This is a genomic window from Citrobacter sp. wls829 (assembly GCF_005280825.1).
GTDB lineage: Bacteria > Pseudomonadota > Gammaproteobacteria > Enterobacterales > Enterobacteriaceae > Citrobacter > Citrobacter gillenii.
Map to the genome: position 1 here is coordinate 1 of NZ_SZWP01000056.1, position 57054 is coordinate 57054.

At 53.9% G+C, this 57054-nt stretch carries 58 protein-coding genes and 3 pseudogenes (1 of these 61 only partly in view); 18 read left to right on the forward strand and 43 right to left on the reverse strand.

Annotation, left to right across the window (positions count from 1 at the left end; genetic code table 11):
- From FDW88_RS10665 to fkpA, 9 genes are all read right to left on the reverse strand, one after another.
- Positions 1-128: GTP-binding protein (locus FDW88_RS10665; protein WP_016197641.1), on the reverse strand; the 128-nt coding region annotated here is incomplete at its 3' end.
- Positions 129-198: 70 nt separating this feature from the next.
- Complete coding sequence (gene fusA, locus FDW88_RS10670) at positions 199-2313, reverse strand: elongation factor G (protein ID WP_096759315.1); 2115 nt, start codon at positions 2311-2313, stop codon at positions 199-201.
- A gap of 96 nt (positions 2314-2409) precedes the next feature.
- Positions 2410-2880: a 30S ribosomal protein S7 gene (gene rpsG, locus FDW88_RS10675; protein WP_016154763.1), complete on the reverse strand. Its 471-nt coding sequence runs from the start codon at positions 2878-2880 to the stop codon at positions 2410-2412.
- A 95-nt stretch (positions 2881-2975) separates the two neighbouring features.
- Positions 2976-3350, reverse strand: a complete 375-nt coding sequence (gene rpsL, locus FDW88_RS10680) for a 30S ribosomal protein S12 (protein WP_003023654.1) — start codon at positions 3348-3350, stop codon at positions 2976-2978.
- 125 nt (positions 3351-3475) lie between these two features.
- Entirely contained in the window at positions 3476-3763 is a 288-nt protein-coding gene (gene tusB / locus FDW88_RS10685) for a sulfurtransferase complex subunit TusB (RefSeq protein WP_137362538.1), read from the reverse strand.
- A 6-nt stretch (positions 3764-3769) separates the two neighbouring features.
- A complete protein-coding gene (gene tusC, locus FDW88_RS10690; protein WP_096759313.1) occupies positions 3770-4129 on the reverse strand; it encodes a sulfurtransferase complex subunit TusC in 360 nt (119 codons plus the stop codon).
- Positions 4129-4515 (reverse strand): sulfurtransferase complex subunit TusD, encoded by a 387-nt coding sequence (tusD, locus tag FDW88_RS10695; RefSeq protein ID WP_115257337.1) that lies wholly within the window; start codon positions 4513-4515, stop codon positions 4129-4131. The genes tusC and tusD overlap by 1 nt, the downstream gene beginning before the upstream one ends.
- A complete protein-coding gene (locus tag FDW88_RS10700) occupies positions 4515-5237 on the reverse strand; it encodes a transcriptional regulator (RefSeq protein WP_003023643.1) in 723 nt (240 codons plus the stop codon). Before FDW88_RS10700 ends, tusD begins: the two co-directional genes overlap by 1 nt.
- Positions 5238-5342: 105 nt before the next feature.
- A complete protein-coding gene (fkpA, locus tag FDW88_RS10705; RefSeq protein ID WP_137362539.1) occupies positions 5343-6185 on the reverse strand; it encodes an FKBP-type peptidyl-prolyl cis-trans isomerase in 843 nt (280 codons plus the stop codon).
- A gap of 231 nt (positions 6186-6416) precedes the next feature.
- Between fkpA and FDW88_RS10710 the strand changes: the two genes are divergently transcribed.
- On the forward strand, positions 6417-6635 hold the full coding sequence (locus FDW88_RS10710) for a protein SlyX (RefSeq protein WP_003023639.1): 219 nt from the start codon (positions 6417-6419) through the stop codon (positions 6633-6635).
- A 113-nt stretch (positions 6636-6748) separates the two neighbouring features.
- Here FDW88_RS10710 and slyD read toward each other — a convergent pair whose 3' ends face one another.
- The 4 genes from slyD to kefG form a co-directional block, all read right to left on the reverse strand.
- A complete protein-coding gene (slyD, locus tag FDW88_RS10715) occupies positions 6749-7366 on the reverse strand; it encodes a peptidylprolyl isomerase (protein ID WP_115257335.1) in 618 nt (205 codons plus the stop codon).
- A 94-nt stretch (positions 7367-7460) separates the two neighbouring features.
- The gene (locus FDW88_RS10720) at positions 7461-7661 is read right to left on the reverse strand and encodes a YheV family putative zinc ribbon protein (protein WP_005121675.1); all 201 of its coding nucleotides are present in this window, start codon (positions 7659-7661) and stop codon (positions 7461-7463) included.
- Positions 7662-7670: 9 nt separating this feature from the next.
- Positions 7671-9476 carry a glutathione-regulated potassium-efflux system protein KefB gene (gene kefB / locus FDW88_RS10725; protein ID WP_135911301.1) on the reverse strand — a complete coding sequence of 602 codons (1806 nt, stop codon included), beginning with the start codon at positions 9474-9476 and terminating at the stop codon, positions 7671-7673.
- Positions 9476-10027, reverse strand: coding sequence for a glutathione-regulated potassium-efflux system ancillary protein KefG (gene kefG / locus FDW88_RS10730; protein WP_135912833.1), 552 nt, complete (start codon positions 10025-10027; stop codon positions 9476-9478). The genes kefB and kefG overlap by 1 nt, the downstream gene beginning before the upstream one ends.
- A 131-nt stretch (positions 10028-10158) precedes the next feature.
- On the opposite strand from kefG, the gene FDW88_RS10735 reads away from it, so the two are divergent.
- Complete coding sequence (locus tag FDW88_RS10735; RefSeq protein ID WP_115257332.1) at positions 10159-12063, forward strand: ABC transporter ATP-binding protein; 1905 nt, start codon at positions 10159-10161, stop codon at positions 12061-12063.
- 16 nt (positions 12064-12079) lie between these two features.
- Positions 12080-13012 carry a LysR family transcriptional regulator gene (locus FDW88_RS10740; RefSeq protein ID WP_117342446.1) on the forward strand — a complete coding sequence of 311 codons (933 nt, stop codon included), beginning with the start codon at positions 12080-12082 and terminating at the stop codon, positions 13010-13012.
- 83 nt (positions 13013-13095) lie between these two features.
- On the opposite strand, the gene mdcH is transcribed toward FDW88_RS10740, so the two are convergent.
- The 10 genes and pseudogenes from mdcH to prs form a co-directional block, all read right to left on the reverse strand.
- Positions 13096-13992, reverse strand: coding sequence for a malonate decarboxylase subunit epsilon (gene mdcH, locus FDW88_RS10745; RefSeq protein WP_137362540.1), 897 nt, complete (start codon positions 13990-13992; stop codon positions 13096-13098).
- Positions 13993-14610, reverse strand: coding sequence for a malonate decarboxylase holo-ACP synthase (locus tag FDW88_RS10750; protein ID WP_137362541.1), 618 nt, complete (start codon positions 14608-14610; stop codon positions 13993-13995). It abuts the gene before it with no gap.
- 3 nt (positions 14611-14613) lie between these two features.
- Positions 14614-15573: an AEC family transporter gene (locus tag FDW88_RS10755; protein ID WP_115257328.1), complete on the reverse strand. Its 960-nt coding sequence runs from the start codon at positions 15571-15573 to the stop codon at positions 14614-14616.
- Between the two features lie 124 nt (positions 15574-15697).
- The gene (gene mdcE, locus FDW88_RS10760; RefSeq protein WP_117342448.1) at positions 15698-16498 is read right to left on the reverse strand and encodes a biotin-independent malonate decarboxylase subunit gamma; all 801 of its coding nucleotides are present in this window, start codon (positions 16496-16498) and stop codon (positions 15698-15700) included.
- Positions 16498-17331: a biotin-independent malonate decarboxylase subunit beta gene (locus FDW88_RS10765; protein ID WP_115257326.1), complete on the reverse strand. Its 834-nt coding sequence runs from the start codon at positions 17329-17331 to the stop codon at positions 16498-16500. The genes mdcE and FDW88_RS10765 overlap by 1 nt, the downstream gene beginning before the upstream one ends.
- Complete coding sequence (gene mdcC, locus FDW88_RS10770; RefSeq protein WP_062775705.1) at positions 17324-17623, reverse strand: malonate decarboxylase acyl carrier protein; 300 nt, start codon at positions 17621-17623, stop codon at positions 17324-17326. Before mdcC ends, FDW88_RS10765 begins: the two co-directional genes overlap by 8 nt.
- Positions 17605-18492, reverse strand: a complete 888-nt coding sequence (locus FDW88_RS10775; protein WP_115257325.1) for a triphosphoribosyl-dephospho-CoA synthase — start codon at positions 18490-18492, stop codon at positions 17605-17607. The genes mdcC and FDW88_RS10775 overlap by 19 nt, the downstream gene beginning before the upstream one ends.
- The gene (gene mdcA / locus FDW88_RS10780; protein ID WP_062775702.1) at positions 18492-20147 is read right to left on the reverse strand and encodes a malonate decarboxylase subunit alpha; all 1656 of its coding nucleotides are present in this window, start codon (positions 20145-20147) and stop codon (positions 18492-18494) included. Before mdcA ends, FDW88_RS10775 begins: the two co-directional genes overlap by 1 nt.
- Before the next feature lie 194 nt (positions 20148-20341).
- A pseudogene (locus FDW88_RS10785) lies at positions 20342-21831 on the reverse strand (nicotinate phosphoribosyltransferase).
- Between the two features lie 14 nt (positions 21832-21845).
- On the reverse strand, positions 21846-22706 hold the full coding sequence (gene prs, locus FDW88_RS10790; protein ID WP_137362542.1) for a ribose-phosphate diphosphokinase: 861 nt from the start codon (positions 22704-22706) through the stop codon (positions 21846-21848).
- Between the two features lie 192 nt (positions 22707-22898).
- Here prs and FDW88_RS10795 point away from each other — a divergent pair, with 192 nt between their 5' ends.
- The 4 genes and pseudogenes from FDW88_RS10795 (at position 22899) to FDW88_RS10810 (ending at position 25859) form a co-directional block, all read left to right on the forward strand.
- Entirely contained in the window at positions 22899-23618 is a 720-nt protein-coding gene (locus FDW88_RS10795) for an NUDIX domain-containing protein (protein WP_137362543.1), read from the forward strand.
- Positions 23619-23653: 35 nt separating this feature from the next.
- Positions 23654-24716 (forward strand): annotated as a pseudogene (locus tag FDW88_RS10800) (hydrolase).
- Between the two features lie 2 nt (positions 24717-24718).
- Positions 24719-24937: a YheU family protein gene (locus tag FDW88_RS10805; protein ID WP_096759303.1), complete on the forward strand. Its 219-nt coding sequence runs from the start codon at positions 24719-24721 to the stop codon at positions 24935-24937.
- Between the two features lie 52 nt (positions 24938-24989).
- Positions 24990-25859 carry a phosphoribulokinase gene (locus FDW88_RS10810; RefSeq protein WP_096759302.1) on the forward strand — a complete coding sequence of 290 codons (870 nt, stop codon included), beginning with the start codon at positions 24990-24992 and terminating at the stop codon, positions 25857-25859.
- 72 nt (positions 25860-25931) lie between these two features.
- Here FDW88_RS10810 and FDW88_RS10815 read toward each other — a convergent pair whose 3' ends face one another.
- On the reverse strand, positions 25932-26336 hold the full coding sequence (locus FDW88_RS10815; RefSeq protein ID WP_096759301.1) for an OsmC family protein: 405 nt from the start codon (positions 26334-26336) through the stop codon (positions 25932-25934).
- A gap of 309 nt (positions 26337-26645) precedes the next feature.
- Here FDW88_RS10815 and crp point away from each other — a divergent pair, with 309 nt between their 5' ends.
- Both crp and FDW88_RS10825 read left to right on the forward strand, forming a co-directional pair.
- Positions 26646-27278: a cAMP-activated global transcriptional regulator CRP gene (gene crp, locus FDW88_RS10820; protein WP_000242758.1), complete on the forward strand. Its 633-nt coding sequence runs from the start codon at positions 26646-26648 to the stop codon at positions 27276-27278.
- 51 nt (positions 27279-27329) lie between these two features.
- The gene (locus FDW88_RS10825) at positions 27330-29417 is read left to right on the forward strand and encodes a YccS/YhfK family putative transporter (protein WP_096759300.1); all 2088 of its coding nucleotides are present in this window, start codon (positions 27330-27332) and stop codon (positions 29415-29417) included.
- On the opposite strand, the pseudogene FDW88_RS22800 reads toward FDW88_RS10825, so the two are convergent.
- The 6 genes and pseudogenes from FDW88_RS22800 to ppiA form a co-directional block, all read right to left on the reverse strand.
- Positions 29410-29508, reverse strand: a pseudogene (locus tag FDW88_RS22800) (hypothetical protein); the annotation flags it as partial. The gene FDW88_RS10825 and the pseudogene FDW88_RS22800 overlap by 8 nt on opposite strands.
- 4 nt (positions 29509-29512) lie before the next feature.
- The gene (locus tag FDW88_RS10830) at positions 29513-30730 is read right to left on the reverse strand and encodes an aspartate aminotransferase family protein (protein ID WP_137362544.1); all 1218 of its coding nucleotides are present in this window, start codon (positions 30728-30730) and stop codon (positions 29513-29515) included.
- An 85-nt stretch (positions 30731-30815) separates the two neighbouring features.
- A complete protein-coding gene (gene pabA, locus FDW88_RS10835) occupies positions 30816-31379 on the reverse strand; it encodes an aminodeoxychorismate synthase component 2 (RefSeq protein ID WP_117342455.1) in 564 nt (187 codons plus the stop codon).
- 31 nt (positions 31380-31410) lie between these two features.
- Positions 31411-32013 carry a putative adenosine monophosphate-protein transferase Fic gene (locus FDW88_RS10840; protein ID WP_117342456.1) on the reverse strand — a complete coding sequence of 201 codons (603 nt, stop codon included), beginning with the start codon at positions 32011-32013 and terminating at the stop codon, positions 31411-31413.
- Complete coding sequence (locus FDW88_RS10845) at positions 32003-32170, reverse strand: YhfG family protein (protein ID WP_115257317.1); 168 nt, start codon at positions 32168-32170, stop codon at positions 32003-32005. The genes FDW88_RS10840 and FDW88_RS10845 overlap by 11 nt, the downstream gene beginning before the upstream one ends.
- A 107-nt stretch (positions 32171-32277) precedes the next feature.
- Positions 32278-32850: a peptidylprolyl isomerase A gene (gene ppiA, locus FDW88_RS10850; RefSeq protein WP_096759295.1), complete on the reverse strand. Its 573-nt coding sequence runs from the start codon at positions 32848-32850 to the stop codon at positions 32278-32280.
- A gap of 264 nt (positions 32851-33114) precedes the next feature.
- On the opposite strand from ppiA, the gene tsgA reads away from it, so the two are divergent.
- The 6 genes from tsgA to FDW88_RS10880 all read left to right on the forward strand — a co-directional run bounded on the left by tsgA (position 33115) and on the right by FDW88_RS10880 (position 40244).
- On the forward strand, positions 33115-34296 hold the full coding sequence (gene tsgA, locus FDW88_RS10855; protein ID WP_137362545.1) for an MFS transporter TsgA: 1182 nt from the start codon (positions 33115-33117) through the stop codon (positions 34294-34296).
- 272 nt (positions 34297-34568) lie between these two features.
- Positions 34569-37112 (forward strand): NADPH-nitrite reductase large subunit, encoded by a 2544-nt coding sequence (nirB, locus tag FDW88_RS10860; RefSeq protein ID WP_096759293.1) that lies wholly within the window; start codon positions 34569-34571, stop codon positions 37110-37112.
- A complete protein-coding gene (gene nirD, locus FDW88_RS10865; RefSeq protein WP_115257314.1) occupies positions 37109-37435 on the forward strand; it encodes a nitrite reductase small subunit NirD in 327 nt (108 codons plus the stop codon). Before nirB ends, nirD begins: the two co-directional genes overlap by 4 nt.
- A 206-nt stretch (positions 37436-37641) precedes the next feature.
- Positions 37642-38451: a nitrite transporter NirC gene (nirC, locus tag FDW88_RS10870; protein ID WP_115257313.1), complete on the forward strand. Its 810-nt coding sequence runs from the start codon at positions 37642-37644 to the stop codon at positions 38449-38451.
- An 11-nt stretch (positions 38452-38462) separates the two neighbouring features.
- Positions 38463-39836: a siroheme synthase CysG gene (gene cysG, locus FDW88_RS10875; protein ID WP_137362546.1), complete on the forward strand. Its 1374-nt coding sequence runs from the start codon at positions 38463-38465 to the stop codon at positions 39834-39836.
- 240 nt (positions 39837-40076) lie between these two features.
- Positions 40077-40244, forward strand: coding sequence for a DUF4223 family protein (locus FDW88_RS10880; RefSeq protein WP_096759289.1), 168 nt, complete (start codon positions 40077-40079; stop codon positions 40242-40244).
- Between the two features lie 106 nt (positions 40245-40350).
- On the opposite strand, the gene trpS is transcribed toward FDW88_RS10880, so the two are convergent.
- From trpS to FDW88_RS10940, 12 genes are all read right to left on the reverse strand, one after another.
- A complete protein-coding gene (trpS, locus tag FDW88_RS10885; protein ID WP_096759288.1) occupies positions 40351-41355 on the reverse strand; it encodes a tryptophan--tRNA ligase in 1005 nt (334 codons plus the stop codon).
- Entirely contained in the window at positions 41348-42106 is a 759-nt protein-coding gene (gph, locus tag FDW88_RS10890; protein WP_117342457.1) for a phosphoglycolate phosphatase, read from the reverse strand. Before gph ends, trpS begins: the two co-directional genes overlap by 8 nt.
- Positions 42099-42776 carry a ribulose-phosphate 3-epimerase gene (gene rpe, locus FDW88_RS10895; RefSeq protein WP_096759286.1) on the reverse strand — a complete coding sequence of 226 codons (678 nt, stop codon included), beginning with the start codon at positions 42774-42776 and terminating at the stop codon, positions 42099-42101. Before rpe ends, gph begins: the two co-directional genes overlap by 8 nt.
- Positions 42777-42793: 17 nt before the next feature.
- Positions 42794-43630 (reverse strand): adenine-specific DNA-methyltransferase, encoded by an 837-nt coding sequence (gene dam / locus FDW88_RS10900; protein WP_115257312.1) that lies wholly within the window; start codon positions 43628-43630, stop codon positions 42794-42796.
- Between the two features lie 117 nt (positions 43631-43747).
- Positions 43748-45058: a cell division protein DamX gene (damX, locus tag FDW88_RS10905; protein ID WP_115257311.1), complete on the reverse strand. Its 1311-nt coding sequence runs from the start codon at positions 45056-45058 to the stop codon at positions 43748-43750.
- A gap of 96 nt (positions 45059-45154) precedes the next feature.
- Complete coding sequence (gene aroB, locus FDW88_RS10910) at positions 45155-46243, reverse strand: 3-dehydroquinate synthase (protein WP_137362547.1); 1089 nt, start codon at positions 46241-46243, stop codon at positions 45155-45157.
- A 55-nt stretch (positions 46244-46298) separates the two neighbouring features.
- Complete coding sequence (gene aroK / locus FDW88_RS10915) at positions 46299-46820, reverse strand: shikimate kinase AroK (protein ID WP_003023552.1); 522 nt, start codon at positions 46818-46820, stop codon at positions 46299-46301.
- Between the two features lie 403 nt (positions 46821-47223).
- The gene (gene hofQ, locus FDW88_RS10920; RefSeq protein ID WP_137362548.1) at positions 47224-48462 is read right to left on the reverse strand and encodes a DNA uptake porin HofQ; all 1239 of its coding nucleotides are present in this window, start codon (positions 48460-48462) and stop codon (positions 47224-47226) included.
- Positions 48374-48778 carry a HofP DNA utilization family protein gene (locus FDW88_RS10925; RefSeq protein WP_137362549.1) on the reverse strand — a complete coding sequence of 135 codons (405 nt, stop codon included), beginning with the start codon at positions 48776-48778 and terminating at the stop codon, positions 48374-48376. The genes hofQ and FDW88_RS10925 overlap by 89 nt, the downstream gene beginning before the upstream one ends.
- Positions 48768-49238: a hypothetical protein gene (locus FDW88_RS10930; RefSeq protein ID WP_117342460.1), complete on the reverse strand. Its 471-nt coding sequence runs from the start codon at positions 49236-49238 to the stop codon at positions 48768-48770. The genes FDW88_RS10925 and FDW88_RS10930 overlap by 11 nt, the downstream gene beginning before the upstream one ends.
- Positions 49222-49761 (reverse strand): PilN domain-containing protein, encoded by a 540-nt coding sequence (locus FDW88_RS10935; RefSeq protein ID WP_137362550.1) that lies wholly within the window; start codon positions 49759-49761, stop codon positions 49222-49224. Before FDW88_RS10935 ends, FDW88_RS10930 begins: the two co-directional genes overlap by 17 nt.
- Entirely contained in the window at positions 49761-50540 is a 780-nt protein-coding gene (locus FDW88_RS10940; RefSeq protein WP_135911290.1) for a DNA utilization protein HofM, read from the reverse strand. The genes FDW88_RS10935 and FDW88_RS10940 overlap by 1 nt, the downstream gene beginning before the upstream one ends.
- Positions 50541-50660: 120 nt before the next feature.
- On the opposite strand from FDW88_RS10940, the gene mrcA reads away from it, so the two are divergent.
- Entirely contained in the window at positions 50661-53213 is a 2553-nt protein-coding gene (mrcA, locus tag FDW88_RS10945) for a peptidoglycan glycosyltransferase/peptidoglycan DD-transpeptidase MrcA (RefSeq protein ID WP_170974165.1), read from the forward strand.
- Positions 53214-53308: 95 nt separating this feature from the next.
- Here the strand turns inward: mrcA and nudE are convergent, their stop codons facing one another.
- Positions 53309-53869: an ADP compounds hydrolase NudE gene (nudE, locus tag FDW88_RS10950; RefSeq protein ID WP_161959015.1), complete on the reverse strand. Its 561-nt coding sequence runs from the start codon at positions 53867-53869 to the stop codon at positions 53309-53311.
- A 323-nt stretch (positions 53870-54192) separates the two neighbouring features.
- Between nudE and igaA the strand changes: the two genes are divergently transcribed.
- Together igaA and yrfG are read left to right on the forward strand one after the other, a co-directional pair.
- Positions 54193-56328 (forward strand): intracellular growth attenuator protein IgaA, encoded by a 2136-nt coding sequence (gene igaA / locus FDW88_RS10955; protein WP_117342462.1) that lies wholly within the window; start codon positions 54193-54195, stop codon positions 56326-56328.
- Positions 56329-56388: 60 nt separating this feature from the next.
- Positions 56389-57054, forward strand: the 5' portion of a protein-coding gene (yrfG, locus tag FDW88_RS10960; RefSeq protein ID WP_096759274.1) for a GMP/IMP nucleotidase. It continues 3 nt past the right edge of the window; 666 of the gene's 669 nt are visible here — the first part of the coding sequence; it begins with the start codon at positions 56389-56391; its stop codon lies off the right edge, out of view.

Consider the following 57054-nt stretch of genomic DNA (forward strand, 5'->3'; position numbering starts at 1 on the left):
GAACCGCCGTAGGTTTTAGCCAGTACGGTGGTGATTGCAGCGGTCAGAGTAGTTTTACCGTGGTCAACGTGGCCGATGGTGCCGACGTTAACGTGCGGTTTTGTACGTTCAAATTTTTCTTTAGACACGGCTATATTCCTTACTATAGTGCTCTCCCCTTATAGAGAGAGCACGGGATTTTGGTTTTTAACCTGCGGCTTATTTACCGCGGGCTTCGATTACGGCCTGAGCAACGTTGTTCGGCGCATCATCATACTTCAGGAATTCCATAGAGTAAGATGCACGACCTTTGGTCAGAGAACGCAGCTGAGTTGCATATCCGAACATTTCAGACAGCGGAACTTCAGCATGAATCTGAACACCAGTAGCGTTAGATTCCTGACCTTTCAACTGACCACGACGACGGCTAAGGTCACCGATGACGTCACCAGTGTTCTCTTCCGGCGTTTCTACTTCAACCTTCATGATCGGCTCAAGCAGAACAGGTTTCGCTTTCTTAAAGCCATCTTTGAAGGCGATAGAAGCAGCCAGTTTAAACGCCAGCTCAGAGGAGTCAACGTCATGGTAAGAACCGAAGTGCAGACGCACGCCCAGATCAACAACCGGATAGCCAGCCAGCGGGCCAGATTTCAGCTGTTCCTGGATGCCTTTATCAACGGCCGGGATGTATTCGCCAGGAATTACACCACCTTTGATGTCGTTGATGAACTCGTAGCCTTTCGGGTTTGAACCCGGCTCCAGCGGGTACATGTCGATAACAACATGACCGTACTGACCGCGACCACCAGACTGCTTAGCGTGTTTACCTTCGATATCGGTAACTTTCGCGCGAATCGCTTCACGGTAAGCAACCTGAGGTTTACCGACGTTCGCTTCAACGTTGAATTCACGCTTCATGCGGTCAACGATGATGTCGAGGTGCAGCTCACCCATACCGGCGATAATGGTCTGGTTAGATTCTTCGTCAGTCCATACGCGGAAAGACGGGTCTTCTTTAGCCAGACGGCCCAGAGCCAGACCCATTTTTTCCTGGTCAGCTTTGGTTTTCGGTTCTACCGCGATGGAGATTACCGGCTCAGGGAATTCCATACGCTCCAGAATGATCACGTGGTCTGGATCACAAATGGTGTCACCAGTTGTCACATCTTTCAGACCGATCGCAGCCGCGATATCGCCCGCGCGAACTTCTTTGATCTCTTCACGCTTGTTGGCGTGCATCTGTACGATACGACCAAAACGTTCACGAGCCGATTTCACTGGGTTGTAAACAGTATCACCGGAGTTAACCACGCCAGAGTACACGCGGAAGAAGGTCAGGTTACCCACGAACGGGTCGGTAGCGATTTTGAATGCCAGAGCAGCAAACGGCTCTTCATCGCTAGCGTGACGCTCAGCCGGAGTATCTTTACCGTCGTCCAGAATACCGTTGATCGCAGGTACGTCGATTGGGGATGGCAGGTAATCAATTACCGCATCCAGCATCGCCTGAACACCTTTGTTCTTGAACGCAGAACCACAGGTTACCAGGATGATTTCGTTGTTCAGAACGCGCTGACGCAGAGCAGTCTTGATCTCTTCTTCAGTCAGTTCTTCACCACCGAGGTATTTCTCCATCAGCTCTTCTGAAGCTTCTGCAGCGGACTCGATCAGGTTCTGGTGCCATTCTTCAGCCAGTTCCTGCATGTCTGCCGGAATATCTTCATAAGTGAAGGTTACGCCTGCGTCTTCTTCGTTCCAGTTGATGGCTTTCATTTTCACCAGGTCAACAACACCGGTGAAATGTTCTTCAGCACCAATAGCCAACTGCAGCGGAACAGGGTTCGCGCCCAGACGGGTTTTGATCTGACCAACAACTTTCAGGAAGTTCGCACCCATACGGTCCATTTTGTTAACGAACGCAATGCGTGGAACTTTATATTTGTTAGCCTGACGCCATACGGTTTCAGACTGCGGCTGAACACCACCAACTGCGCAGTAAACCATTACTGCACCATCAAGCACACGCATGGAACGTTCTACTTCGATTGTGAAGTCAACGTGCCCCGGGGTGTCGATGATGTTTACGCGATGCGGTTCATACTGCTTGGCCATACCAGACCAGAATGCAGTAGTCGCTGCGGAGGTGATAGTAATACCACGCTCCTGCTCCTGTTCCATCCAGTCCATGGTGGCTGCGCCGTCATGAACTTCACCGATTTTATGGTTTACACCGGTGTAGAACAGAATACGTTCGGTAGTAGTGGTTTTACCGGCGTCGATGTGCGCACTGATACCGATGTTACGGTAGCGCGCGATGGGTGTTGTACGAGCCATTTGATTCCTCGTTTATCTTTTAGGCGTTCAATTTAAGTAGCCCAAAGCGGGCTGCTTACAGGAAGCGCCCGCCTGGTGACTATTACTCCGAAGGGATTACCAACGGTAGTGTGCGAACGCCTTGTTGGCTTCTGCCATACGGTGAACGTCTTCACGTTTCTTAACTGCAGTACCTTTGTTTTCTGCAGCATCAGAAAGTTCGTTCGCCAGGCGCAGAGCCATGGATTTATCACCGCGTTTACGAGCAGCTTCAACGATCCAACGCATTGCCAGAGCATTACGACGAACCGGACGGACTTCAACTGGTACCTGATAAGTAGAACCACCAACGCGGCGAGACTTAACTTCGACAGTCGGGCGCACGTTTTCGAGGGCTACTTCAAAGGCTTCCAGGCCATCTTTACCAGAGCGCTGAGCCAGGGTCTCCAGGGCGCTGTATACGATGGTTTCTGCAGTAGATTTTTTACCATCTACCATCAGGATGTTTACAAATTTAGCCAGCAGCTCTGATCCGAACTTAGGATCCGGCAGAATTTTACGCTGACCAATGACGCGACGACGTGGCATGGGAATACTCCGTTGTTAATTCAGGATTGTCCAAAACTCTAAGAGTTTAGTTTGACATTAATATAAAACGTTTGGCCTTACTTAACGGAGAACCATTAAGCCTTAGGACGTTTCACGCCATACTTGGAACGTGATTGCTTACGGTCTTTAACGCCGGAGCAGTCAAGCGCACCACGAACGGTGTGGTAACGAACACCCGGAAGGTCTTTTACACGACCGCCACGGATCAGGATCACGGAGTGTTCCTGCAGGTTGTGACCTTCACCACCGATGTAGGAAGTCACTTCAAAACCGTTAGTCAAACGCACACGGCATACTTTACGCAGTGCGGAGTTTGGTTTTTTAGGAGTGGTGGTATATACACGGGTACATACACCACGTTTCTGCGGGCAGGCTTCCAGCGCAGGCACGTTGCTCTTTGCAACTTTGCGTGCGCGTGGTTTGCGTACCAGCTGGTTAACTGTTGCCATTAAATAGCTCCTGGTTTTAGCTTTTGCTTCGTAAACACGTAATAAAACGTCCTCATACAATATGAGGACGCAGAATTTTAGGTCGGTGTCGAAAAGGTGTCAAGAAATATACAACGATCCCGCAATTACCAGGCAATCTGGTTGGGATGCTTCACCGTAAGTCTGACGAAGTCAGTATAGCTAACCCTGACGACACTGTCTGAAATTCGACCACCCAACCCGCGAGCCTTAATGTCTTCTTCCAGTACATAAATCTTAATGGAGGCATTTTGCAGCGTTTCAAGGAAACGGCTGCCTTCTATGGCTGCAGTCACACCATCCTGAAGCAATAAAAGCTCATCGTCTGCGCCAACAAGACGCAGCAGGGAGGAGAAGTCAGTCAGCCACGCTGAGCGATGTAGAGTATGCAGCATGCGCGTTTAGAACCTCATAATGACGTCATAGTTGCCCAGTTCACGGCGCAGTTCTTCAGGTTCAAGTACCGTCGCATCGACAACGAATTTCATGTCCGTATCAAGGCCACGTTCGCGCAATGAGGCAGCGCACAGCCAACATTGTTCTATATCGTACAGCCCCAACAATTTGAAGGTCGCAATATAGTCCCGTGCCAGAATGAGATCAGGTTTTTGCTCTGGCAGGATTTGGAAGACGCCGTCCCCGATAAAAAAGACGCCGAGATCTTCTGTTAGTGCTGATGTCGCCAGTAGTGCATCCAGACCTTCACGGCCCGATGCGCTCCCGTGAGGCACGGTGGAAAATACAAAAGCGATTCGATTCATTAGAACTGCACCACGCGATCGCACGTCAGGGATGCCTCAGCGAGCGAACCCAGCCCACTAAGGTTAAAACCCGCTTGTAAATTAGCCCCAGCCAACGCCAACCTCTCTGCTTCAGTTTCATCAACAACGCCGCGGCGTAGCGCCGCTGCCACGCAGATATTTAGCTCTACGCCATGCTGTTGATTAAGCTGTTGCCAGGCGCGAACCAGATCAAATTCATCACTGGCGGGCGACGTCAGCAGATTGGCGTTATACACGCCTTCACGATAGAAAAAGACACGGCTTAACTCATGACCTTCTTCAATCAATGCGTGAGCAAATTGCAATGCGCTGCTCGCCTGCTGCGTACCATAAGCAGGTCCAGTCACGACGATAGCAAAGCGCATTACTTGTCTTGCCCCTGGAAATCACCGCTCTTGAACTGGCGAATATAAAGATAAACCGTGTGCTTGGAGATGTTCAGGCGGTCAGCAACCTGGTTAATAGCATCTTTGATATCGAAGATACCTTTCTCATACAAGTTCAGGACAATCTGACGATTCTTCGCATTGTTGGAGACGTTACGATCGGCATTCACTTCTTCAATCGTGAACTCCAGCGTCTGGGTAACCAGATCTTCCACTGATGAGGCGAAGTTCACGGCAGAACCCACTTCTGGGGTTTCCGGTGGAATAAAGGTATTCATTATCTGCGAGAATGGAACATCAAGGTTCATATTGATACACAGCAGACCAATTACGCGATGCTCACGGTTGCGAATGGCAATCGTCACCGACTTCATCAAGACACCGCTTTTCGCACGTGTGAAGTAACACTTCGACACGCTGCTATCCGCACCCGTCATATCATGCAGCATGCGCAACGCCAGATCGGTAATCGGTGAGCCAATTTTACGACCCGTATGTTCACCGTTAGCAATGCGAATAGCCGAGCATTTCAAATCCTGCAAAGAGTGCAATACGATTTCACAATGGGAACCAATGAGCATCGCCAACCCGTCCACTACCGCTTCGTAGGATTTAAGGATATCGAAGTCGGTTTGATCGAAAGGACGTTGATCCAGCAAATCTAGCTCACTGGTTTCGTTGGTTAAAAGCGACCTGGACATGAAAAAAAGCACTCCTTTTCAGGAGCCTGTCGTTATGTTGTCAGGGCAGGCTCATCACTATTAGGGGCATCTAAAGTAATACAGCGCACGAGGCGCTTTCCAGTATTAATTATATCCTGTCGATAATAAAAAACCGTTGCTGCTGTCTGCAGCTTTTTCAGCCGGGGCAGCATCTGGTTTAGCGTCGGCTTTCGGGGCCGGTTTGATGTCCAGCAGCTCAACATCAAACACCAACGTGGAGTTTGCCGGGATACCCGGAACGCCGGTTTTGCCATATGCCAGATCCGGTGGAATAACCAGCTGGATTTTACCGCCTTTCTTGATGTTTTTCAGACCTTCGGTCCAGCCTGGGATAACACCGTCAAGACGGAAAGAGAGCGGCTCACCACGCGTGTAAGAGTTATCAAACTCTTTACCATCGATCAGTGTGCCTTTGTAGTTCACTACAACGGTATCGCTGTCTTTCGGTGCTTCACCAGTACCTGCTTTCTCTACTTTGTAGACCAGGCCAGTAGAAGAGGTTTTAACGCCTTTCTCTTTAGCAAACTTCTCGCGGTACACTTTACCTTTGGCTTCGTTATCAGCCGCGTCTTTTTCCATTTTCGCCTGAGCGGAAGACTTCACGCGCGCTTCGAACGCCTGCAGGGTTTGCTCGATTTCCTGGTCGGACAGCTTGCTCTTATCAGCAAACGCGTCCTGAACACCAGCGATCAGCTGGTCTTTATCCAGTTTGATGCCCAGTTTTTCCTGTTCTTTCAGGGAATTTTCCATGTAACGACCCAGAGACGCGCCCAGCGCGTAAGCAGATTTTTGGTCGTCATTTTTGAATGCGGCTTTGCTGTCAGCAGTAGCGGCTGGTTTCGCAGCATCGGCGGCGAAGGTGATCGGGGCATGTAGAGCTACGGCCATCGTGGTCGCCAGCAGCGTTACTTTAAACAGTGATTTCATCCATCTCTCCAGGGCCGGGGCATCTCACCCCAGGGTTAACTAACACAAAAATGTACTATAAAGCGTTGCAGAACAAATCAACATACGGGCACGCCCTATTATCACCACTTTTCAGACTCTTTTTGTTTAAATTAGTTTCGTTGCGAAGGAATGAGTGCTGTGCAAACAGACAAAGTTGAGTAAAATTCGCCGCAGTCCGCGATCTGCCGGAAATAACAGAAGAGGTGAATCATGCAGGATACAACGATGGAAACCCGCCTGGCTGAGCTGGAAAGTCGCCTGGCATTTCAGGAAATCACCATTGAAGAACTCAACGTGACGGTCACCGCTCACGAACTGGAAATGGCTAAACTGCGCGATCATCTGCGTCTATTGACGGAGAAGCTTAAAGCAACGCAGCCATCCCATATTGCGTCGCAGTCTGAAGAGACGCCACCACCGCATTATTAAGACGTAAAAAAAGCGGGGTTTCCCCGCTTTTTTTGTGCCGGATGACGACGTAAACGTCTTATCCGTTCTACGGTAGGCCTGATAAGCGTAGCGCCATCAGGCAATCATACCGATTAGTGGCAACCGCAGCCGCCGCCGTTACCTTTGCCTTTACCGCCGCCACCGCAGCAGCCTTCGCCGCCGTGTTCATGACCATGATCGTGGTCATGACCGTGACCGCCGCAGCAACCATCGTGACCATGTTCGTGATCGTGGTCATGGCCGTTTGCACCGTGAACGTGGCCGTGAGCCAGTTCTTCTTCGGTTGCTTCACGGATAGCGATAACTTCTACGTTGAATTTCAGGTTCTGGCCAGCCAGCATGTGGTTACCGTCAACCACGACGTGGTCATCTTCCACTTCGGTAATTTCTACCGGTACTGGACCCTGGTCGGTTTCCGCCAGGAAACGCATGCCAACCTGCAGTTCGTCAACGCCCATGAAGACGTCTTTCGGCACGCGCTGCACCAGGTTTTCATCATACTGACCGTAAGCGTCGTTTGCGCCAACAGCAACATCGAATTTATCGCCAACTTCGTGACCGTCCAGCGCTGTTTCCAGGCCAGAAATCAGGGAACCGTGACCATGCAGGTAGTCCAGCGGTGCACTCACCGGAGACTCATCAACCAACACACCGTCTTCTGTACGTACCTGATAGGCCAGGCTGACCACCAGGTCCTTTGCTACTTTCATGATATCTCCTGAGCATGGAAAGAATAGTGGCGCAGATTGTAGCGGAATTCTGCACCTGTGTACCCTCTAGCTTAAAAAAAGCTGCGGCATATCGCTAGTCCGGATGAAAAATCCCTATTACTTGCTCTTCTTTGCGAACGTGCTCGCGGGCTTCTTTATCCGCTTCCCGCATCTGGTGACCACACTTAACACACTCAACAATATCGATATTATTTTCGCGCCACATCGCCAGTGAATCCTGCGCCTGGCAGGATGGGCATTTTGCACCTGCAATAAAACGTTTACGAATTGCCATGGTTATCCTCTACTCAAATTCATCCCAGCCGTCCGGCTGACGTCGCTCTCGCTGCATTTCACGCTGGAAAATCTCTTCCAGTTCGCGCCTGGCTTCTCGGGCTCGAGAGATTTGTACCGTATCTGTGTGGATAGGGATCAGCTCCCGCAACATGCTCATGTCCAGCCGACGAAAATGCAGCTGGGCACGCTGCGCCTGATGCGGGTGCATCCCCAATGACACCAGCGTTTTTCGCCCCAACTCCAGTGCGCTGGAGAAGGTTTCGCGGGAAAACTGTGTCACACCAGCCTGTATTAACTCATGCGCCTCTACTCGTCCGCGCGCGCGCGCAAGAATATGCAAATGTGGAAAATGCTGTTGGCACAATTCCACTAACTTCATCGTATCTTCGGGTTCGTTACAGGTAATGACGATCGATTGTGCCGCTTCTGCACCGGCAGAACGTAACAGTTCCACCTGCGTGGCATCGCCGTAATACACCTTATAACCGTATTTACGCATCAGGTTCACCGCGCTGATATCCCGCTCCAGCACGGTAATACGCATTTTGTTCGCCATCAGCAAACGCCCAATTACCTGACCAAAGCGGCCAAATCCCACCACAATCACCTGCGGCTTATCGTCTTCCACCCAAGGTTTTTCATCTTCTTCATCCGGGCCGTTAATCTGGCGGGAGAGCCATTTATCAATCAGCTTCATCAATAGCGGCGTGGTCATCATCGATAGCGTGACGGCCACCAGCAGCAGCGCCATTTGATCGCCCTGAAACAGTCGTTGCGAGGACGCGGTTGAAAACAGTACGAACGCGAACTCGCCCCCCTGGCTTAATACCCCGGCAAACTGCATCCGTTCCGAACTTCTCATGCCATTCAGGCGCGCCAGCACATACAGTACCAGCGCTTTAACCACCACCAGCACAATAACGCTTACCGCCACCCACAGGATATGGGTATACAGCACGCCAAGATTGAGCGACATCCCCACAGAAATAAAGAACAGCCCCAACAGCAGCCCCTTGAAGGGATCGATAGCCGTTTCCAGCTCGTGTCGGTATTCGCTTTCCGCCAGCAACACGCCGGCGATAAACGTCCCCAGCGCCATCGACAGCCCCAGCGCGTCCATGAATAAAGCAGAACCGAGCACCAACAACAGCGTGGCGGCAGTAAACACTTCCCGCACGCCGGAATCCGCAATAAAGCGGAAAACGGGGCGCAGCAAATAGCGTCCACCAATCAACATGCCAGCAAAAGCCAGCACCTTCATGCCCACTTTGATCCAGTCAAAATGCTCATCGGCAGAGCCCGCCAATAACGGCACCAGCGCCAATGCCGGGATCACCGCCAGATCCTGAAACAGCAGTACCGAAAAGCCCAGCTGTCCGGATTCGCTGCGGTTCATCCCCTTTTCCCGCATCAACTGGAGCGCCATCGCAGTGGACGACATCGCCAGACCAATCCCCCCCACCACGGCTGCTTGCCAGGAGAAGTGGGTTAGCATCAGCAGCCCGGCCAAAATCACCGCGCTGAGCATCACCTGCGCGGCTCCGACGCCAAAGATAGAGCGCCGCAGTTGCCACAGTTTGGCCGGGTTAAGCTCCAGCCCAATAATGAACATCAGAAAGACCACACCCAGCTCGGCGAAATGGAGAATTTCATCCACATCGCTGATGAATCCTAATCCCCACGGCCCAATCGCCATCCCTGCCAGCAAATACCCTAACACCGGGCCGATACCCAGTTTTGACGCCAGCGGCACCGCCGCTACCGCCGCGAAGAGGAACAGCACTCCCGCAGTCAATAAATCAGAACCTTCCATCAGCGGCCTCCCGCAGGGATTGGATTTGCCAGCCATTCACCATACGCTTTGGCATGGCTGTCCAGTTCCTGCTTCGTTTGCCGTCTGGCCCAGTAAACGATGATGGGGCTCATCCAGTGCATTCGACACATACCGGCTGTCAGCTCAAAGGGGCGCAGCACATCGCTCATTGGATAGCGGTTCAGCGCGTCATAACGGTACGCGCTTTCGGGTTCACCGGTGGTGATGACGCTCCGCCAGTACTTTCCCGCCAGCTGATTTCCTCCCAGCCCACTGGCAAACCCACGACTCAGCACACGGTCAAACCACTCTTTGAGCAGCGCTGGACAGCTATAGGTATACAGCGGATGCTGAAAAACAATCACATCATGGTCACGCAGCAGCGCCTGCTCATGCGGGATGTCGATAAAAAAATCAGGATAGTGCGCATAAAGATCGTGCACGGTAACATTACTGAGCTGCATGGCCGGTTTAAGCAGCACCCGGTTCGCGACCGAGTCCTGAGATTCCGGATGGGCATACAGCAGCAAAACTTTCGCTGGCTGGAACATCATCCCCCTCCCGGTTATGTCTTTGTCTATTTTCGGCGTTTTGGGCTACCATTGCGCCTCGGTGCGGCAAACCGCCCACACATTACATTATCATAATGATAAATTAACATAGTCTGAACATACGGCGCCTTATGATTGTTTTCTCCTCGTTACAAATTCGTCGCGGCGTGCGCGTCCTGCTGGAAAATGCCACGGCCACCATTAATCCAGGTCAGAAAGTGGGCCTGGTGGGTAAGAATGGCTGCGGTAAATCTACCCTGCTGGCATTGCTGAAAAATGAAATCAGCGCCGACGCTGGCGGGTTTACATACCCAGGTAACTGGCAGCTCGCTTGGGTAAATCAGGAAACGCCCGCGCTTGCTCAGCCTGCGCTGGAATACGTCATTGACGGCGACCGCGAGTATCGTCAACTGGAAGCACAGTTGAACGAGGCCAACGAACGTAACGACGGGCATGCGATTGCCACCGTGCACGGCAAACTGGACGCCATCGACGCCTGGACCGTGCGCTCGCGTGCCGCCAGCCTGCTGCACGGCCTCGGTTTTTCTAACGAACAACTTGAACGCCCGGTCAGCGATTTCTCCGGTGGCTGGCGTATGCGTCTTAACCTGGCTCAGGCGCTGATTTGCCGTTCTGACTTGCTGCTGCTTGATGAACCGACCAACCACCTCGATCTCGACGCCGTAATCTGGCTGGAAAGATGGCTGAAAAGCTATCAGGGTACGCTGATCCTGATCTCCCACGACCGTGACTTCCTCGATCCGGTGGTGGATAAGATTATTCATATCGAACAGCAAACCCTGTTCGAGTACACCGGGAACTACAGCGCGTTTGAAGTGCAGCGTTCCACTCGCCTCGCGCAGCAACAGGCGATGTACGAAAGCCAGCAAGAGCGCGTGGCGCATCTGCAAAGCTATATCGACCGCTTCCGGGCGCAGGCCACCAAAGCCAAACAGGCGCAGAGCCGTATCAAGATGCTGGAACGCATGGAGCTGATTGCCCCAGCCCATGTTGATAACCCGTTCCACTTCAGCTTCCGCATACCCGAAAGCCTGCCTAACCCACTGCTGAAAATGGAGAAGGTCAGCGCAGGTTATGGCGAGAACATTATTCTCGACTCCATCAAGCTGAACCTGGTGCCAGGGTCACGCATCGGCCTGTTAGGCCGTAACGGCGCGGGTAAATCCACACTGATTAAACTGTTGGCAGGAGAACTGGCACCTATTAGCGGTGAAATCGGTCTGGCGAAAGGTATTAAGCTCGGTTACTTCGCCCAGCATCAGCTGGAGTTTTTACGCGCGGATGAATCGCCCATTCAGCATCTGGCCCGCATGGCGCCACAGGAGTTAGAACAGAAGCTGCGTGATTACCTCGGCGGCTTCGGCTTCCAGGGCGATAAAGTCACCGAACAGACCGCTCGCTTCTCGGGGGGTGAAAAGGCACGACTGGTACTGGCGCTTATCGTTTGGCAGCGTCCGAACCTGCTGCTGCTCGATGAACCGACTAACCACCTGGATCTCGACATGCGCCAGGCACTGACCGAGGCGTTGATCGATTTTGAAGGCGCACTGGTGGTGGTGTCGCACGACCGTCATCTGATTCGCTCCACCACCGACGATCTCTATCTGGTTCATGATAAAAAAGTTGAGCCGTTCGACGGTGATCTGGAAGATTATCAACAGTGGCTGAGCGACGTACAAAAGCAGGAAAGTCAGAGCGATGAACCGGCAAAAGAGAGCGTCAACAGCGCCCAGGCGCGTAAAGACCAGAAGCGCCGTGAAGCCGAACTGCGCACCCTAACCCAGCCGCTGCGTAAAGAGATTACCCGTCTCGAAAAAGAGATGGAGAAGCTGCAGGCACAGCTGGCACAAGCGGAAGAAAAACTCGGTGACAGCGAGCTGTACGACCAAAGCCGCAAGGCCGAACTGACCGCATGTTTACAACAGCAAGCCAGCGCTAAATCGGGGCTGGAAGAGTGTGAAATGGCCTGGCTGGACGCGCAAGAGCAACTTGAGCAGATGCTGCAGAACGACTAACCACGAAAGGCGGACGATGAACTTATCAATCACCGACGATATTACCTTCCGCAAACTGACCATCTTCATGACCTTTATGGAGAAGGGCAACATCGCCCGTACCGCCGAGGCGCTGGATATCAGCGGCGTGAGCGTGCATCGGGCGCTGCATACGCTGGAAGAGAACGTTCGTTGTCCGCTGTTTGTACACAAAGGGCGTAACCTGATTGCGCAACCGGCGGCGTGGACGCTGCTGGAGTATTGTCAGGAAGTGACCCAGTTAATGGAGCGTGGGCTGGAAGAGACGCGCAAAACGGCGGGCGTCGGTCAGGGCCGTCTGCGTGTCGGCACGCTCTACTCGTTAACGCTGGAAACAGTGCCACGCCTGATTATGGGTATGAAGCTACGTCGTCCGGATCTGGAAATGGATCTGACGATGGGATCAAACGAAGCCCTGCTGAATATGCTGGAGAGCGGTACCCTGGATGCGATTCTGATCTCGATCTCTGAAAGCGAGATCGACCGTAACAGTCTGGAAGTGTTGCCGCTGTTCCACGATGACATCTACCTTGCTGCACCGATCACGGCAGCGCTGGATCCCAGCAAAACAGCGGATCTTCGCAATTATCGCAATGAGAAGTTCGTTTCGTTGGCGGAAGGCTTTGCCACCTATGCGGGCTTCCAGGAAGCGTTTCATGTCGCCGGGTTTGAGCCTTCAATCGTCACTCGCGTGAACGATATTTTCTCGATGCTCAGTCTGGTGCAGGCAGGGGTTGGATTCTGTTTGATGCCAGGGCGAATGAAGAAGATGTATGAGAATACCGTGAAGCTGCAAAAGCTGTCCGAGCCCTATCAAATGCAGCAGCTTATCGCGATTGTCTTTGCCCGCAACCGCGAGCGCGACCCGAGTTTGCTGGCGTTAGCTGCCGAAGGGCGGATGTATGCGCGGAGTTTGAAGAGCGGAGCCTGATTGCCGGATGGCAACGCTAACGCGTTTTATCCGACCTACCGATTTTGTAGGCCCGATAAGCGCAGCGCCATCGGGCAATACCACTATGCACGCAGCCGTTTCGCCAGATGTACAGCAACGTCCACGCCGCTGCGTTCGAGCGAAATTGACTCTCCTTCCCACGCCGCCTGACGCGTTAGGCAGGTCAACACACCGCCGGGTGGCATTTCAATCGCCAGCCGGGCTTCACGCTCATTGGCGGAGACCACCGCCTCCTGCCAGCGCACGGTGCGCGCCATATTCATCGCCAAATCGTCAGCAATGCGCTCCGGCTGCCACAGCACGCGTCCAGTGCTGCCGCTGAGATAAGCGTAGCGAGGACGAGAAAGTGTCACCTGGCTAAACGCCTCTGCCAATTTTTGCGCAGGTTCTGCCAGGAGTTCGCAGTGTGACGGTACGCTAACCGCCAGACGATGTGCTTTGCTCGCCCCTTTCTCCAACGCCCGTTTTGCCACTCCAGCCATTGCCTCATCAGTCCCGGCAATCACAATCTGCGTTTCGGCATTGAGGTTGGCGATATACGTTCCGCTACCCGCCACCAGCGATTCCACCTGCGATAACGTCAGCCCCATGATCGCCGTCAGGCCGTAGCCATGTGGATAGGCCTGCTCCATCAAATCACCGCGCAACGCCACCAGTTTAAGCGCGTCGGTAAAGTCGAGCGCCCCGGCCACCACCGCTGCCGGATATGCACCAATCGACAGCCCGCTCACAATGTCTGGTGAAACGCCGCGACGTTCCAGCTCGCGCGCCCAGGCAACCCCGGCAATCAACAGCGCTAACTGTACCGCCCGGGTATGTTGCAATGCGTCAGGGGAATCCAGCGTATCCGCTTCTGCACCCAGCACTTCACGTGCCAGCGCCAATTCCGTTCCCGGCAGGTTATGCAGCATCTCTGGATGCTGGGTTCCCTGTCCCGGAAAGGTGAACAGAATTTTCATTTACTCCTCCCTGCTCCACGGGTCGCTCACCAACCGCGGCCCCTGCGATGTTTTTAACAGTGCCCTGCCGTCGCGCAGCCATTCGTTTAGGGCAAACGCGCCATACGGCGTTTCTACCTGAGTGTCCGCACGGCACAGACCGTCCGTGAGCTGTTGCTGCCATTTTTCCAGCACCTCGCGTGATAGCGCCTGCGGGGCACGGATCAGCAAATCCAGATCGCTACTGGCATGAATCACCGGGATCCCGGTCGCCAGCGCATAACCGGTGCTGCCGGTAATACCCCATGTCCACGGCCACGCTTGCTGTGACAGCAACAAAGCCACCTGAACCGGTGGCTGAGAGATAAACGGTGAACGCAGCATCGCCTGCGGGTCAACCAGCAACTCCGGGGTACAGACGCGGGTGACGGCATCAGGATTCACCCAACCCGCCGCCCGCTGACAGCGCTTCATGCCGCGCACACCGACGGGGATACGCCCCGCCTCGTCAACATCACGCCGCACAACCACCGGCAGGCCGGTATGCCAAACGTCATCCACCCAGGATTCCGTGGTCTCTTCCAGCGCGTCACGCGCATTCAGCCAGATAAGATCGTGTGGGCGTAATGTTGAGGTCATGATTTACATTCCTGAAGTCAGCGAGATAAACAGCGGCAGCGACAGGATACACAGGACTGAGCTCAACAGCAGCACGGCTTCTGCATCCGGTGACTGCACGCCAAAGCGGTTACCGAACACCACACCGAAGAAACCGGCAGACAGCGCAATCATCAGAATAGCGGTAATGGCTACGGAGCCATGCAGACCGAAGATAAGCACGATGCCCCAGGCAATTGCAGGCTGAATCAGCAGCTTGGTAATAGTCGATGTAATAACCACGGTATTGATCTGCAGTTTACGGGCAGACAAGATAACCCCGGTCAGGAACAGCGCGGCGGCGGTTGCAGACAGGCCCAGCGGTTTAATGGCCGCCAGTACCAGTTCCGGCATTTTGATGCCGATAGCCGAGAGAATAACCCCCAACAGCGGGCCCATCACGATAGGTTTCTTGATAGAGCGCCACATCAATACCGGCAGCATTGACAGTGTGGAGCCGGTATTTCCACCTGCTGCCAGCGCTTTTTCACGCTCCAGAATCAGCAGGCAGAACGGCGTCATCAGCACGGAACCGCAGGCAATAGACACGGCAACCGAAAGCGACGTTGATGACGCTTCACCGAGGACGCTACCAAGAATCGGCAAGCCAAGCGCCGCGTAGTTTGGCAGCGCGACGGTCAACGTCAGCACGGCGGCATCCTGCGGAGATTTTTTGAAGACTTTGGTCGCCATAAAGTAGATGACAGCATAGGTAATCCACATTGCCAACGTCAGCACCACAATCAGCGGCGACTGCGCAACAATACCGGCCCATGGGGTTTGTACCGTCGCGCTAAACAGCGCAGCGGGTAAAGCAAAGTCCATCACGAAGATATTGAGTAGGGAGACGTTTTTGTTGTCCACCATTTTGGCCTTCCCGGCCCAGAATCCTAGTAGCATGATGACGAAAATCGGAGCAAGAGCATGAACAATTACGTAAGTCATAATTCACCTGTAATATAAAAAAAAGTAGCACTGACGCGATGATTATTATTTTTCAGATGCAGTGGCCCACGCGGGCGCAACGTCTGCGCCCGCAAAGTCTTACATCTGGCAGGTCTCTTTTTACTTACCAGCTTGCTCGCATACGTTCGCGTACGAGGGCAGAGCTGCGGCGATTGTCAGCGCCCAGACGGCTTTTCAGCGTTGGATCCTGACGAGCGTCATTGATGGCCTGTTGCAGGGTGTTTTTAACCTGCGTCAGATCGTTTGCAGATGGCGCATCTGGGTTGCTGATATCCAGCAGATTTTCCAGCAGCCCCAGCGTGGCGTAGTTGCTGATGTCGTACGCCATTGGCGGAATGGTTGCCGCCAGTTTTTCCAGCGCCTCAACGGAACGCAGCGTGATACGCGCGGCAGATTCTTTGCCCATTGCGTGAATCAGCACACCTTTGTCGTTGAACGCAATCAGACGGTTTGCCTGGTAACCGTGTGCCAGGAAGGCACCGGACATGGCTTTACCGACAATCAGGCCAATGACCGGGTGGCCCGCCAGACGCGCATTGGCATACGCCGCCGCCGCACCGGCCAGCGCCTGGTGAATACCGAAGCCTTCTTCACGACGACCGTATGCCTGGCTTGGCACATCAATCACCGCCACAATCGGACGTTTCACCGCGTTATTGGCGTCGGCTGCGATGGTTTCGCTCACCACTTTCGCCAGTGTCCAGCCTTCCAGCAGACCGACTTCACCGCCAGCAGCACGTGGGTAATGGTTATTGGCATCCGGAACAACGGCAATAAAGCGCACCGTTTCACCGTTCAGTTCACCATCAGCGGCCTGTACGGACGGGCACAGCCCGGCAATACGTTTAGCGTTCGGTACGAGGGTTTCCAGCCATAATTCGCCACGGCTTATTGAGTTACTCATCATTTCACCTCCCGGGCGAAAAGCGCATGAATCTGTTCGGTATCGGCCTGTTTACGGGTGTCGAAATTCGTTAAACGGTCGAGATACCAGTCGTAGTTATCGGTGCGGTGTTTTGCCGGTACGCCTTTTGCCAGCGCGTCGTTCATTGCCGCTTTCACGGCGTTAACGCCATCGCCGACCAGTGCTTCCACCAGCCCGCTTTGGTAGCGAATTTCACCACCGGTCATGCTCCAGATAAACGGACGGTCACGGGAGTCATACTCTTCAATCCCCGCTTCCTGCTCGATAACCTGCGGGCCGTTCAGCCCCAGACGCGCTTCACGGGTCACAATCAGGTAGCTACACAGTGCCGCAGCGATAGACATCCCGCCAAAGCAGCCCACGGTACCGGCGACAATGCCGACTACCGGGGTGTAACGACGCAGGTCAACAATCGCCGCATGAATATCGGCAATCGCCGCCAGGCCAAGGTTGGCCTCCTGCAAACGCACGCCGCCGGTTTCCAGGCTTAAAACAGCCTGAGTTGGGATGCCGTTGCGGTTATCTTCCGCCGCCAGCTCCAGCGCCGCTGCCATTTTGGCACCGGACACTTCACCCATGCTGCCACCCTGGAATGCGCCTTCAATCGCCACCACCACTGCCGGTTTGCCGTTGATGGTGCCTTTAGCAACGACCATGCCGTCATCCGACTGCGGAACGATGCCCTGCGCGCCAAGCCAAGGCGACATCACGCCGTCAAACGGGTCGAGCAGTTCGCGGTAGCTGCCTTCATCAAGCAGCGCGTGGGCACGCTGACGTGCTTTTAATTCGATAAAACTGCTGTCATCACGCATGGCTCACCTCTTCAAATACCTGTTCGATACGAATACGTGCAACACCTGGGGTTGCGCCAAAGTCGTGGATCGTCAGTTTTCCTGCAGGCAGGCTGCTGACCGTTTGCAGACGGTTCAACAACGCTTCCCAGCGACTACGGCTGTTATCGACAGAAGTGGTGATATCAATGGTTAACGTCTGGCTCTGGTCGGCGGTGAATAACACCTCCATATCCCCGGAGCCCACGACGCCTGCCAGCGCTTTACCGCTTAAGGTGCGGCTGGCCGGTACGGTTAACGTAATGTGTTCCATAACATCCTCTTAATACTTCGTGTATAGGGCGAATCGATGCGGTCGATGAACAAGGTGGCAGCGAGTAAATCTGCTGCCCCGCCCGGCGAGGCGTTCAGCGCCAGCATATGGCTATCGAGTGCGGCCAATGCCGCCTGACCTGCTGGATGAGCGCTGCCGCCAGCATTCAGCACCGCACGGGCGCCGTCCTGCATGGCATCCAGCCCTTCCATACCTGCGCGAGAGAGCACGCAGGTATCGGTCAGCGAGGTCATGATCGCCATCAGCGCGTCGAGTCTGGCGTGCGTTTCACTGCTGCCGTTAAACCGGCTTAAACGCAGTTGCGGCAGCGCACGTTGCATCACATGCGGAAACGCCTGCTGTGCCTCTTCACGTGCACCCGGCACCTGATAACGGTGCGTCGCACGCAGCCCTTTGCTGAACACTTTGGGTGCGGCGGCATCCGGCAGTTTTGCCAGCTCGGCGGCAGTCGCCGCGACCTGCTGTGCACTCGCGGTGCCACCGTGCATTGCCACCGCGCTCACCAACAATCCCAGTGCCCAAATCGCGCCACGGTGGGTGTTCACACCGTCCGTGGCCGCCATCATCTGTTGCTCGCCTTCGCGACCGAGTCGCCCTATGGTTTGTCTGAGCGCAATATCCGCTGGACGCTGCCAGCTTTGTTGCGCTAACGACTGAAATGTAGAGGTCAGGCTGTGCGCAGAGCGCTCCATTAACGCAAGCGACAAGTCGTGATGCGCGCCATTCCCCCGACTGTCCACCAGACCGGGTTTCGGGCTGAGTCGTGCTTCGTCAATCAGACACTGCGTGGCGGTTCGCGCCAGCCATTCGGCACCGCCTTCAACCTGAATCGGGGACAGAAGTTTCATTACCAGCTCCGGAATTTCGCAGGTGGGTTGTAAAGACCGCCAGACCATTCAACGAGATCGGACACGCTACCGGCGGCCAGCAGAGAACGGGTCGCGTCGGTACGACGAATGCCCATATCTTCTGGATACACCACCTTGCCACTCTGACGCAGTTCAGCGACGCGTTTCGCATCAACGCCCAGACCGATGTCGGTGATCCCGGCAACCGCAGCCACCATCGCCCGGCGCTCTTCAAGATCTTTTGCCCGGTAGAGGTAAGCGATCCCTTCTTCGGTCAGGACGTGGGTGACGTCATCGCCATAAATCATCACCGGTGCCAGCGGCATCCCGGAGGTTTTGGCGACTTCAACCGCATCAAGTTTCTCGACGAAGGTCGGTTTCACACCAGCCTGGAAGGTTTCCACCATCTGAACAACCAGTTTTTTACCGCGCTGCATTGGGTCAGGTTCGGTAATCATGTTCAGCCAGGCAGGTGTTGCATGACGACGGCCGTGCGGGTCATGGCCCATGTTTGGTGCGCCGCCGAAACCGGACAGGCGTCCACGGGTCACCGTTGAGGAGTTGGCATAGCCATCAACCTGCAAAGTGGAACCGATAAACATATCGACCGCGTACTGACCCGCCAACTGACAGAAAGCACGGTTAGAACGCATTGAACCATCGGCACCGGTGAAGAACACATCTGGGCGGGCACGGATGTACTCTTCCATCCCTAATTCACCGCCGAAGCAGTGCACGCTTTCAACCCAGCCGCTTTCGATAGCAGGAATCAGCGTTGGATGTGGGTTCAGCGTCCAGTGTTTACAGATTTTGCCTTTCAGACCCAGCTGTTCGCCGTAGGTCGGCAACAGCAGCTCGATTGCCGCAGTGTTAAAGCCGATACCGTGGTTGAGCGACTGGACCTGGTGCTCTGCGTAGATACCTTTAATGGCCATCATCGCCATCAGGATATGTTCTTGTTTGATCAGGCGCGGGTCACGGGTGAACAGCGGTTCAATGAAGAACGGCTTATCGGCGACGACCACGTAATCAATCCATGAGCCCGGAATATCAACGCGCGGCAGGTCGCATTCATCGTCGACCAGTTCGTTAACCTGCGCGATGACGATACCGTCATGGAATGCGGCGGCTTCAACCAGCGCCGGGGTATCTTCGGTACTCGCCCCGGTGTAGAGGTTACCTTTGCGGTCGGCTTTGAAACCGGCAATCAGCGCCACGTTTGGTGACAGGTCAACATACAGACGGGAGTAAAGTTCGATGTAGGTGTGGATGGCGCCAATTTCCAGCTGACCATCTTCCAGTAGCTGCGAAATACGCAGGCTTTGGGTACCGGAGAAAGAGAAGTCCAGCTTGCGAGCGATACCTTTTTCGAAGATATCCAGATGCTCGCTGCGTCCGACGCTGGGCATAATCATGTGCAGGTCGTGCACTTTTTGCGGGTTAACTTCAGCCAGCATGCGAGATAAGAAATCTGCCTGCTTTTGGTTATTCCCTTCTAATACCACGCGGTCACCCGGCGCGATAAGTAATTCCAGCATCGCGGTCAGGTCTGCGGTCGGCAGAACCTTGCCCTGCACCGGAACGGAAGCCAGACGCCGCTGTTTTTCTGTGCGGCGGGTGTTCCAGACTCGAGCTGGCGTTTGCCCAGATAACATTATTAACCTCCTGATTCAGCGAATCATTTTTGATTGCTTAACACTGGAAAGAGTGTGCGCTCTGGTGAGAAAGTCATCAATTAAGCGTAGGCGTGAATCATTAGCTTGAGAGTAATAATTGAAGTAACGATTTGTGATGAGGATCAATTTAAGCGGGGTAAGTAAAGCGGGTATCGCTACCCGCTTGCAGGAAATTATTTTTGCGCCGCCAGGCGCTGGCGGATATCGTCGAAATGTTGACGGTGATAAAGCTTACCGTCGAGGAAGCGGGTTTTCAGCTCGCCTTCCTGCTCCTGTTGCCAACGTTGTTCATCATGCAGTCGTAACTCGCCCTGCTCATCACGTGCAACGCGCAGCAGCCCGCGGGCAGAGCGTTTCAGACCATTGTCGGTTTTCGGCTCCTTAAAGATGGTCCGGCCTTTACCGTTCACTTCTCCCCAGGTCGCTTTCATCGCAAAGCCAAAGGTATCTCGCGTGTTGTACTGATAGGTAAACGATCCCACCCCGAACACCACGTTTGAGCTGGCAAAGCCTTTAGCCTCGAGGCGACGCAAGATTTCATTCGCCCGCTCCAGCGTAATGGAGTCGCCATAAATCAGCCCTACATGCGGGTCGAGCACCTTATACCCTTTGGCGTTTACCGTACCGCCAAAAATCTCCCACAGCACCTCCACGGAACCTTTTTCCTCTGGCGTACGTTCGGCACGGTTATCGTCATCTAACCCAGTGCCACACAGAATATCGACCGGGTTACCGCTGTCCGGGCGGAACACCACCCGCCCCTCACGCGCCAGAATGATGTGCTTCAGTTCCCGGGTATACTCCGTCAGCACCTGCCAGTAGTCCCAGGTATCGGAGACTATCGACACAAATCCCTGCGGGTACAGATCGGCAATCAGACGACGGAAGGTTTCGATCTCGTGTTCGCGCTCGCCCATGCACATCACGCTGTGCTCGGTGGCTGGAATGCTGGCGCCGATGAAATACGCCTCGCCGTCGGTGTAGTAATCACGGGCATACAGCAGCGACGGAATACTGTCAGTGCCTTTAAAGCTCAGCAGATGCCCGCCGCCCGCCTGCATGGTGTCCTGCAATCCTGACATACCGCGAAACGAAAAGTCATGGCACTGGAAGTCAAGGTGCGTCATATCGCTACAGGTTTTTTCTGCCCAATGCGCACAGATTTTGCGGTAGTGATGCGCGATGGTGGCATTGGTTGAGGCTTTCCACAGCTCAGCCGACAGTACCGTCTCGAGGTAATTCACCAGCCAGAAAAACTCAGGTTGAGTATTGATGATGGTTAATACCGGCACCGCCATCGGGACTTTGCTGCCTTCATCCAGTGCTTTAATGTGCAACGGCAGATAACCCAGCTGATGCAGCGCACGAATGTGATCAACCGCCACGGCATCTTTTCCCAGATACCCGTCCATCACCTGCTTGTATTCACTGACCACCTCTTCCTGCGGTCGGGCAAAGAACGCCTCGTTAAACAAATCAACCAAAAACCACTGCAAAAACCCTGCAGACCGAAGAACACCAGCTTGCCATCCGGCAACGGCGACGAGAAAAAGCGATCGCTGCGCGGGGTAAAGTTGGAATAGACCCGGCTGGTGCCCTGCGGATACTGCACGCGGTGAGACACTTTGTAGCCATCAATAGCCAAGATTGGATTCATTTTCATAACAGGTGTCTCCCTCAGGCGCGGTAAATCGCGTCAATGTCGATAAGTTCAAGCTGCGGATGGGCCAGCGTAGAGGACGCTAACGATGTGGTGGTGTAAACGGCGTCAATGCCGTTGGCAAACAGGTGCTCAACGCCCTTAGAAAAGATCCCGTGGGTGACATACAGGCTGACGCTGCGCGCGCCGGCATCGCGTAAAACCTGGGCAGAGCCAATGAAGGTGCCGCCAGCGTCGCACAGGTCGTCGACAATCAGCACATCCCGGTCTTTAACATCCCCGGCAACCAACGCGAAACCCGTCAGGTTGCCGCTGGCGACATCGCGTTTTTTGCTCAAAATGGCGTATTCAGCAGTCCCTGCGGCTCTGGCGACAGCATCAATTTTCTTTAATGCTCCGGCATCAGGAGCCACCAGCATCAGCGCGTTTTGCTGGAACTGGCGCTGCAAGGTCGCGCTTTGCAGCAGACAGACTTCCTGGGGAATAGTGATGAAATTATCGATAGCCGCTGCCGCCGCGTCGCTGTGTGGATCAAGTACCTTCACCTTGTCGAACTGCAACGTATTGAGCTGACGGGCAAAAACCTTCAGCGCAAAGCTGTCGCCCGCAACCATATGTCGGTCCTGGCGCGCCCACGGCAGCCAGGGAAGTTCAAGATGGCTGACCCGTACATCGGTCTGATGGCGCACCGCGTCGACCAACTGCGCCAATAGCATAAAGTCGTTCATATCGCGCATCGCCGCGGCACGAATGCGCATCTGGTGAGCGAAGGATGGTAATGCGTCGGTGACTTTCAACCAGACGGCCCCATCAGGAAAAATACCGCTGGCAATAGCGTAAGCCTGGTCATCCAGCGTTAAGGTTAATTTTACGCTCATCTCGCTTCCCCTTTGAATTGTGTCCCTTCGACACAATTAATAATGTCTCTAAGACAGTTATTAAGCAAGCATAAAATAAAGTATTTTTGAACGTGCGCTAATCAACTGATAATCAATGGAAAAAAAACGCACCTTGCCCACCGATACCGGGCTGGTACACTTGGCAGCGTTGCACATCATCGCGAGTACCTTATGACCACCGAAGCCGACTACCTGAATCAGTACGATGCCCGCCACTTTCCCTCCCCGCTGGTAACGGTGGATAGCGTGTTGTTTACCGTGCATCAACAGGCGCTGTGCGTGCTGCTGGTCGAACGGGCAAACCAGCCGCAGAAAGGACGTTGGGGATTACCCGGCGGCTTTATTGATATGGCACACGATGATTCCACTCGCGCCACAGCGCTGCGTAAACTCACTGAAAAAACAGGCGTTTCGCCTTCGTGGCTGGAACAGCTGGACACATTTTCCGGGCCAGATCGTGACCCGCGTGGCTGGAGCCTGACGGTCACCTGGTTTGCGCTTATCGCCTGGGTGGACTGCGAACCGCATATTGCCAGCGTCAGCGATGCCCGCTGGGTCCCGGTTGATAAGCTTGCCGACTATCCGCTGGCCTTTGACCACCAGGCGATCATTGATGCCGCCCTGAACCGGCTGCGGCAAAAAACGAAATATTCTTTACTGCCCGTTTATTGTTTGCCGGATACCTTTACCCATGGTCAGCTACAGGAAGCCACAGAGGTTATCCTCGGCCAGCCGATTCAGCGCAAAAGCCTGATCCGCCGCTTTGAGGCCTCAGATATGTTTGAAGATACCGGTGAAAGCATGGCCACCGGCACGCGGAAAGCCCGCCTGTGGCGACGTAAACCGGGTGTGGATTTTCATCTTTTCTCACGTAACCTGCTGGCTGAATAAGTACAAAATCACATATTGGCTAACCCGCAGGCTCTGTGCGCGGTATAGTCGCTGTTTTCGATGATTAATTGCTCTGGTGTTATGGTTGAAATCACTCCAACAGAAATGAATCTCCCTGCCGATGATTCGCGAGAATTCCGCCCGATGCGCGGGATCAGTAATCGCCATCTGCAGACCATGCTGCCACGTTTAATTCGCCGTAAGGTGAAGTTCGACGCCCACTGGCAGCGTCTGGAATTACCCGACGGCGACTTTGTCGATCTGGCATGGAGTGAAGATCCGCATCAGGCGAAGCACAAACCGCGTCTGGTGGTTTTTCACGGTCTGGAAGGTAGCCTGAACAGCCCGTACGCCCACGGTCTGATTGAGGCGGCGCAAAAGCGCGGTTGGTTAGGTGTGGTGATGCATTTTCGCGGCTGCAGCGGCGAGCCGAATCGCCTGAACCGCATTTATCACTCCGGCGAGACCGAGGACGGTACCTGGTTTTTACGCTGGCTGGAGCGCGAGTTCGGCCGCGTGCCAACCGCAGCGGTCGGCTACTCGCTCGGTGGCAACATGCTGGCCTGCCTGTTGGCCAAAGAAGGGAACGCTATCCCGATTGATGCCGCGGTTATTGTCTCCGCCCCCTTTGTGCTGGAAGCCTGTAGTTATCATATGGAAAAAGGGTTCTCCCGCGTTTACCAGCGCTATCTGCTTAATCTGTTAAAAGCCAATGCCTCGCGTAAGCTCGAAGCTTATCCTGGCTCGCTGCCGGTAAGCCTGGCACAGCTGAAGTCCCTGCGCCGCATTCGTGACTTTGACGATCTGATCACCGCCAAAATCCACGGTTTTGCCGATGCGATAGACTATTATCGTCAGTGTAGCGCCATGCCACTACTCAACCTGATCGCTAAACCGACGCTGATTATTCACGCCAAGGACGATCCTTTTATGGATCACCACGTGATCCCCAAACCGGAAAATCTGCCCTCACAGGTGGAATATCAGTTAACCGAGCACGGTGGACACGTCGGGTTTATTAGCGGCACGCTGCGCCATCCTGAGATGTGGCTGGAATCCCGTATCCCCGACTGGCTGACAACGTATCTGGAGGCATAATCATGCAGATCCCCTGGCAGGACTTATCCCCTGAAGCGCTGGACAATCTGATTGAAAGCTTTGTCTTGCGCGAAGGCACCGATTATGGTGAACATGAACGTTCGCTCGAACAAAAAGTCGCCGACGTCCGACGCCAGTTACAATCTGGCGAAGCTGTACTGGTATGGTCAGAACTGCATGAAACGGTCAACATTATGCCGCGAAAACAGTTTCGCGAATAACCCGCAGCCGGCGGCTGACTATAATAAAAACTAACCTATCCATGGAGTTATTATGTCTGCCAAACATCCGGTGATTGCGGTAACAGGATCCAGCGGCGCGGGGACCACCACCACCAGCCTCGCGTTTCGTAAAATTTTCGCCCAGTTAAATCTGCGCGCCGCCGAGGTGGAAGGCGACAGTTTTCACCGCTATACCCGTCCGGAGATGGACATGGCGATCCGCAAAGCGCGCGACGCCGGGCGACACATCAGTTACTTCGGCCCCGAAGCCAACGACTTCGGCCTGCTGGAACAAACCTTCAGCGAGTACGGCCAGACCGGCAAAGGCCAGTCACGAAAATATCTGCACACCTACGATGAGGCCGTACCGTGGAATCAGGTTCCGGGAACGTTTACCCCGTGGCAGCCGCTGCCTGAACCCACAGACGTCTTATTCTATGAGGGCCTGCACGGTGGCGTGGTGACGCCGCAGCAAAACGTGGCGCGGCATGTTGATCTGCTGGTCGGCGTGGTACCGATCGTCAATCTGGAGTGGATCCAGAAGCTGACCCGCGACACCAGCGAGCGCGGTCACTCCCGCGAGGCGGTAATGGATTCGGTGGTACGTTCAATGGACGACTACATTAATTACATCACCCCACAGTTTTCCCGTACGCATATTAACTTCCAGCGTGTACCGACCGTCGACACCTCTAATCCTTTTGCCGCCAAAAGCATTCCGTCACTGGATGAAAGCTTTGTAGTGATTCATTTTCGTAACCTGGAAGGCATCGACTTCCCGTGGCTGCTGGCGATGCTGCAGGGCTCATTCATTTCCCATATCAATACATTAGTGGTGCCGGGCGGCAAGATGGGGCTGGCGATGGAATTGATTATGCTGCCGCTGGTCCAGCGACTGATGGAAGGCAAAAAAATCGAGTAAAGCGTGGGAAGTGCCCGATGGCGTTACGCTTATCGGGCCTACAAATCAACATCATCCATCCGTCATCAAGGATTACGCGGCAATCACTTCATAGGAATGGGTAATATTCACCGCTTTTTCCAGCATCAGCGCCACGGAGCAGTATTTTTCCGCGGAGAGATCGACGGCGCGAGACACCGAAGCGTCTTTCAGATCGTTGCCAGTAACGATGAAATGCAGATTAATATGGGTAAACAGACGCGGCGCTTCTTCACGACGCTCGGAAGTGAGCTTCACTTCGCAGTTGGTCACATCCTGACGACCCTTTTGCAGGATCGACACCACATCAATGGCGCTACAGCCACCCGCAGCCATGAGTACCATTTCCATCGGGCTCGGCGCTTTATCACCGGAGTTACCGTCCATCAAGATTTGGTGGCCTGAGGCGGACTCACCGAGGAAGGTTAACCCCTCAACCCACTTTACACGCGCTTGCATATTTCGTAACTCCAATGTTTCAATTTTCCTGACAGATTACGCGTACATAACAATTCTCGCAACGGAAGGCGACCTGAGTCATGCTGAAGCGAGACACCAGGAGACACACGGCGAAAGCTATGCTAAAACAGTCAGGATGCTACAGTAATACATTGACGTACTGCATGTATGCAGAGGACATCACATTACAGGCTGCAGTTCACTTTTTAGCAGCCCCTTTCCCAGGTAGCGGGAAGCATATTTTTGCAACCCCAGAGGCAGCGTCGTGTTCTGACTCTGGAGACAGCTTATAACAGAGGATAACCGCGCATGGTGCTTGGCAAACCGCAAACAGACCCGACTCTCGAATGGTTCTTGTCTCATTGCCATATTCATAAGTACCCATCGAAGAGCACGCTGATTCACCAGGGTGAAAAAGCGGAAACGTTGTATTACATCGTTAAAGGCTCAGTGGCAGTGCTGATCAAAGATGAAGAAGGGAAAGAAATGATCCTCTCTTATCTGAATCAGGGCGATTTCATTGGTGAATTAGGCCTGTTTGAAGAAGGCCAGGAACGTAGCGCCTGGGTACGTGCCAAAACCGCATGTGAAGTTGCTGAAATTTCATACAAAAAATTTCGTCAATTAATCCAGGTTAACCCGGATATTCTGATGCGCCTGTCTTCTCAGATGGCTCGTCGCCTGCAGGTAACGTCCGAAAAAGTGGGCAATCTGGCCTTCCTGGATGTCACCGGTCGTATCGCCCAGACCCTGTTGAACCTGGCGAAACAACCTGACGCGATGACCCACCCGGACGGCATGCAGATCAAAATCACCCGTCAGGAAATTGGCCAGATCGTTGGCTGCTCCCGTGAAACCGTTGGTCGTATCCTGAAAATGCTGGAAGATCAGAACCTGATCTCCGCGCACGGTAAGACCATCGTCGTCTACGGCACGCGTTAACCTCGTCGAAATGGCGCGTTACCTGGTAATGCGCCATTTTTGTTTGCACCGATGTGGCGAAGACTGATTTATCACCCCGAGATCAACTACGCACTACGACAAACGCTGGTGCTGTGTTTACCCGTGGCTGTCGGTCTTATCATCGGTCAGCTTCATCTGGGACTGCTGTTCTCCCTCGTCCCCGCCTGCTGCAACATTGCCGGTCTTGATACCCCGCATAAGCGATTTTTTAAACGCTTAGTTATTGGCGCGTCACTGTTTGCCGGATGTAGCCTGATCATGCAGCTATTGCTGGCAGAAAGCATTGCGCTCCCGCTGATCCTTACCGGCCTGACGCTGGTTCTCGGCGTGACCGCCGAGTTAAGCCCGCTGCATGCACGACTGCTGCCCGCCTCACTGATTGCGGCAATTTTCACGCTAAGCCTGGCTGGCAACATGCCGGTCTGGGAACCGCTACTGATCTATGCGCTAGGTACATTATGGTACGGCGCGTTCAACTGGTTCTGGTTCTGGCTGTGGCGTGAGCAGCCGCTGCGCGAATCGCTCAGCCTGTTATATCGCGAACTGGCCGATTACTGTGAAGCGAAATACAGCCTGCTAACCCAGCACGTCGATCCCGAAAAAGCGCTGCCCCCGCTGCTGGTTCGCCAGCAAAAAGCGGTGGATCTGATCACCCAGTGCTATCAGCAAATGCATATGCTGTCGGCGCATCACAACAACGAGTACAAACGCCTGCTACGGGCCTTTCAGGAGGCGCTGGATTTGCAGGAGCATATTTCCGTCAGCCTGCATCAACCAGAAGAGGTGCAGAAGCTGGTCGAACGCAGTCATGCAGAACAGGTGATTCGCTGGAATGCGCGCACCGTCGCCGACCGGTTACGCGTGCTGGCTGATGACATTCTGTATCACCGCTTGCCAACACGCTTTTCGATGGAAAAACAGATTGGCACGCTGGAGAAAATTGCCAACCAGCACCCGGAAAATCCTGTCGGGCAGTTTTGCTACTGGCACTTTAGCCGCATTGCCCGCGTGCTGCGCACCCAGCGTCCGCTGTATGCCCGAGATTTAATGGCCGACAAACAGCGCCGCCTGCCGTTACTCCCGGCCCTGAAAAACTATCTGTCGCTGAAATCTCCCGCGTTGCGTAATGCCGGGCGTATCAGCGTCATGCTGAGCATCGCCAGCCTGATGGGCAGCGCCTTACACCTGCCCAAACCTTATTGGATCCTGATGACGGTCCTGTTCGTCACGCAAAATGGCTACGGTGCCACGCGGGTACGCATTCTGCATCGTTCGCTGGGTACGCTTGTCGGGCTGGTGATTGCCGGCGTCACGCTGCACTTTCATATTCCGGAAGGGTTTACGCTGGCTGCCATGCTGGTCATCACCCTCGTCAGCTATCTGATCATGCGCAAAAACTACGGCTGGGCCACCGTCGGGTTTACGGTTACGGCGGTGTATACCCTGCAGTTGCTGACGCTGAACGGAGAACAGTTTATTGTGCCGCGCTTTGTCGATACGGTGCTGGGCTGTTTGATTGCCTTTGGCGGCACGCTCTGGCTGTGGCCACAGTGGCAAAGCGGCCTGCTGCGCAAAAACGCCCACGACGCTCTGGAAGCTGACCAGGAAGCTATTCGCCTGATCCTCAGCAACGATCCACAGGCCACACCGCTGGCGTATCAGCGTATGCGGGTCAACCAGGCGCATAACACGCTGTTTAACTCACTGAACCAGGCGATGCAGGAGCCAGGATTTAACTCACATTACCTGGCCGATATGAAACTGTGGGTCACGCACAGCCAGTTCATCGTCGAACATATTAATGCGATGACCACGCTGGCCCGGGAACACACCATGTTGACGCCGGATTTGGCGCAGCGGTATCTGCAGTCCTGTGAAATTGCGATTCAGCGTTGTCAGCAGCGGCTGGAATATGACGGGCCGGGAAGCTCCGGTGATGTGAACATTCTCGAGTCGTCGGAGATGCTGTCCCACGGTCCATTAAGTACCCTGGAGCAGCATCTGCAACGTATACTGGGGCATCTGAATACCATGCACACCATTTCGTCGGTGGCATGGCGTCAACGCCCGCACCACGGTATCTGGCTGAGCCGCCGGTTGCGGGATATGAAAGGTTAAGAGATTTGCCGGATGGCGGCGTAAACGCCTTATCCGGCCTACGGAGTAAGGTGTGATTCGTAGGCCGGATAAGCGTAGCGCTATCCGGTAATCCATCAACCAATAACCTTCGCTACCGCCTGCGCAAAGCGCTGCATCCCTTCATCGATATCCGCCTCTTCCACCACCAGCGATGGCGCAAAACGCATGACGTCCGGCCCCGCGTTCAGCACCATAACGCCTTCATGAGCCGCGGCGTAGAGGAAATCACGCGCCCGACCTTTGAACTGCGGCTTCAGCTCCGCGCCAATCAGCAGCCCCATACCGCGAATATCGCTAAAAATGTCATACTGAGCATCTATTTTCTGTAAATGCGCAACAAATGCCTGACGTTTGACCTGAACACCGTCCAGCACGTCCGGCGTGTTGATAATATCGAACGCCGTCTCTGCAACCGCACAGGCCAGCGGGTTACCGCCGTAGGTTGAACCGTGCGAACCGACATGGAACGCAGAAGCGATTTCCTGAGTGGTCAACATCGCGCTCACCGGGAAACCGCCGCCGAGGGCTTTGGCGCTGGTCAGGATATCCGGCGTCACGCCGTAGTGCATATAGGCAAACAGGTCGCCGGTACGCCCCATACCGCACTGCACTTCATCAAACACCAGCAATGCCTGATGCTGATCACACAGTTCGCGCAGGCCCTGCAGGAATTCCGGCGTAGCGGCCATAACGCCACCTTCGCCCTGAATCGGCTCAACCACCACCGCGCAGGTGTGATCGTCCATCACCGCTTTTACCGCATGCAGGTCGTTAAACGGTACATGGATAATATCCGCCGGTTTTGGCCCAAAGCCGTCAGAATATTTTGGCTGCCCACCGACGGAAACGGTAAACAGCGAGCGTCCATGAAACGCATTATGGAAGGCGATAATTTTGGTTTTGAACGGACTATGGCGGACGCAGGCATAATGGCGTGCCAGCTTAAAGGCGGTTTCGTTGGCTTCAGTGCCAGAGTTCATGAACAGCACGCGTTCAGCAAAGGTCGCATCAATGATTTTGCGGCCTAAGCGCAGTGCAGGCTCATTGGTGAAAACGTTACTGGTGTGCCACAGGGTTTCGCCCTGCGTTTTTAACGTTTCGACCAAGGCCGGATGGCAATGCCCTAACGCGGTAACTGCAATACCACCCGCGAAATCAACATACTCTTTACCCTGTTGATCCCAGACTCGACTTCCTTTCCCTTTGACCGGAATAAACTCTGCCGGTGCATAAATCGGCAGAATCACTTCATCGAATGTCGCGCGCGTAATTGCAGTTTGTTCAGTTGCCATGTCATTACCACCCAGTTAAGCAGAAATGCTAGTGAAATTATAATCACAAAATATGAATAAAAAGTCACTGAATAGCAACTACAAATCACCGATTGAGGAAATTAGCCAGCAGCTGATGCCCCTGCTCACTGAGGATACTCTCCGGGTGGAACTGCACGCCTTCCAAATCCCACTCGCGGTGGCGAATGCCCATAATCTCCTGCGTTTCACTCCAGGCCGTTACCTCAAAGCAGGCCGGCAGCGTCTCAGGTGCAACCACCAGAGAGTGGTAGCGCGTCACCGTTAGCGGGTTCGCCAGCCCCTGAAAAACGCCCTGCCCGGTATGCGTAATCGGGGAGGTCTTACCGTGCATGACTTTCGCCGCCCGCACGACGCTGGCACCAAACGCCTGCGCCATCGCCTGGTGGCCCAGACAGACGCCCAGCATCGGGGTTTTTCCCGCATAGTGACGGATGACATCCAGCGAAATCCCGGCATCATCCGGCGTGCAGGGACCGGGGGAAATAACGATTTTTTGCGGACTTAACGCATCAATTTGCGCCAGCGTCAGCTCGTCGTTGCGCCTGACAAGGACCTCTGCGCCCAGTTCGCAGAAATATTGATACAGGTTCCAGGTAAAAGAATCGTAGTTATCGATAAGCAGGATCATGGCGGCTCCGGTACAGAAAAACCGCGCTATTCTACCCAGTTTCTCGGGCTTCGCTTACCACTTTACGAAATATCGCCCGCAGCGCCGACAGGTCGCCCATCGCACCACTCTGGTTGGCCTGATTCCACTCTTCGACCGGGATACCCTCCCAACTGAGCATATACCCGGCATGAACCGCTAACTGTTCGAAGAAAATACGCTGGGCCAGACCGCTGCCAATACGAAATGGGTGTAGCACATTAATTTCGCAATAATAATGCGCAAGTCGGTCGATAAACTTATCCGCCGACAGCCCCACCAGCCAGGACTCGTCTTCCAGGTCCTGCATCAGCGCGTTGCCCTCTTTCTCGATATAAGCAAAGTGGCAGAAGCGGGTATCGCCCTGGTAAATATCGACCTCGCGCAGATGGCCCGCCCAGTCAAAAATATCCTGATAGAGCTGGCGATGAATAGCGCACAGATGCGGCAGACCGCGTTTTAGCGGGCCCAGCCCAATCGTCGCCGCCCGCAGCGCCGTCAATTCGTAGGCCGCCTGCGCCAGACGCTGGGCCTGATGGACCCCGAGACGATTACGCATCACGTTCAGGCCCGGATACAAATAGGGATCGCGCCCATCACCGAATTTATCGCTCATAGTGCCTCCTCAATTCTTCAAGGCGCGCCAGGGCATCTTCAGCGCTCAGCGTAACCCGTGGAATCTCCACGCCTTCCAGACGTCGACTAGCCTGGAAATTGCCGTTTCGCAGCTGCTCCCAAAGACAGGACTTTTGTTTATCGGTGAGTTTTTTCACGTGACCTCCCTGAATGTGCCGGCACTTGCCACAAGTATAAGCAGCAATTTCGGGTTACGCAGAGAAGGGAGAGAACGCGGGCAGGAACCGCCCGCGCAAAAATACGATTACGGCAGAACTTTCGCAGACAGGATAACAATCGGTTTGGACGGAACGTTCTGGTAAGGGCCGACATCGTGAGTCGGCACTTGAGCTATCTTATCCGCGACATCCATCCCCTTCACCACTTTACCAAAAACGGCATAGCCGAAGTCACGCTGGCCGTGATCGAGGAAAGCGTTGTCCGCAATGTTGATAAAGAACTGGCTGGTCGCGCTGTCTTTGTCTGCGGTCCGCGCCATGGCAATGGTGCCACGGGTATTGCGCAGCCCGTTATCGGCTTCATTTTTGATTGGCGGGTTAGGTTTCTTCTGCTGCATCTGCTCGGTAAAACCGCCGCCCTGTACCATAAACCCAGGGATCACCCGGTGAAACGTGGTGTTGTTATAGAAACCACTATTTACATAATCGACAAAGTTTTGCACTGAAACCGGGGCCTTTTGACTGTTCAGCTCCAGCTCAATGTTACCAGCAGAGGTCGTCAGCAGTACACGTGGGTCACCTTTCGCTGCCAGTGCTGCGGGAGAGAGGGCAGAAAGAGCGAGAACAGCTGCAACAGCCGCCAGAGTCGATTTGAGCATGAGAATTCCTTTACAAGAGCAGAAATGAAGCAAGTGAATTGATTCTAAAGAGCCTTCCATGACAAGGCCATCCCTTTACTTAATTTTACGAATCTGAAACAAATGTAAATGCTTTGCAACGTGCATCAATGTGATCATGATCACATTGAAATATGTAATAGAAACAGCAGTTGCTAAAAAATATTTAAATACATCAACAAAACGCCTAAAATCCGCCCGCTCACGGCGCCTTCAATGCGCCTTACACTTCTATACAGGCCAGTCATGACTAACAGCAATCGTATCAAGCTCACATGGATCAGCTTTCTCTCCTACGCCCTGACAGGCGCGTTGGTTATTGTCACCGGGATGGTGATGGGAAACATCGCAGACTATTTCCATTTGCCCGTTTCCAGTATGAGTAACACCTTCACCTTTCTGAATGCCGGTATTCTGATCTCTATTTTTCTGAATGCGTGGCTGATGGAAATTGTCCCGTTGAAAACGCAGCTACGTTTTGGCTTTATTCTGATGCTGCTGGCTGTCGCCGGACTGATGCTCACGCATAGCCTGGCGCTGTTCTCCGCCGCCATGTTTGTGCTGGGGGTCGTCAGCGGGATCACCATGTCGATTGGTACTTTCCTGGTCACCCAGATGTATGAAGGTCGCCAGCGTGGATCTCGCCTGCTGTTTACAGATTCCTTCTTCAGCATGGCGGGCATGATTTTCCCGATGGTTGCCGCGTACCTGCTGGCGCGTAGCATCGAATGGTACTGGGTCTACGCCTGTATCGGCCTGGTGTACGTCGCCATTTTCCTGCTGACCTTTGGCTGTGAGTTCCCGGCGCTGGGTAAACACGCGCAGCAACCGGAAGCACCGGTGGCGAAAGAGAAGTGGGGCATCGGTGTGCTGTTTTTGTCCATCGCCGCGCTGTGCTACATCCTCGGTCAGTTGGGTTTTATCTCCTGGGTGCCGGAATACGCCAAAAGCCTCGGCATGAGCCTGAACGATGCAGGTAAGCTGGTCAGCGATTTCTGGATGTCCTACATGGTGGGTATGTGGGCGTTTAGCTTTATCCTGCGCTTCTTTGATTTGCAGCGTATCCTGACCGTGCTGGCAGGACTGGCAACCGTATTGATGTATCTCTTCATCACCGGTACGCCAGAGCACATGCCGTGGTTCATCCTGACGCTGGGCTTCTTCTCCAGCGCCATCTATACCACCATTATTACCCTCGGCTCCCAGCAGACTAAAGTGGCCTCACCGAAGCTGGTTAACTTCGTCCTGACCTGCGGCACCATTGGGACCATGTTAACCTTCGTGGTGACGGGTCCGATCGTTGCCCACAGCGGTCCTCTGGCCGCACTACAAACCGCGAATGGCCTGTATGCCGTGGTATTCGTGATGTGCTTTATCCTTGGGTTTGTCACGCGTCATCGCCAGCATAACGCACCGGCTGTGCAGTAAACCTGAATGCCGGATAGCGGCTCTGATTATCCGGCATTTATCACTCCCCTTTCTAACCCTTAGGATCCTGACCTATATCACACTAAAACCCCTTAATTTGTACGCTAATCATACAAACATGAAAAGCCTGTCAATTCCGTGACTTATAAAAACGCTGACAAATCAGTTATATACCTCTTAAGGAGTATATAAGGGCGAAATTGATTTGTATCAATAAGCGGGGTTGCTGAATCGTTAAGGTAGGCAGTAATAGAAAAGAAATCGAGGCAAAAATGAGCAAAGTCAGACTCGCTATTATCGGTAATGGTATGGTCGGCCATCGCTTTATTGAGGATCTTCTTGATAAATCCGATGCGGACAAGTTTGATATTACCGTCTTCTGTGAAGAACCCCGCAAAGCATACGACCGCGTACACCTGTCTTCTTACTTCTCTCACCACACTGCTGAAGAGCTGTCTCTGGTGCGTGAAGGCTTCTACGAGAAGCACGGCGTTAAGGTATTAGTCGGCGAACGCGCGATTACCATCAACCGCCAGGAGAAGGTGATCCACTCCAGCGCCGGTCGTACGGTTTATTACGATAAACTGATCATGGCAACCGGCTCCTACCCGTGGATCCCGCCAATTAAAGGTTCGGAAACGCAGGACTGTTTCGTTTACCGTACCATTGAAGACCTCAACGCCATTGAGTCTTGCGCTCGTCGCAGTAAACGCGGCGCCGTTGTCGGTGGTGGCCTGCTGGGTCTGGAAGCCGCAGGTGCCCTGAAAAGCTTAGGCGTTGAAACCCACGTGATTGAATTCGCCCCGATGCTGATGGCTGAACAGCTGGATCAGATGGGTGGCGAGCAGTTACGTCGCAAAATTGAAAGCATGGGCGTGCGTGTGCACACCAGCAAAAATACCAAAGAGATCGTCCAGCAAGGCACTGAAGCGCGTAAAACTATGCGCTTTGCCGACGGCAGCGAACTGGAAGTCGACTTCATTGTCTTCTCCACCGGTATTCGCCCGCGCGACAAACTGGCAACCCAGTGCGGCCTTGATGTCGCACAGCGTGGTGGTATCGTGATCAACGACGCCTGCCAGACCTCTGACCCGGATATCTACGCTATCGGCGAATGCGCCAGCTGGAACGACCGCGTTTATGGCCTGGTCGCACCGGGGTACAAAATGGCGCAGGTCGCCGTTGACCATATTCTCGGTAGCAAAAACGCGTTCGAAGGCGCAGACCTGAGCGCCAAGCTGAAACTGCTGGGCGTAGATGTCGGCGGTATCGGCGACGCACATGCGCGTACACCGGGCGCCCGTAGCTACGTTTACCTCGACGAAAGCAAAGAAGTCTACAAACGCCTGATCGTCAGCGAAGATAACAAAACGCTGCTGGGCGCGGTTCTGGTGGGTGACACCAGCGATTACGGCAACCTGCTGCAGCTGGTGCTGAACGCCATCGAACTGCCGGAAAACCCGGACTCACTGATCCTGCCAGCACACTCAGGCAGCGGTAAGCCGTCCATCGGCGTGGATAAACTGCCGGACAGCGCGCAGATTTGTTCCTGCTTCGACGTCACCAAAGGCATGCTGGTTGCCGCCATTAACAAAGGCTGCCACACCGTTGCAGCGCTGAAAGCCGAAACCAAAGCCGGTACTGGCTGCGGTGGTTGTATTCCGCTGGTTACCCAGGTGCTGAATGCCGAACTGGCGAAACAGGGCATCGAAGTCAACAACAACCTGTGCGATCACTTCCCGTACTCACGTCAGGAACTGTTCCATCTCATCCGCGTGGAAGGCATTAAAACCTTCGAGGAATTGCTGGCGAAACACGGTAAAGGTTACGGCTGCGAAGTATGTAAACCAACCGTCGGTTCCCTGCTGGCCTCCTGCTGGAATGAATACATCCTCAAGCCGCAGCACACGCCGCTGCAGGATACCAACGACAACTTCCTGGCCAACATCCAGAAAGACGGTACCTACTCCGTTATCCCACGCTCTGCCGGTGGCGAAATTACCCCGGAAGGTCTGGTTGCCGTGGGCCGTATCGCTCGTGAGTTCAATCTGTACACCAAGATCACCGGTTCTCAGCGTATTGGTCTGTTCGGCGCGCAAAAAGATGACCTGCCGGAAATCTGGCGTCAGTTGATTGAAGCGGGCTTCGAAACCGGTCATGCGTATGCTAAAGCGCTGCGTATGGCGAAAACCTGCGTGGGTAGCACCTGGTGCCGTTATGGTGTCGGCGATAGCGTAGGCTTCGGCGTTGAGCTTGAAAACCGCTACAAGGGCATTCGTACCCCGCACAAAATGAAGTTTGGCGTCTCTGGCTGTACCCGTGAGTGCGCAGAAGCCCAAGGTAAAGACGTGGGTATCATCGCCACTGAAAAAGGCTGGAACCTGTACGTCTGTGGTAACGGCGGGATGAAACCACGCCATGCGGATCTACTGGCAGCGGATCTCGACCGTGAAACGCTGATGAAATACCTTGACCGCTTCATGATGTTCTACATCCGTACTGCGGACAAACTGACCCGTACCGCACCGTGGTTAGATAACCTGGAAGGCGGCATCGAGTATCTGAAGTCTGTCATCATCGACGACAAACTGGGCCTGAACGAGCATCTGGAAGAAGAGATGGCGCGTCTGCGTGAAGCCGTCGTATGCGAGTGGACAGAAACCGTCAACACGCCGTCCGCGCAGGTTCGCTTCAAGCACTTTATCAACAGCGATAAACGCGATCCGAATGTCCAGGTCGTGCCTGAACGTGAACAACATCGCCCGGCCACGCCGTATGAGCGTATCCCGGTCACTCTGGTGGAGGAAAACGCATGAGCCAGTGGAAAAACATCTGCAAAATCGATGACATTCTGCCTGCAACAGGCGTCTGCGCCCTGTTAGGTAAAGAGCAAGTCGCGATTTTCCGTCCTTATCACAGCGACCAGGTGTTTGCGATCAGCAACATCGACCCGTTCTTCCAGTCCAGCGTACTTTCACGCGGGATTATTGCTGAGCACCAGGGCGAGCTATGGGTTGCCAGCCCGCTGAAAAAACAGCGTTTCCGCCTCAGCGACGGTCTGTGCATGGAAGACGAAAGTCATTCCGTGGCGCACTACGAAGCCCGGGTGAAAGACGGCATGGTGCAGTTGCGCGGTTAGTAAATTATTGGGAGGCGCAATGCCTCCCTTTTTAGATTTTTATTTTTGTTCCACTTTTAATCATTATCACAAAATCATTTGTGCTGCATCGCGGCGGCAACCGCGCAAATCCCCAGGAGCATAGTTCACTATGTGACTGGGGTGAGCAAGGGCTGCCAACAAAGAGGCAGTGCAAAGGATGAAGTGAGAAAAGGATAATCAAACACATGTTTACAGACACTATCAATAAGTGTGCGGCTAACGCTGCGCGCATTGCACGCCTGTCGGCCAACAACCCAATCGGTTTCTGGGTCAGTTCCGCCATGGCGGGCGCTTATGTCGGTCTCGGCATCATTCTTATTTTCACTCTCGGCAATCTGCTTGATCCATCCGTACGTCCGCTGGTGATGGGTGCAACCTTTGGTATTGCCTTAACGCTGGTGATTATTGCCGGTTCAGAGCTGTTTACCGGGCACACCATGTTCCTGACGCTTGGCGTCAAAGCGGGCACTATCAGCCACGGTCAGATGTGGGCTATTCTGCCGCAAACCTGGCTGGGAAATCTGCTCGGTTCCGTGTTCGTCGCCCTGCTGTACAGCTGGGGTGGCGGTAGCCTGCTGCCGGTCGATACCAGCATCGTACATAGCGTTGCCCTGGCGAAAACCACAGCCCCTGCCAGCGTACTGTTCTTTAAAGGTGCGTTGTGTAACTGGTTGGTTTGCCTGGCAATCTGGATGGCGATCCGTACTGAAGGTGCGGCGAAGTTCCTCGCCATCTGGTGGTGCCTGCTGGCGTTTATCGCTTCCGGCTATGAACACTCCGTTGCCAACATGACGCTATTTGCACTCTCCTGGTTCGGTCATCACAGCGATGCCTATACCTTGTCCGGAATTGGCCATAACCTGCTGTGGGTGACACTCGGTAATACTTTGTCCGGTGTCGTATTCATGGGGTTGGGTTATTGGTATGCTACGCCAAAATCGGAGCGTCCCGTTCCGGCAAAAATCAACCAAACTGAGGCTGCTGCCAATAATTAAGGGGTAATGTCGTGGATCATTTGCCTATATTTTGTCAACTACGTGACCGCGACTGCTTGATCGTCGGCGGTGGTGATGTCGCAGAACGCAAAGCGCGGTTACTGCTGGAAGCAGGCGCCCGTTTAACGGTTAATGCGCTAGCGTTTATTCCACAGTTCACCGTATGGGCAAATGAAGGCATGCTGACGCTGGTTGAGGGGCCGTTTGACGAAGCCCTGCTCGACTCCTGCTGGCTGGCGATCGCCGCCACCGATGACGATGCCGTCAACCTTCGCGTCAGCAACGCCGCTGAATCACGTCGCATCTTCTGTAACGTGGTCGACGCCCCAAAAGCGGCCAGTTTCATCATGCCCTCCATTATTGACCGTTCACCACTGATGGTGGCGGTCTCCTCTGGCGGTACCTCTCCTGTTCTGGCGCGACTGCTGCGTGAAAGGCTCGAATCCGTGTTGCCACAGCATCTGGGCCAGGTCGCGCAGTATGCAGGACAGCTGCGTTCCCGGGTGAAAAAGCAGTTCGCCAGTATGGGTGAACGTCGCCGCTTCTGGGAAAAGCTGTTTGTTAACGACAGGCTGGCGCAGTCCCTGGCAAACGACGATCGGCAGGCAATAGAAGAAACGACCGAGCAGATGCTCAGCGAACCGCTGGACCATCGTGGCGAAGTAGTGCTGGTTGGTGCCGGCCCAGGCGATGCCGGGCTGCTGACGCTGAAAGGGCTACAACAGATTCAGCAGGCCGATGTTGTGGTGTATGACCGCCTGGTTTCCGATGACATCATGAACCTTGTTCGTCGCGATGCCGATCGTATTTTCGTCGGCAAGCGTGCGGGTTATCACTGCGTACCGCAGGAAGAGATCAACCAGATCCTGCTGAACCAGGCGAAACAGGGCAAACGCGTAGTGCGCCTGAAAGGCGGCGACCCGTTCATCTTTGGTCGCGGTGGCGAAGAGCTGGAAACCCTGTGCCACGAAGGTATCCCGTTCTCTGTTGTTCCCGGTATTACCGCGGCGTCCGGCTGTTCAGCCTATTCCGGCATTCCGCTGACGCATCGAGATTACGCCCAGAGCGTACGCCTGGTCACCGGACACCTGAAGACCGGCGGCGAGCTGGACTGGGAAAACCTGGCAGCAGAAAAACAGACGCTGGTGTTCTATATGGGGCTGAATCAGGCGGCCACTATCCAGGAAAAATTGATCGCGTTTGGGATGCCAGTAGACATGCCGGTTGCGCTGGTCGAAAACGGGACCTCCGTGAAACAGCGCGTTGTCAATGGTGTACTGACGCAACTCGGTGAACTGGCGCAACAGGTGGAAAGCCCGGCGCTGATCATTGTTGGTCGCGTGGTTGGCCTGCGCGATAAGCTGAACTGGTTCTCAAACCATTAATATTCAGGCGCTATGTTTTCTGCATAGCGCCGTCTTTTGATTACTCTTCCAGTCATTATCCTTCATCTTTACTCATCATCAATTATTATTATTTAAAAATTCTTAAACCTACTATTAAGTTAAAAGAACAAGTAATAACTTCCTGGTCGCGTTATATATAGCAAGCTTAATTCACTACGTGTTTTTCGAAGCATATGGAATTGGCATACTGATATTTTATTGATTGATAGGGATTATTAAATGAAAAACATGCTTAAAGCTGCTGCAGTACTGCTGGCTCTCTCCACATTGACTGCCTGCACCGGTAGCGTTCAGAACAAAAACAAGACCTGTGATTACGATTATTTTCTGCACCCAGCCATTTCTATTTCTAAAATCATTGGCGGCTGCGGTGACACTGCGCTGTAATTATTTATATTCCGTATAAATATATAAAGCCGGGTTATCTCCCATGCCGTTATAATATTAAACAGTATAGGAGATAATCCGGCTTTTATTTTAGCCGCACGTTATATTACGGCTTCGCAACAAATCCAATTGCTTCATACACCGCTTTCAGTGTTTCTGCTGCGCGCGCACTGGCTTTTTCTGCACCATCTTTCATCACTTGCTGCAAGAAGGCTTCATCGTTACGGAAACGGTGGTAACGTTCCTGAAGCTCAGTCAACATACCGGAAACGGCATCGGCAACTTCACCCTTCAGGTGGCCATACATCTTGCCTTCAAAGTGCTGCTCCAGTTCCGGGATGCTCTTACCCGTTACGGCAGAGAGAATATCCAGCAAGTTGGCAACACCCGCTTTATTCTGCACATCGTAACGAACAACTGGCGGCTCATCGGAATCCGTCATGGCGCGTTTGATTTTCTTCACCACAGATTTCGGATCTTCCAACAGGCCGATCACGTTGTTGCGGTTGTCATCCGACTTAGACATTTTCTTCGTCGGCTCCAGCAGGGACATCACGCGCGCACCGGATTTCGGAATAAACGGCTCAGGCACTTTGAAGATGTCACCATACAGTGCGTTAAAACGCTGGGCGACGTCACGGCTCAGTTCCAGGTGCTGTTTCTGATCTTCCCCTACCGGTACCAGATTGGTCTGGTACAGCAGAATATCGGCAGCCATCAGTACCGGGTAGTCGAACAGACCGGCATTGATGTTTTCAGCGTAACGGGAAGATTTATCTTTGAACTGGGTCATGCGGCTCAGTTCACCAAAATAGGTGTAGCAGTTCAGCGCCCAGCCTAACTGTGCATGTTCCGGCACGTGGGACTGAACGAAAATGGTGCTTTTCTCAGGATCGATACCACACGCCAGATACAGCGCCAGCGTATTCAGCGTAGCATTACGCAGCTTCTGCGCGTCCTGGCGGACGGTGATAGCATGCTGGTCCACGATACAGTAGATGCAGTGGTAATCATCCTGCATGTTTACCCATTGACGCAGCGCACCCATATAGTTGCCAATGGTCAATTCACCTGAGGGCTGTGCGCCACTAAAAACGATGGGCTTAGTCATTTTTCAATTCCTGATTTTCGCTATTCGGAAGCCCGAGTGCGGGCAGAAGGTCATTAATGCTGTCATATATTACATCCGGCTGGCTGAGGTCGATCCCTTCACCGTAGTTATACCCATACGTAAGACCAACCGAAGGACAGCCAGCGGCTTTTGCCGCCTGAATATCATTGCGCGAATCACCCACAAAGAGCAATTTTTCAGGCGCAATCCCCATACGTGAGGCCACTAGCAGCAGCGGATCGGGATGCGGTTTTTTATTTTTCACGTCGTCACCGCCGATGACCACACTAAAATACTTGGCGATATCCAGTGCGTTAAGCAGCGGTGCCACAAACGGTGTCGGCTTGTTGGTTACCAGACCTAACGGCAGGCCTTTCGCATGCAGCGCGCCCAGCGTATCTGCAACGTGGGGAAATAAGAACGTCCCTTCTTCGGCAACATCACCGTAATAGCGGTCAAACAGCTTACGTAAAATACGCACCTGCTCAACGGCAGGAATGTCGTCATCGATGGGCGGTTTGCCCGTCGTTTTACGCAGCGTAGCGCGCTCAAGGCGAGCCCAGGTGAGTGCACGCTCCATCAATACATCTGCGCCATTACCAATCCAAGTAATCACACGTTCTTCGCCTGCAGTGGGTAATTCCAGCGCGTACAGCGCCATATCCACTGCGGCGGCTAATCCCGGCGCGCTATCAACCAGCGTACCGTCGAGGTCAAAAGCTACGCCCCGAATATCCTGAAATTTATCCATGACTTACCTTCGCCAGTTCATGGCGCATTTCATCAATGACTTTTTTGTAGTCAGGTTGGTCGAAAATCGCGGAACCTGCGACAAACATATCCGCACCCGCTGCGGCGATTTCGCCGATATTGTTCACCTTAACGCCGCCATCAACTTCCAGGCGAATGTCATAGCCAGACTCATCAATACGACGGCGAACTTCACGCAGTTTTTCCAGCGTTTGCGGAATGAAAGATTGCCCGCCAAAACCGGGGTTAACGGACATCAGCAGGATCACATCCAGCTTATCCATAACGTAGTCCAGGTAGCTCAGCGGCGTGGCCGGGTTGAACACCAGGCCCGCTTTACAGCCATTCTCTTTGATCAGCTGTAAGGTGCGATCGACGTGTTCGGAGGCTTCCGGGTGAAAAGTAATGATGCTGGCGCCAGCGGCAGCGAAGTCCGGGATAATACGGTCAACCGGCTTCACCATCAGATGCACATCAATAGGGGCGGTAATCCCATATTTGCGTAGCGATTTCAGTACCATCGGCCCGATAGTCAGGTTCGGTACATAATGGTTGTCCATGACGTCGAAGTGCACGACATCGGCACCGGCGGCCAGAACGCTCGCGGTGTCCTCACCCAGGCGGGCAAAATCAGCCGACAGAATTGAGGGGGCAATCAAATACTGTTTCATCCGCTTCTCCTTGAGAATTATTTTTTCGCAGGCGTTACGACTCCTGGTTTGTACAGAGCCAGCAGTTCATTCACCTTTTTACGTGTGCCGCCGTTGCTGCTTATACTGCGCCGCACTTTTACCTGAAAATGCTTCGCCGCTCGGTACCACTCGCGCGTATCGGGCGTGTCATGGTTCGAAATTAACACCGGGATCTGCTTACTGACCAGCTTTTCTGCCATTTCGGCCAGATGCGCCTGCTCTTTCGGGCTAAAGCTATTGGTGTGATACGCGGTGAAATTCGCCGTCGCCGACAGCGGCGCATAAGGCGGGTCGCAATAAACCACAGAGTTGATATCAGCACGCTCCATGCACTCTTCATAGGAGAGGCAATGAAACTCTGCATTCTGCGCTTTTTCGGCAAAATGATACAACTCAGCTTCCGGAAAGTAGGGTTTTTTATAACGGCCAAACGGCACGTTAAATTCTCCACGCAGGTTGTACCGACACAGGCCGTTGTAACCAAAACGGTTGAGGTATAAGAACAGTACCGCACGTCGGAACGGATCCTGGCTGGCGTTAAATTCTGTCCGGAACTGATAGTACACCTCAGACTGATTGGTCTCAGGGACAAACAGCTCGCGCGAAGCCTGCACATACTCATCGGTACGCGACTTCACGATGTTATAGAGACTGATGAGGTCGCTGTTGATATCGGCAAGAATATAACGAGAAAAGTCGGTGTTTAGGAACACCGACCCTGCACCCACGAAGGGTTCGACAAGACATTCGCCCTGAGGCAAATGCCGTTTGATATCATCAAGCAGGGGGTATTTTCCCCCTGCCCACTTCAGAAAAGCGCGATTTTTTTTCATGCTGACTAACTAATTACACCTTCTCCGGCTGTGGAGAAAGCTCCGACAGCATCCTGCGCTTTAGTCTTTGTCCCGCAATTGGGCGAAACATCAAACCATTGCAGAACATATCCTATCTTACTTCAGATCGGCCTGAACCTGATGCAGCGGTTTCGCCCACGGGTTTTTCGCCTGAATGTCGGCTGGCAACGTAGACACCGCACGTTTTGCATCGTCTTTAGATGCATATACACCCGTCACCAGAACATACCACGGTTGACCGTTACGCGTCGTCTGATACACCACGTAGTTCTTCAGGTTCTCTTTCTTCGCCCAACCGTTCAGGTTGTCGTAGTTAGAAGAACTGCTGAGCTGCAGAGTGTAATGACTGGACGGCGCTGATTTTAACGCCCCAACATTACCCGCCGTTTTTGCTCCGCCCGCTACAGGCGTTGCCGTAGTTGGCGCAGGAGTAGCAGTCTGCGCAGGTGTGGTGGTACTGACGGTTGCTTTAGGCTCAGCTGTCGCTTTTGGCGCAGTCGTTGCCGCAGGTGCTTTGGTCGTAGTAACCGGTGCAGTCACTGGCGCAGTCGGTTCAGTGCGCTTCGCCTGGGCAACAGGTTTTGGCTCTGTCGGCGTTGCTTTCACGGTCGTCTGCGGTTTGCTCTTCGGCTCAATAACGGCCTGTTTGCGTTCCGGACGCGCAGTCGCGTGACGCTCAGCAGGCTCCGTTGTTGCAGGACGCGCCGTAGTACCATTACGAACAGGTGCAACGGTAGCAGGTTCGGTTGGCAGCGTGGAGTTCACAACCACGTTGTTCACCTGTTCCTGACCTTGCGGTTGCGTCAGGGCATTATTCAGATCGCCCTGAACTTCAACACGCTGTTGACCTTCAGCGGCAACAGGTGCTTGCCCCTGAGTTGGCGTAGAAGAAATTGGCGGCAGAGAAACATCCTGCTGCGCATTGCCAGCCGGTTGCTCAGCAGTCGTTGCAGGCTGAGTTGTGCTCGCCTGATCGGTCGCGCTATTGCCAGAAAGATCGATACTCTTCTCACCAGACGCCGTCTGATCGCTGGAAGAGGGAGATGAGGGGGCTTTCAACGCTGAACCGATGCCGACTATCAACAGCAGCAGCACCAGAACCCCCACACCCATCATCATATATTGACGAGAGGCAGGTTTGCTGGCGGCCTTCTTACGCTTACGCGGACGGCGTTCTACACGCTCTTCATCCACGGTATCGTCATCAGATTCATAGTCTTCTTCAATGTCTTGCTCTTCGTCACGTTCTTTACGCGCGCGCGCTGGACGACGATCGTCAGTATCCAGATCAACATCATCAAAATTGATTTGCGGCTCATTATCGCGTTCAGACGATTGACGAGAACGACCAGTACGACGATCGCTGGGATCGGGTTTCAGCTCGTCTTCTGGTTTGAATTCATCCATTTAACACCCCACTCAAAGGTTAATGCTTACGACGTTGCACATAACCTGAAGCTAAAAGACTTACGCCTTACAACGCAAGCCGGACCTTTCTTGTTGTTACGCCTGCTGGCAATCAGCAATAGCGTTAAGAACCACCTCGTGCGACACTCCGCCGCGCATTTCACTCTTCCCTATTGCTAACGGAAGCACTAAACGCATCTCCCCCGCCAACACTTTTTTATCTCGCAGCATGTGCGGTAAATAGGCCTGAGTGGACATCTCACGTGGTCCATCAACCGGTAAGCCTGCCCGCTTCAGCAGCGTAATGATGCGCTGCGTGTCCGCGGAGCAAAACTGACCCAGACGTTCTGACGTACGAGCAGCCATTACCATACCTGCGGCCACCGCTTCACCATGTAACCAATTGCCATAACCCATTTCAGCTTCGATTGCATGGCCAAACGTATGTCCCAGATTCAGTAAAGCACGTAAGCCCATTTCGCGCTCGTCTGCTGCGACAACTTCTGCCTTCAGCTCACAACAACGGCGGATACAGTACGCCATTGCCGGACCGTCCAGATGCAGTAATGCGTCCAGATTGTCTTCCAGCCAGCTGAAAAATTCACCGTCAAGGATGATGCCGTATTTGATCACTTCCGCCAGACCCGACGCCAGTTCACGCGCAGGAAGCGTTTTCAGACAGTCGAGATCCACCACCACGGAAGCGGGTTGGTAAAAAGCACCAATCATGTTCTTGCCGAGGGGATGGTTTACGGCGGTTTTGCCGCCAACGGAGGAATCAACCTGCGACAACAGCGTTGTCGGAACTTGAATAAAACGTACGCCGCGCTGATAGCTGGCGGCTGCAAAACCGGTAAGATCGCCAATCACGCCGCCGCCAAGAGCAACCAGCGTGGTATCGCGACCGTGCGGTTTTTGCAGTAATGCTGTGAATACCGTATCCAGCACCGTCAGGCTTTTATACTGCTCGCCGTCGGGAAGGATGACGCTATCAACATTAACACCCGCCTGTTCAAGTACGCCGCGAATCTTATCGAGATAAAGGGGAGCCAGGGTTTCGTTGGTCACCAACATAACCTGATCGCCCGATTTCAGCGGTAAGAATGAAGCCGGCTCATTAAACAAACCAGCCGCGATGGTGATAGGGTAACTACGTTCCCCGAGAGTGACTGTAATCCTCTCCATGACGCGACATCCACCTTAGTTACTTGTACCCGCAGACGAGTGTATTAAGCCAGAATCAGTTGCTTTCCAACATATGAATAATCTGGTTTGCCACGACTTTAGCGCTCTGATCATCGGTGCGAATGGTCACGTCAGCAATCTCTTCATACAGAGGATTGCGTTCGTCAGCCAACGCTTCCAGAACTTCGCGAGGCGGTGATTCTACCTGCAGCAGTGGGCGTTTCTTGTCGCGTTGAGTTCGCGCAAGTTGTTTTTCAATTGTCGTTTCAAGATAGACCACGACGCCACGCGCGGAAAGACGGTTACGTGTTTCACGTGATTTAACAGAGCCACCGCCAGTTGCCAGCACAATACCCTGTTTTTCCGTCAACTCGTTGATGACTTTTTCTTCGCGATCGCGGAAGCCGTCTTCACCTTCTACATCGAAGACCCAGCCCACATCAGCTCCGGTTCGTTTCTCAATCTCTTGATCAGAATCGTAAAATTCCATATTGAGTTGTTGAGCTAACTGGCGCCCAATAGTGCTTTTTCCGGCACCCATAGGCCCAACCAGAAAGATATTGCGTTTCTCTGCCATTTTTTCGGTACTACTAAGACTATTCGTTAATGATAAACCCGCTTCGCAGACACTCAGCGCAGCAGGACATGAACTGAAACCTCATAAGATATTGCGAGAGTCAGACTGAAAATTATCTCAATACTCAAGCGGGTTTGGCAACTGAATAAATCACCAAACCTTTCGCATTTCTGGTCGTGGCAGGCGTATTGCCCTGCAAACATCAGGCCTGGCAACGAATCGCACGGCCAAATGACGCCAAATCAACCCATGACACACCACCAGAAAGGCAAAGCGTATTACCGGTGCACAAGTAAAGAAAACGACCGACGCTCAAATCGGTACTCCTTGTATGCTAAATACACCCGCACGTCAAATTTCTGAAACATGTCCAGTGCAAAAACAACGGCTTTTCATGCATAAATTATTCGCTCGAGACCAGTCTGGGCGTGATAAAAACCACTAACTCGCGCCGCTCATCCTCTTTACCGTCATGGCGAAATAAATATCCAAGCCAGGGGATATCGCCTAACAACGGCACGCTGTCCGCCGCAGATTTATTTTTATGCGAAAAAATCCCACCCAGCGCGATTGTCTCTCCGCTTTTTACCTCGACCTGCGTTTCAATTTCCTGCTTATCGATAGCCAGTACTTCGCCATCCGCCTGCTGTAACACCTGCCCGGGGACATTCTGGCTGATATGCAACTTTAGTCTAATTCGCCCTTTTTGCAGCACGGTTGGCGTCACCTCCATTCCCAGTACGGCTTCTTTGAACTCAACGGACGTGGCTCCGCTTTCCCCGCTGGAGACCTGATAAGGGATCTCGCTGCCCTGCTTAATACTGGCAGGTTGCAGGTGAGAAGCCAGTAATCGTGGGCTGGCGATGATATCAAGCTGCTGTTTTTGCTCCAGTGCAGACAGCTCCAGTTCCAGTAGACGACCATTGATACGACCAATGTTAAACCCCACACGCGACGTCGCTGCGGACACAGAGAGATCGCTGGTCATTGTAGTGACGCTGCCCACCGTCCCCGCTTGCGTGGCATCGGCGAGCGACCATTTCACGCCCAACTCGTGTAGGCTTTTTTCGTTAATCGTCACAATGTGTGCCGCCAGTTCGACCTGTTCAACCGGCAAGTCCATCTGCGCCACCCACGTTTCCAGCGCCATCAGCGCAGGTTTGTTATCGCGAAGCAGCAGTCGATTCGTGCGTTTATCTACCGTCATACTGCCTTTGGCGCTCAGCAGTTTCTCACCCGCTTTTGCCAGATCGGCGGCGTCAGCGTACTGCAAAACAATGCTGCGATGTTCCAGCGGGAGACTGGCCTGCCGCCGCGCCTGCTCACTCTCCAGGCGTGCCACATTTTCATTCTGCCAGCCTACCGAATGCACATGCAGGATGTTCCCCTCCTGGCGCAACACCAGTCCGGCGCTTTTCACCACCGTCTGGAATGCCTGCTTCCACGGGACATCCGTCAGATGCAACGACATCACGCCGCTGACATCGGGCGAAATCACCAGATTTTTTCCTTCCTGCTCAGCCATCGCCTGCAATACCTGAACCACGGGAACATCATCCACCACCAGCGTCACGTTTGGCGCTTTTCCCGCCAGCACGCTGGGGATGACGACCATCAGCACCACGGCTATCCATCGCTTCATACCCTTCTCCTTGTCGTTGCCACTGCCAGCGTGACGGCTCACAGTCTTTACCCATCTCAATAGTTATGCTTTGTGCCGAGATATGAGAAACCGTCCATCCCCCCTTCAGCGCCTCATGCAGTTCGATCCGCCGCCATGTATTTTTACCATCCTGAACCAGGCCAATCAGGCGCGCTCCCCGGCTTACCGCGCCTTGATAACGCCACGTCGACAGCTCAGTGGTATGGCAACGATCCTCCGGCGGCTGGAAAGGATCGCGCATCCCGGTCAGTATCAGCAGGCTAATCCCCACCAACAGTCCACGCTTAACCGTCATTCAGGCGCTCCAGCTGCAGTGTTAGCATCAGCTCGGCATCCTCCAGGCGAAGAGAAAAACTGTTGACCTGCATCCCCCGTTCCGCCAGCCGGACAAACAATGCTGGAACAGCATCCCAGGCAGGCTTCAGCGTCATCTCCCCGCCCTGTGCAGAAGGCTGCCAGTGAGTCAGGCGTGAAAGCGGAGTCTGAAAATCCAGAGCGGAAAAAGGCATCGTATTCTCGTCATTAGCCCAAAGTGTGGGGTCAGCCGGTGTAACCAGTTGGTACAGATTCCGCCATTGCGCCTGGTTCGCCGCATGTTGCTGCCGCAGTTCCTCCCGTTGTACGTTCCATTCTTGCCGTAGCGGATAAAGCAGGCACAACATGACCATCAGCGCCATGGTGACACTCCAGCCGCCCCAGCAGACGATTCGACAACGCGGCGACAAGGCCAGCCAACGATCACAGAGTACGTTCATGCATTACGCTCCGCGTCAGACGATAGTGAAATTGCCAACGTCCCAACGCATCCTTCTGAGTTTCGCCGGGGTCGCCTAAGCGAAAAAAGGACTGTTTGCGTAATTGCGTTTCCAGCGCATTGAGGGCGCTAAAGTTCTGCGCCATTCCGCTCAGTTCCAGCACTTCATGTTGCCAGGTCAGGGTTGTCAGCCACACCTGTTCGGGCAGTAAATTTGCCAGTCCTTCGAGCATCGGTTGCCAGCTTCGCGTCTGATCTCGCTGCGTTTTACGCAGCTGTCGCTGTTGCCATTGTTGCTGGCGCAGGAGTAAATGCGGTTTTTGGGCCACAAGCGCCTCGCCCCGCATTTTCTCAGCAGCTATCTTCACCATTTTTGCCCGGTTGTCTTCGATGACGACAGCGTAATAGCTCAGTGCACAACCAACGATCAACAGCAGCGATCCGCTAAATAAAACAGCCCAAAACCGCAGGCAGGCACGCCGCTGTGACTGACGCCAGGGGAGAAGGTTGATGGTCGCTATCATCAGTCTGTTCCCCCCATTGCCAGCCCAAGCGCAATAGTAAAGATATGACTTTCAGGCGGAATGGGCGGCTGACGAACAGACACCACGCTTAAGGGGTCAAAACGGCCTGGCCCGCACAACGCAATCTCTTCCGGGGAAAGCGATAATGTTGCAGCAAGATCGTCGATAGCGTGACTGTCGCCCACCGGTTTACGCCCCCATGCATAACGAGTCGCCCACAACCACTGCGCGTCATCGCGCCAGGCCAGACACTGCTGATGCGCCGATAAGTACGGTATAAAGCGCTGTAACGCGCTGGCATCCGGCGTAATGGCGGTTATCTGTACTTTCAGCGTTTGCATCAGCGTCAGGAGGGTCGACACCTCTTTGCTTTGCGCGGCGGTCACGTTAAAGGCCGGACTTAAGGTGTCTTCGCTATAATCGAATTGCAGCGCATCTGGGTCCATATCCAGCTCACGCGCCATCGACCCAGACAACCATGCCGTTTGTTCTGGCTCACGCAGCGTCATGACTGGGCGGGGGATCTTTTTTTGTAACGTCCTGTGGGCGGGAAAGGACAGATGAATGTGGTGTCTGCGAGGGAGTTCACGACTCCACGGCAATAACACCTTGCTGAGCTGTTCAGGTGCGCGAATGTGCCCGTCGACAATCGTCTGGTTCGCCAGCGGCAACCGCCACCAGCGCTGTAGAAACCAACCGGAGGCGTCGCGAACGACGGCCACAGCCAGCACGTCATGTTGCTGAATATGCAGACCAATTTGCCAGATATTGAAAGCCATTGCTGATGATCTCCTTATCACCCGTTGCTTTAACGGGTATATCAATGCGTCTGGCTTGCCTTTATACTACCGCGCGTTTGTTTATAAACTGCCCAAATGCCACTAAATGGGAAATCTCCAGTGAAGTTCGTAAAGTATTTATTAATCCTTGCAGTATGTTGCATCCTGCTGGGAGCAGGCTCGATTTATGGCCTCTATCGCTATATTGAGCCGCAATTACCTGACGTCGCGACGTTAAAAGATGTGCGTTTGCAGATCCCGATGCAGGTTTACAGCGCTGACGGCGAACTGATCGCGCAATATGGCGAGAAACGTCGTATTCCGGTCACGCTGGATCAGATGCCGCCGGAAATGGTCAAAGCCTTTATCGCCACCGAAGACAGCCGCTTTTATGAGCACCACGGCGTTGACCCGGTGGGGATCTTCCGTGCGGCCAGCGTTGCGCTGTTCTCCGGGCACGCGTCGCAAGGGGCGAGTACCATCACCCAACAGTTGGCGAGAAACTTCTTCCTCAGCCCGGAACGCACGCTGATGCGTAAGATCAAAGAGGTCTTCCTCGCGATCCGCATCGAGCAACTGCTGAGTAAAGATGAGATCCTCGAGCTTTATCTGAATAAGATCTACCTGGGGTATCGCGCCTATGGCGTTGGTGCCGCAGCACAAGTCTATTTCGGTAAGACGGTCGACCAGCTCAGCTTAAGCGAGATGGCAGTCATCGCCGGTCTGCCAAAAGCACCGTCAACCTTCAACCCGCTCTATTCAATGGATCGGGCTACCGCGCGACGTAACGTTGTGCTGTCGCGTATGTTGAGCGAAAACTACATCACGCAGGACCAGTACGATCAGGCACGCAGCGAAGCTATTGACGCCAACTATCACGCGCCGGAAATTGCCTTCTCTGCGCCGTATCTGTCTGAAATGGTGCGCCAGGAAATGTATAGCCGTTATGGTGAAAAAGCCTATGAAGACGGGTATCGCATCACCACCACCATTACGCGTAAAGTCCAACAGGCGGCCCAGCAGGCGGTCCGTAATAACGTCATGGATTACGACATGCGCCACGGCTACCGTGGCCCGTCAAACGTGCTATGGAAAGTGGGCGAAAGCGCCTGGGACACCAAGAAAATCACCGACTCACTAAAAGCGCTGCCGACCTACGGACCGCTGCTGCCGGCGGTGGTCACCAACGCAAATCCACAGGAAGCGACCGCCACGCTGGCGGACGGCACATCGGTGGCGCTGCGTATGGAAGGCATGCGCTGGGCGCGTCCTTACCGCTCCGATACCCAACAGGGCCCGACGCCGCGAAAAGTGACCGATGTTGTCCAGACGGGTCAGCAAATCTGGGTCCGCCAGGTCGGTGACGCCTGGTGGCTGGCACAGGTTCCTGACGTCAACTCCGCGTTGGTCTCCATCAATCCGCAAAACGGCGCGGTAATGGCGCTGGTTGGTGGCTTTGATTTCAACCAGAGCAAGTTTAACCGTGCTACCCAGGCGTTACGTCAGGTCGGTTCAAATATCAAACCGTTCCTCTACACCGCGGCAATGGATAAAGGCCTGACGCTGGCCAGTATGCTGAATGACGTCCCGATTTCCCGCTGGGATGCGGGCGCAGGTTCTGACTGGCAGCCGAAAAACTCACCGCCGCAATATGCCGGCCCTATCCGCTTACGTCAGGGGCTGGGTCAGTCGAAGAACGTGGTGATGGTCCGCGCCATGCGCGCGATGGGCGTAGATTACGCAGCAGAGTATCTGCAACGTTTTGGCTTCCCGGCGCAAAATATTGTTCATACCGAGTCGCTGGCGCTGGGTTCCGCCTCGTTCACCCCGCTGCAGGTTGCCCGCGGCTACGCGGTGATGGCCAACGGTGGTTTCCTGGTTGATCCGTACTTCATCAGTAAGATTGAAACCGATCAGGGCGGTGTTATCTTCGAAGCGAAGCCCAAAATTGCCTGTCCGGAGTGTGATATTCCGGTGATTTATGGCGACACCCAGAAATCTAACGTGCTGGAAAACAGTAACGTTGAAGACGTTGCCATTTCTCAGGAACAGCAGAATGCCGCGGTGCCAATGCCGCAACTTGAGCAGGCGAATCAGGCGCTGGTCGCGCAAAGCGGGACCCAGGAATACGCCCCGCATGTGATCAACACGCCGCTGGCGTTCCTGATTAAAAGCGCGCTGAACACCAATATCTTTGGTGAGCCAGGCTGGATGGGTACCGGCTGGCGTGCAGGTCGTGATTTACAGCGTCGAGATATCGGCGGCAAAACCGGGACCACCAACAGCTCGAAAGATGCCTGGTTCTCCGGCTACGGCCCAGGGGTCGTGACCTCGGTATGGATTGGTTTTGATGACCATCGCCGTAACCTTGGACACTCTACGGCCTCGGGTGCGATCAAAGATCAGATCTCCGGCTATGAAGGGGGGGCGAAGAGTGCCCAGCCAGCGTGGGATGCCTATATGAAGAGTGTGTTAGAGGGCGTACCAGAGCAGCCGCTGACGCCACCGCCAGGTATCGTAACGGTCAATATCGATCGCAGCACCGGTCAACTGGCGAGCGGCGGCAACAGTCGCGAAGAGTATTTTATTGAAGGGACTCAGCCCACACAGCAGGCGGTACATGAAGTGGGGACCACCATTATTGATAATGGTGAGGCTCACGAACTGTTCTGATCTATTGCCGGATGGCGCTTCGCTTATCCGGCCTACTTAACGCAACATTGTAGGCCGGATAAGACGCCTCTGGCGTCACCTTCCGGCGCTATACGCTACAGTCGTCCCTGCCCTTTCAGCCATTCACGCACCAGAAACAGCGCGCTCACATTACGCGCTTCGTGAAAGTCCGGGTCTTCTAACAAATCCATCAAATGTGCCAGCGGCCAGCGCACCTGCGGCAACGGCTCGGGTTCATCACCTTCCAGCGATTCAGGATACAGGTCCTCGGCCACGACGATGTTCATCTTGCTGGAGAAATAGGACGGTGCCATGCTGAGTTTTTTCAAAAACGTCAGGTCATTTGCCCCAAACCCGACCTCTTCTTTCAGCTCCCGATTCGCCGCTTCAAACACGCTTTCACCGGGATCGATTAACCCTTTGGAAAAACCAAGCTCATAAGATTCGGTCCCGACCGCGTACTCGCGGATGAGAATCAGATGGTCATCAACAATCGGCACAATCATTACCGCTTCGCGCGTGGACGGACGCATACGTTCGTAGACGCGGCGTACGCCGTTGCTGAACTCAAGGTCAACACTTTCGACTTTAAACAGCCGGGATTGTGCGACGGTTTCCACTTTCAGAATCGTGGGTTTTTGTAATGATTTGCTCATCGTGAGAGTCTTTGCCGTGAAATCTGGGGTCATTGTGCGATATACCGCACGGTTTCGGCAATGTGAATTGCCGTTTATTTACATTTATGTAACGTACTAAAAGTTAATTCCCATTTCAAATTAAAAGTCAATAGGTTGAAATAACTCCAGGAATTTGCTGATATGCCGTTTTTGGTGATTTTGCTATGATTCGCATTTACTGGGCTGTACTTTAAAGATGCTCAAGTTCAACTCCACGCTTGCCGATAGCCAACGACAGAATCACGATTATTTTCCAGGGTGCGACTGACCACGCCTGACAGACTAAGTAAGATGGGGAAAGCATGAGCACCATTCTGATTTTTTTAGCTGCTTTGCTGGCCTGCTCGTTACTTGCAGGGTGGCGACTCAGATCAAAATCCAGGCGGCAAAAACTGCCCTGGAGTAACGTTTTCTCAGACGCCAATAAGCGTAAACTGACGCCCGAAGAGCGCAGCGCAGTCGAAAACTACCTGGAAAACCTGAGTCAAAATCAGCAGATACCTGGCCCAACAGGCGCCAGCGCCGCCCCTGTATCGCTCACACTGAATGCCCAAAGTAATAGCGTCATCGTGCTGACCCATTCGATTACGCGCTACGGTATCACCACGGACGATCCCAATAAGTGGCGTTATTATCTGGATTCCGTCGAAGTGCATTTGCCTCCCTTCTGGGAACAATACATCAATGACGAAAATAGCGTTGAGCTGATCCACACAAATACGCTACCGCTGGTGATCTCGTTAAACGGTCATACGCTGCAAGAGTACATGCAGGAAGCGCGTGGCTATGCGCTACAGCATACTGCATCGACGCAGGCCTCTATTCGTGGTGAAGAAAGCGAGCAAATTGAGCTGCTAAATATTCGCCAGGAAACCCATGAAGAGTATGCGCTGAGCCGCCCGGCAGGGCTCCGCGAGGCATTGCTGATTGCCGCATCTTTCCTGCTGTTCTTCTTTTGCTTAATCGTGCCGGATGGCTTTGTACCGTGGCTGGCCGGTGGTGCCGTATTGCTGCTGGCTGCGGGCCTGTGGGGACTGTTCGCCCCGCCGTCTAAAACTGCCCTGCGGGAGATCCATTGCCTGCGCGGAACCCCGCGTCGTTGGGGGCTGTTTGGCGAAAACGACCAGGAACATATTAATAATATCTCACTGGGTATTATCGATCTGATTTATCCGCCTCACTGGCAGCCCTACATTGCGCAAGATCTCGGGCAGCAAACGGATATCGATATTTATCTCGATCGCCACGTTGTCCGCCAGGGGCGTTTTTTATCCTTGCATGACGAAGTGAAAAACTTCCCCTTGCAGCACTGGCTACGCAGCGCTGTTATCGCAGGGGGATCGTTGCTGGTCCTGCTGATGCTGCTGTTCTGGATCCCGCTGGATATGCCGATAAAATTCACGCTGTCCTGGATGAAAGGTGCGCAAACTATCGAGGCCACCAGCGTTAAGCAGCTCGAAAACGCCGGGGTTCGCGTCGGCGATACCCTGCATCTGAGCGGTACGGGAATGTGCAACATTCACACATCCGGAAGCTGGAACGCACAGCCCACCACGCCTTTTCTACCTTTCGATTGCTCACAGATTATCTGGAATGATGCACGCGCGCTGCCGCTGCCCGAGTCCGATTTGGTGAATAAAGCGACGGCACTCACGCAGGCCGTCAGCCGCCAACTACACCCCAAACCCGATGATGATTCCCGTGTCAGCGCATCGTTACGATCGGCCATTCAGAAATCCGGCATGGTATTACTGGATGACTTTGGTGAGATTGTCCTGAAGACCGCCGACCTGTGCGCCGCCGAAGATGAATGTGTGCGCCTGAAAAATGCGCTGGTCAATCTGGGTAACAGTAAAGACTGGACCGCGCTGGTGAAGCGGGCCAACGCAGGTAAGCTGGATGGTGTAAACGTGTTGCTGCGCCCGGTCAGCGCCGAGTCGCTGGATAACCTGGTCAATACCTCCACTGCGCCGTTTATTGCACGTGAGACCGCCCGCGCCGCTCAGGCTCTGAACAGCCCTGCGCCTGGCGGCTTCCTGATTATCAGTGACGAAGGCAGCGATCTGGTCGATCAGCCCTGGCCTGCCACATCGTTGTATGACTATCCGCCTCAGGAGCAGTGGAACGCCTTCCAGCGTCTGGCGCAGATGCTCATGCAGACGCCATTCCGCGCGGAAGGGATCGTCACCAATGTCACGACCGATGCCAATGGAACCCAGCACATCGGGCTGCACCGTATCCCGGATCGTTCAGGCCTGTGGCGTTACCTCGGCACCACCTTGCTGATGTTTTCCATGCTGGGTTGTGCGCTCTATAACGGCATTCAGGCGTTCAGACGCTACCAGCGCCACCGCTCACGCATCGCAGAAATTCAGGGATACTACGAAAGTTGCCTGAATCCCACGCTGATTGACGATCCGGAAAGCCTCATTCGATAACACGCCCGCGCGACAGGATATGCTACCCTGTCGCGCATCTGTTTTCCTTTGGGAGTTCCTATGCATATTGATATCGCCTGGCAGGACGTCGACACCGTGTTGCTGGATATGGACGGCACACTGCTCGATCTGGCGTTCGATAATTATTTCTGGCAAAAACTGGTGCCGGAAACGTATGGCGCGCAGCAGGGGATCTCTCCCGAGGAAGCCCAGAACTATATTCGCCAGCAATATCACGCCGTGCAACATACGCTAAACTGGTACTGCCTGGATTACTGGAGCGAACGCCTGGGTCTGGATATTTGTGCCATGACGACAGCCCAAGGGCCACGCGCCGTGCTGCGCGAAGATACTGTCCCCTTTCTTGATGCCTTAAAGGCCTGCGGCAAGCGCCGTATTTTGCTGACCAACGCGCATCCACATAACCTGGCGGTGAAGCTGGAGCATACCGGTCTGGCCTCACACCTTGATTTATTACTTTCCACCCATACATTTGGTTATCCCAAAGAGGATCAGCGGTTATGGCACGCTGTAGCTGAAGAAACGGGAATGCGTGCTGAGAAAACGCTGTTTATTGACGACAGCGAAGCCATTCTCGACGCTGCTGCTCAATTCGGCATTCGTTACTGCCTCGGCGTGACCAATCCCGATTCAGGTATTGCGGAAAAACAGTATGCACGCCATCCGTCACTGAATGACTACCGCCGACTGATCCCCTCACTGATG

Coding starts and splice junctions, on each gene's coding strand:
- fusA (WP_096759315.1), bottom strand. CDS start 2,313: ATGGCTCGTACAACACCCATCGCGCGCTACCGTAACATCGGTATCAGT.
- rpsG (WP_016154763.1), bottom strand. CDS start 2,880: ATGCCACGTCGTCGCGTCATTGGTCAGCGTAAAATTCTGCCGGATCCT.
- rpsL (WP_003023654.1), bottom strand. CDS start 3,350: ATGGCAACAGTTAACCAGCTGGTACGCAAACCACGCGCACGCAAAGTT.
- tusB (WP_137362538.1), bottom strand. CDS start 3,763: ATGCTGCATACTCTACATCGCTCAGCGTGGCTGACTGACTTCTCCTCC.
- tusC (WP_096759313.1), bottom strand. CDS start 4,129: ATGAATCGAATCGCTTTTGTATTTTCCACCGTGCCTCACGGGAGCGCA.
- tusD (WP_115257337.1), bottom strand. CDS start 4,515: ATGCGCTTTGCTATCGTCGTGACTGGACCTGCTTATGGTACGCAGCAG.
- FDW88_RS10700 (WP_003023643.1), bottom strand. CDS start 5,237: ATGTCCAGGTCGCTTTTAACCAACGAAACCAGTGAGCTAGATTTGCTG.
- fkpA (WP_137362539.1), bottom strand. CDS start 6,185: ATGAAATCACTGTTTAAAGTAACGCTGCTGGCGACCACGATGGCCGTA.
- FDW88_RS10710 (WP_003023639.1), top strand. CDS start 6,417: ATGCAGGATACAACGATGGAAACCCGCCTGGCTGAGCTGGAAAGTCGC.
- slyD (WP_115257335.1), bottom strand. CDS start 7,366: ATGAAAGTAGCAAAGGACCTGGTGGTCAGCCTGGCCTATCAGGTACGT.
- FDW88_RS10720 (WP_005121675.1), bottom strand. CDS start 7,661: ATGGCAATTCGTAAACGTTTTATTGCAGGTGCAAAATGCCCATCCTGC.
- kefB (WP_135911301.1), bottom strand. CDS start 9,476: ATGGAAGGTTCTGATTTATTGACTGCGGGAGTGCTGTTCCTCTTCGCG.
- kefG (WP_135912833.1), bottom strand. CDS start 10,027: ATGTTCCAGCCAGCGAAAGTTTTGCTGCTGTATGCCCATCCGGAATCT.
- FDW88_RS10735 (WP_115257332.1), top strand. CDS start 10,159: ATGATTGTTTTCTCCTCGTTACAAATTCGTCGCGGCGTGCGCGTCCTG.
- FDW88_RS10740 (WP_117342446.1), top strand. CDS start 12,080: ATGAACTTATCAATCACCGACGATATTACCTTCCGCAAACTGACCATC.
- mdcH (WP_137362540.1), bottom strand. CDS start 13,992: ATGAAAATTCTGTTCACCTTTCCGGGACAGGGAACCCAGCATCCAGAG.
- FDW88_RS10750 (WP_137362541.1), bottom strand. CDS start 14,610: ATGACCTCAACATTACGCCCACACGATCTTATCTGGCTGAATGCGCGT.
- FDW88_RS10755 (WP_115257328.1), bottom strand. CDS start 15,573: ATGACTTACGTAATTGTTCATGCTCTTGCTCCGATTTTCGTCATCATG.
- mdcE (WP_117342448.1), bottom strand. CDS start 16,498: ATGAGTAACTCAATAAGCCGTGGCGAATTATGGCTGGAAACCCTCGTA.
- FDW88_RS10765 (WP_115257326.1), bottom strand. CDS start 17,331: ATGCGTGATGACAGCAGTTTTATCGAATTAAAAGCACGTCAGCGTGCC.
- mdcC (WP_062775705.1), bottom strand. CDS start 17,623: ATGGAACACATTACGTTAACCGTACCGGCCAGCCGCACCTTAAGCGGT.
- FDW88_RS10775 (WP_115257325.1), bottom strand. CDS start 18,492: ATGAAACTTCTGTCCCCGATTCAGGTTGAAGGCGGTGCCGAATGGCTG.
- mdcA (WP_062775702.1), bottom strand. CDS start 20,147: ATGTTATCTGGGCAAACGCCAGCTCGAGTCTGGAACACCCGCCGCACA.
- prs (WP_137362542.1), bottom strand. CDS start 22,706: ATGAGCGTAAAATTAACCTTAACGCTGGATGACCAGGCTTACGCTATT.
- FDW88_RS10795 (WP_137362543.1), top strand. CDS start 22,899: ATGACCACCGAAGCCGACTACCTGAATCAGTACGATGCCCGCCACTTT.
- FDW88_RS10805 (WP_096759303.1), top strand. CDS start 24,719: ATGCAGATCCCCTGGCAGGACTTATCCCCTGAAGCGCTGGACAATCTG.
- FDW88_RS10810 (WP_096759302.1), top strand. CDS start 24,990: ATGTCTGCCAAACATCCGGTGATTGCGGTAACAGGATCCAGCGGCGCG.
- FDW88_RS10815 (WP_096759301.1), bottom strand. CDS start 26,336: ATGCAAGCGCGTGTAAAGTGGGTTGAGGGGTTAACCTTCCTCGGTGAG.
- crp (WP_000242758.1), top strand. CDS start 26,646: ATGGTGCTTGGCAAACCGCAAACAGACCCGACTCTCGAATGGTTCTTG.
- FDW88_RS10825 (WP_096759300.1), top strand. CDS start 27,330: ATGTGGCGAAGACTGATTTATCACCCCGAGATCAACTACGCACTACGA.
- FDW88_RS10830 (WP_137362544.1), bottom strand. CDS start 30,730: ATGGCAACTGAACAAACTGCAATTACGCGCGCGACATTCGATGAAGTG.
- pabA (WP_117342455.1), bottom strand. CDS start 31,379: ATGATCCTGCTTATCGATAACTACGATTCTTTTACCTGGAACCTGTAT.
- FDW88_RS10840 (WP_117342456.1), bottom strand. CDS start 32,013: ATGAGCGATAAATTCGGTGATGGGCGCGATCCCTATTTGTATCCGGGC.
- ppiA (WP_096759295.1), bottom strand. CDS start 32,850: ATGCTCAAATCGACTCTGGCGGCTGTTGCAGCTGTTCTCGCTCTTTCT.
- tsgA (WP_137362545.1), top strand. CDS start 33,115: ATGACTAACAGCAATCGTATCAAGCTCACATGGATCAGCTTTCTCTCC.
- nirB (WP_096759293.1), top strand. CDS start 34,569: ATGAGCAAAGTCAGACTCGCTATTATCGGTAATGGTATGGTCGGCCAT.
- nirD (WP_115257314.1), top strand. CDS start 37,109: ATGAGCCAGTGGAAAAACATCTGCAAAATCGATGACATTCTGCCTGCA.
- nirC (WP_115257313.1), top strand. CDS start 37,642: ATGTTTACAGACACTATCAATAAGTGTGCGGCTAACGCTGCGCGCATT.
- FDW88_RS10880 (WP_096759289.1), top strand. CDS start 40,077: ATGAAAAACATGCTTAAAGCTGCTGCAGTACTGCTGGCTCTCTCCACA.
- trpS (WP_096759288.1), bottom strand. CDS start 41,355: ATGACTAAGCCCATCGTTTTTAGTGGCGCACAGCCCTCAGGTGAATTG.
- gph (WP_117342457.1), bottom strand. CDS start 42,106: ATGGATAAATTTCAGGATATTCGGGGCGTAGCTTTTGACCTCGACGGT.
- rpe (WP_096759286.1), bottom strand. CDS start 42,776: ATGAAACAGTATTTGATTGCCCCCTCAATTCTGTCGGCTGATTTTGCC.
- dam (WP_115257312.1), bottom strand. CDS start 43,630: ATGAAAAAAAATCGCGCTTTTCTGAAGTGGGCAGGGGGAAAATACCCC.
- damX (WP_115257311.1), bottom strand. CDS start 45,058: ATGGATGAATTCAAACCAGAAGACGAGCTGAAACCCGATCCCAGCGAT.
- aroB (WP_137362547.1), bottom strand. CDS start 46,243: ATGGAGAGGATTACAGTCACTCTCGGGGAACGTAGTTACCCTATCACC.
- aroK (WP_003023552.1), bottom strand. CDS start 46,820: ATGGCAGAGAAACGCAATATCTTTCTGGTTGGGCCTATGGGTGCCGGA.
- hofQ (WP_137362548.1), bottom strand. CDS start 48,462: ATGAAGCGATGGATAGCCGTGGTGCTGATGGTCGTCATCCCCAGCGTG.
- FDW88_RS10925 (WP_137362549.1), bottom strand. CDS start 48,778: ATGACGGTTAAGCGTGGACTGTTGGTGGGGATTAGCCTGCTGATACTG.
- FDW88_RS10930 (WP_117342460.1), bottom strand. CDS start 49,238: ATGAACGTACTCTGTGATCGTTGGCTGGCCTTGTCGCCGCGTTGTCGA.
- FDW88_RS10935 (WP_137362550.1), bottom strand. CDS start 49,761: ATGATAGCGACCATCAACCTTCTCCCCTGGCGTCAGTCACAGCGGCGT.
- FDW88_RS10940 (WP_135911290.1), bottom strand. CDS start 50,540: ATGGCTTTCAATATCTGGCAAATTGGTCTGCATATTCAGCAACATGAC.
- nudE (WP_161959015.1), bottom strand. CDS start 53,869: ATGAGCAAATCATTACAAAAACCCACGATTCTGAAAGTGGAAACCGTC.
- igaA (WP_117342462.1), top strand. CDS start 54,193: ATGAGCACCATTCTGATTTTTTTAGCTGCTTTGCTGGCCTGCTCGTTA.